This window comes from Bacteroides sp. ET336, from assembly GCF_024733815.1.
GTDB lineage: Bacteria > Bacteroidota > Bacteroidia > Bacteroidales > Bacteroidaceae > Phocaeicola > Phocaeicola cellulolyticus.
In genome coordinates this window covers 57,672-104,232 of record NZ_JANRHK010000014.1, presented here as the reverse complement: position 1 = coordinate 104,232, position 46,561 = coordinate 57,672, and the positions used below count along the sequence as shown (strand labels likewise).

The following is a 46,561-nucleotide window of genomic DNA, read 5'->3' as shown; positions in this document are numbered from 1 at the left end:
CAGGAGGGTTCTGCATATTGGGGATATGGTACTGGATATGAGGCTATAATGATTTCTGCATTAGAATCTGCATTAGGTACAGATTATGGTCTGACTAAAGATAAAAACTTTATGAAATCGGCATATTTCTTGTTATATACATTGGCTCCTTCAGGAAAGTGCTATAATTATTCTGATGCTGGCTCTTCTGTAGGAATTAATCAGGCATTGTTCTGGTTTGCTAAAAAAATAGGTGATAGCTCTTTGTTGTGGTTTGAATTACCTAAATTAAATGAAAAAAAGAATCATTTATCAAAAGATAGGCTTTTACCTAATATTTTGATAAATGCGAAAGATATAGCAATTGATGAAATAAAAAAGCCTTCTGGTAATTTTTGGTTTAGCCGTGGAATAAAACCTTTGTATGTCTATAGAAGCGGTTGGGATAATCCGGATGATACTTATTTAGGTATAGTCGGTGGTTCAGCAAAAGCTCCACACGGGCATATGGATGCAGGATCATTCGTTTTTGAAAAGAATGGTGTAAGATGGTCAATGGAACTGGGACTCCAGTCTTATTATTCTTTAGAAAAGGAAGGTGTTGATTTATGGAACTCATCTCAAAATGGCCAAAGATGGGATGTATTCCGTTACGGCAATACAGGACATTCAACTTTAACCATAAACGGGAAACATCATCTGGTTGACGGGAATCCTCCAATTGTGGAGACTTACATGAAAGATAATTTGAAAGGAGCAAAAGTGGACTTGAGTTCAATTTTCTCTCAAAGTGTCAAAAGTTCAATAAGAAAAATAACCCTTGATAAAGATGATGTACTTAATATTGAAGATGTAATTGAAACTAATGACTCTGTAGCTGATGTAATGTGGGTAATGGTTACTCCGGCTGAAGCGACGATATTAAATAAGAATCAAATCTTATTGAAAAAAGATGGTAAAGAGATGATTATGACTGTTCACTCAGAATTACCTGTTGAAATGAATATTTGGGATAATAAGCCTGTTCATTATTATGATCAGGATAATCCAGGTACATTAAGGGTTGGATTCAAATGTAAATTGCCTTCTAACTCTAAAAATATTTTCAATGTTGAACTAAAAGATAAAGAATGATATGAGAATATTTTTTTTATTCATTGTACTTACATTAACAACTTTAATCCATTCAGAAAACATTAGAGTAATAGATGTTGATGTAAATAAATCAACCCCAATATCCAGATATTATAATTTTTGTGTAGGAGCAGGAAGGGCGCATGAAGACTTAAGAGCGGAATGGCAGAAACAATTGGCAGAAATTAAAAAAGAATGCGGATTTAGATATATCCGTTTTCATGGACTTCTGCACGATGATATGGGAGTGTATAAAGAAAAGAATGGGAAACCTGTTTATAATTTTCATTATATAGATGCACTTTATGATTTCCTGTTAAGTATAGACGTCAGACCCTTTGTGGAACTGAGTTTTATGCCGGATGCTTTAAAATCAGGCGAGGAGACTGTTTTTTGGTGGAAAGGTAATAAGACCCCTCCATCTAATAAAGAGAAGTATGCTTCGTTAATATATGAGGTTGTCAAGCATTTTGTTGACAGATATGGAATAGATGAAGTAAAGAAATGGTATTTTGAAATCTGGAATGAGCCTAACCATAAAGGCTTTTTTACAGGAACCCAAGATGATTATTTCGAAATGTATAAAATAGCTGCGACTGCGGTAAAAAAAGGTTTCGGATAAACTAAAAGTTGGAGGACCTGCTACCGCTGGTAATACCTGGGTAGAGGATATGATAAAATTTTGTGATAAAAATACAATACCATTGGACTTTATTTCTACTCATACCTATGGTTTGAAAGGTTTTTTCGATGAGTATGGAGTAAAAAAATTGAGACTCAATTCTGATTATGACTGTATGGTAAAAGATGTATCCAAAGTAAGGAATGCAATGACAGAATTAGGGAAAAAAGATATGGAACTTCATTATACCGAGTTTAGCAGTTCTTTTTCCAGTCATGACCTTATACATGATACCTATCAAAATGCAACATATATTTTGAATACATTGAGAAAGAGTCAAGATTATGTTACTTCAATGTCATATTGGACTTTTACTGATATATTTGAAGAAGCCGGTACTGTAAGAGACGCGTTCCATGGTGGATTTGGTCTGGTAAATTGGCATAGTATAAAGAAACCTACTTTTTATGCATATTCATTTTTAAATAAGTTATACAAATCTGAAATCCAGAATTCAGACAAATCATCTTGGATAACAAAAGATGAAAAAGGAAACTATGCAGCTTTAATTTATGATTTTACAATGCCTGAATTTGAAAAGTTTGATACTAACAGAAGTTATTTTATAAAAGACAGGCCCGATACATCAAAGGGTAAAATTCAATTAAAGCTTGATGGAGTCAGAGATGGTAAATATATACTTTATATTTACAAAGTTGGTTATAGACATTGTGATGCAAATTCGATATATATAGATATGGGAAGACCTTCTCAGTTGAGTTTACAACAAATTGAGGCTTTAAAGGAAGTGTCAAGAATAAAACCTGAAGTATTTAGTATAGAATTGAATAATGGATTGTTTGAACTTGATCTTGATTGGCGTTCCAATATGATGTATTTTATCAAATTGTCTGTAATGTAATTCATTTTGTGTTTTTATAACAATAAAAAAAACTGGATATGAAAAAGTTCGTCTTTTTATTCGTTACATTGATAAATTCGATGTTAGTATTTGCAGATACATATCCAACTCATGTTTTATATAATGGTGATATGAAAATTACGTATCTGTTGCCAGATAATAATAAAGGTTATTACAGATCTTCAAAATTTGATTGGTGAAGCATGTTGGCACAGATTGAGTATAAGGATTGTTCGTTTTTGCAGGATTGGAGAGGATATAGTGGAAGACCGCCGGTTGGAAATCACGATTCCCTGATACCTAATACAGGAACAGGACTTGCTGAAGAATTTAATGATCCACAGGGATATGAGGATAAAACGAATAACGGATATTTTGTAAAGGTAGGTGTTGGACTATTGAAAAAAGATGGTGCTTCCGAATATGACCCTGCAAAATATTATGATATAATAGATGCAGGAGAGAGAACATTACATTTTGATAATAATAGTATTCAAGTAATTCATTCTTTGAAAACAGATATCGGTTATCATTATATCCTGACACGTGAATACAAACTGGAAGGTAATAAATTAATAGTAAATCATAGACTGGAAAATAAAGGGAAGAAAGTTATTAAGACCAGAATGTTTTCTCATAATTTTTTCCAATTTAATTACAGAAAGACTGACTCTGATATGGTTTTACGTTTCTTGAACAGTAAAATTTCGATACCAGAGAATATTGAATGGGTTAATAAGGAAAGAATGATATTCGGACATAACGAATTATATGTAAATCATCCATTAGATGATTTTAAGCGTTGTTGCGGCAATCTTGATTTGGAACCACCCATTGGCAATTTCACTTTATTTAATTCAAGAACGAACATGTCTGTAACAGTGGTATCTTCGGAACCTGTAGTTTCAATAGGACTTTGGTTCTGGCAGAATGCATATTGTCCCGAGCATTGGATTATGGTAGAAGTTTTGCCGGAAAAAGATTTTTCATGGTCTTTTGAATATTCATTTATTCCTATTAAGTGATTGAACATATTTTTTAAAATTAGAATATGAAAAAAGAAGTTGTTTTTGGAACCATATTTTTAATGGTAGCTTTTTGCGGAAGATTATCAAGTAAAAACAGCCATATTAATTCATTTTCATGTGACAATAATTTACAGGTATCGGCTGCTATATCCAAAACATCGGATTTTACTTTTAATCTGTATAAAAATCCTTTTAGCTGTTTTGGTTCACACATGTCTCTCTTATGTAGTTATGATGATGTATTGGGTACAGATTCTCTTATATTGACAGATTTGACAAAAGGCAGAGAGGCGGATAAACTTTTGTTTCAGATAAATCCGGTAAATGTCAATAATAAACATGAAAAAGTACATTATACAGCAACTCCAATCGAATTAAGGGGTAAGACGAAAGACGGAAATATAAGCATCTTTTTTGAATCTCCTCAAGTTCTTCATATATGCTCAGATAATCTAGATTTACAATTTTCAGGTAGATTTGAGGGTAACGCATATTCATTTCCTTTTCAAGAAGATGTATTCCATTTGAATGGACAATATAATAATACATTTATAGTCCGTGATAAAGGAATAGCAATTACAGTAAAATCAGGCATATTGAGCTACAATAATAATTGCTTTTTATTAAAAAAGGACAGTAAAAGGAAGATAGAAGTTGTTGTTGAACAATATTTCGGTGATTGGATTCCTAAACACTATACAACATCCAAAGAGATAATTCTGGATAGATTGAAAAAAGAATATAGTGAATGGGAAAACAAGATAGCATCTGTAAGTCCTGAATATGAAGAAGGACGTAAACTGGCAAGTTATATGAGTTGGTCCTGTATGTATGAACCAAGAGGAAATATCACCAGATATGGTATGTCTATGTCTAAAGGATTTATGCTTTATATATGGAGTTGGGACCATTGCTTTAATGCATTGGGATTAAGTTACAGTCATCCCAAATTATCATGGGATCAATTTATGATTATGTTTGACCATCAGGATAATCGGACCGGGGCTTTACCTGATTATATTGGCGCAAACAATAAATTATGGACAGTTAAGAAACCTCCAATTCATGGATGGACCTTATCATTATTGTTACAACAATATGTTCCTGAAAAAGATAAACTGGAAGAAGTCTATAATAAATTGTCAAACTGGACCAACTACTGGTTGAATTGTCGTGATGATGATGGAAATGGACTTCCACAATATTATCATGGAATGGATTCGGGTTGGGATAACGGTACTTGTTTTGATGTTGGAATGCCTGCTGAAGGTCCTGATCTGGCAGCTTTTTTGGTATTACAAATGGAAGTCCTGTCAGATTTGGCAGAAAAGTTATCTGATAGTTTAGCGGCAAAGAAATGGAATGAATGCAGCAAAACAATGCTTGATAGACTCATAAAAGAATTTTGGAATGGAGAGAAATTTATAACTCGTAGAACAGGTACTCATGAGGTTAATCCAAACAGTCAAAGTCTAATGAGTTATTTACCTATAGTTTTAGGAAAAAGGCTGCCCAAAAATATACGTGAGAAAATGATTTCGGATTTGAAAAAGGAAGGTTTCTTACTTACTCCTTATGGCTTAGCATCTGAAAGTCCCAAAAGTTTACTTTATGAATCTGACGGCTATTGGAGAGGTCCCATATGGGCTCCTACTACACTGATAGTAATAGACGGATTGAAACAATGCGGAGAGGTAGAACTGGCAAAAGAAATAGCAAAACGTTTCTGTGATACATGTATGAAATCAGGGTTTGCTGAAAATTTTGATGCATTAACCGGAGAAGCATTAAGAGATGTCAGTTATACGTGGACGTCCAGTGTTTTCCTGGTTTTAGCTCATGAGTATTTAAAATAAATTTTTATGATATAATTTATGGAAAAGAAAAGATTTTTATTGTTTCTATTATATTCTGTTTTTTGTGTTGCATTAATTGCAAAAGTGAAATTACCATCTATAATTTCAGATAATATGGTGTTACAGCAGCAGACAAGAGTTAAGTTATGGGGTACATCAAGTAAGAAAACGGATATAAAGGTATCTACATCATGGAATGATAAGGTTTACAAAACAAAATCAGATTCTGAAGGAAAATGGGAAATAATAATTGAGACAGCGAAGGCTGGTGGACCTTATAAAATTGTCATAAATGATGGTGATACTGTAGAACTTAATGATATTTTTTTAGGAGAAGTGTGGTTATGCTCCGGACAGTCAAATATGGAAATGCCAATGAAAGGTTTTTTCGGACAGCCTGTTGAGCATTCTTCTGAAGTGATAGCTGATGCTACAGCATCAACTCCTATACGTCTTTTTACTGTTAAGAGAAACCCTTCAAAGGTATCACTTGAAGATTGTCCTGGAGAATGGATGATTAATGTTCCCGAGAATGTAGCAAACTTTAGTGCGACTGCATATTTCTTCGGGCTTCAGTTACAGCGCTCTTTGAATGTGCCTGTAGGATTGGTAAATTCAAGTTGGGGTGGTTCTGCTATACAGTCGTGGATGGATTCCGAAGTTCTTAAACAATATCCGGAAATTTCACAAAATCATTTGACAGATAATTCTGAAGTAAAGAATCCTCATTCTGTAGCCTCTATGCTCTATAACGGAATGATCAATCCAATAAAGATGTATACTTTTAAAGGAGTGATATGGTATCAGGGAGAATCAAACAGATATGATGCTGTTCAATATGAATCCCTTTTTCAGTCATTTGTAAAAGACTGGCGTATTAAGTTGAATAATGATAAATTACCATTCTATTATGTACAAATAGCTCCATATAATTATGGGAATAAGGATGCAATAGTTTCAGCCTTATTGAGAGAAGCTCAGTATAATTGTGAGAAGAAAATTGATAATGTCGGTATGGTAGTTACGATGGATATTGGTAATGAGACATGCATCCATCCTTCTCAAAAGAAAGAGGTTGGAAGCAGATTGGCATATATGGCATTGTCGAGGACATATAATATAAAAGGTATATATGCCGAGTCTCCAAGATATAAGTCGCATGAGGTAAAAGGAAATAGGATTGTTATTTCATTTGAAAGAGCCCCTTTGGGTATAACATCAAACTATAAACCTTTGCAAAGTTTTGAGATAGCTGGTGAGGATGGAATATTTTATCCGGCTGAGGCTCGTATTGTCAATAGAAAATCTGTAGAGGTTTGGAATGATGGTGTGAAGAATCCTGTTTCTGTTCGATATGCTTATAAAAATTATGTTGAAGGTACTCTGTTCGGTGTAAATGGTATGCCTGTATCTTCATTTGTAACTGAAAACAACAACAATTAAATAATTATTTATATTATGAATAATAAAATTATATGTTTAGGAGCTTATGTCTGTTGTATATTAGGGGGATTAACATCGTGTACTCAAAAAGAAACAGGCCATAATGATTTTTTTGAAAAGAATGTAACTTTTGTAGCTGAGCAACAAAAATTACAGGTTGAAGAAATAAATAAGACCGGGAAAATATTATACCCAAGAACAATAAAGGATGGAGGTATTTATTATACTCCTATAAGAGATTGGTGTGTAGGATTTTTTCCCGCAAATTTATGGATGACCTATAAATTGACAGGTGATGAAAAATGGAAGGTGCAAGCAGAAAAGTTTACCGAGAGTCTTGATACTTTACAATATTTGACAACGACACATGATTTAGGCTTTATGGTTGGATGCCCATATCTGGCTGGAATACGTTTTGCAGATAAAGAAGATTATAAACCTGTTATAGTTCAGGCGGCAAAATCATTGTCAACCAGGTTCAGACCTAATGCAGGTGTGATACAGTCCTGGAATGTAAATGGAGGATGGCAAAAGGAACGTGGATGGGAATGTCCTGTTATAATTGACAATATGATGAATCTGGAATTACTCTTTGAAGCCTCATTGATTTCGGGTGATTCTGTATATTATGACATAGCAGTAAAGCATGCTGATACGACTTTGAAGAATCATTTTAGGGAAGATAATAGTTCATATCATGTGGTTGACTACGATCCTGAAACAGGTGAGGTTCGCAGTAGACAAACTGCGCAAGGATATGCTGATGAATCAGCTTGGTCTCGTGGACAGGCGTGGGGACTTTATGGATATACAGTTTGTTATCGTTATACAAGAGACAGGAAGTATATTGATCAAGCTGTGAAAATAGCGGATTTTATATTCAATAATAAAAACCTTCCCAAAGATATGGTTCCTTATTGGGACTATAATGCTCCTGATATACCTGATGCGCCTCGTGATGCATCAGCTGCAGCAATAACTGCATCTGCTCTTTACGAACTTTCTGGATATACAGGTAATAATGATTATATTGTTAAGGCTGATTATATTTTAAAGTCTTTGTCTAATGCTGACTATCAGGCCAAATTAGGGGAAAATGGCAATTTCATATTAATGCACTCTGTAGGAAGCCTTCCTCATGGTAATGAAATAGACGTACCTTTGAATTATGCTGATTATTATTATCTTGAGGCGTTATTGAGGATGAAAGAATTAAACAAAAAATAAGAAATAGTATGAGAAAGTTTTTATTTATATTGTTGGTAATTATTTTGTTGCCGAATCTTTCTAACGCAATAGAATATACATCTGTTACCTTAAAAAAATCAGATATGGAGATATTATTATTTCCTCCTGATAAAGATAACGGTTATTACCGTGCTTCAAGATTTGATTGGGGAAGTATATTGGGACAAATAAAATATAAGGGGAAAACGTTTTTGCAAGAATGGAAAGGATATTCAGGTAGGCCTCCAAAAGGAGATCATGATCCTCTGGTACCTAATACAGGTACAGGCTTGTCGGAAGAATTTACTGTACCGCAAGGGTATGATGAAGCTAAACCTGGTGACAGCTTTGTTAAAATAGGAGTTGGGGTATTGCTTAAGGATGATGACTCAAAATATTCTTTTGCCAAACCATACAAGATTCTCGATAATGGTGACTGGAAAGTAGATAAGAAAAAGAACAGAATTGTGCTCAGACATCGTTTGCAGTCTGAAATAGGTTACGGATATATACTTAAAAGAGAGTATATTATTAATGGTAATAATCTAATAGTAAGACATGAATTGAAGAATATAGGAGAAAAGAAGATTGTTACAGAAACTTATTCTCATAACTTCATGCAGTTGGACTATAGTAATATAGGACCAGATTACTCTTTGACATTCTTAAAGAATGATATTGATATATCAAAACATAAATGGACTACTGTAAAACGGATTTCCTTAAATAAGAATGTAATTAATGTAAAATCTGAGATAAATGATTTCATTCCTTGTTTTGGTGATTTGGATGTACTATCAGGGTATGGAGATTTTAGATTACATAGCAAAAAGACCGGGATATCTGTAGAAATGTCCTTGGACAAGAAAGTTTCATCATTCTGTGTTTGGTTTTGGCAACGTGCTTTTTGTGCAGAACCGAGGGTAATGATTGATATAGAGCCTGGTAAAAAGGCTTCTTGGGAATATGTTTACACTTTTAATGTTGATTTATAATAGGAATATAACATGAAAAACTTTAAATTATTATTATTTGTTTGTGCGCTTTTACCCAATATTGCATGGGCTGGCAGTAATATTGAGAAAACAAATAACGGTATTTCTTTCGTAACACAAGGTATGGACTTTAAAATTGAGTTTTATACTGATGATATTGTGAGGGTGCATAAAACTCCGACAAGGTATGCCGTGTGGAAAAGAAAGTCTGGTAGTAGATTTACAAAAATCCAATGTCGGATTAAATGTTGAGAATATGGACGGTATGGTAGAAATATCTTCTCCAGCCTTGATAGTTAAAGTAAATACAAAAACAGGTGGAATACGTTTCCTGGATAAAAATGGTAGGAACCTGATTTTGGACAAGGATTATGGAACCAGTTTTTCTAATAATCTTTCTCCTGATACGGAAGATGCATACGTAGTTCGCAATGAGTTCCTGTTGGATAAGGATGAACCTATATATGGATTAGGGCAGATATTAGACAATAGGTTAAACCGCCGTAATTCGAACCATCACCTTCAGAATGAGAATATGAATACAATATCACCTTTTTTTATGTCTATAAAAGGATATGGTGTATATTTTGACAACTATTCAATTTCTGATTTTGAAGACAATCCGCAAGGCCTTTCTTTAGAAAGTTTCGGAACATGTTCGGACTATTACTTTATGTATGGCAAAACTGCTGACGGTGTAGTAGCTCAGATGAGAACACTTACAGGTAAGGCTCCTATGTTACCGTTATGGGCATACGGTTTCTTCCAAAGTAAAGAGAGATATAAAACACAGGATGAGAGCCTGGAAGTCCTAAAAAAATACAGGGATCTTAATATTCCAATTGATTGCATAATACAGGACTGGAGATATTGGCCGGAATATGAAAATGATAGTATATGGAATTCATTCAGTTTTGATAAAAAACGTTTTCCTAACCCAAAGAAATGGATAGATGAGATACATAAACTGAATGCAAAGCTTATGATTGTCGCATGGCCTTGTTTTGCTCCTTATAGTCCACAGCGTAAAACTTTTGAGGAAAATGGAATGTTGTTGGACTTTATATCTTACCCGCCAAAATCAGGAGTAAAACCGTATGATGTGTTTAATCCTAAAGCCCGCGAAATATATTGGGATCTTCTGAACAAAGGTATTTATAGCTATATCAACAATGATGGATGGTGGTTGGATTCGACAGAGCCGGATCACATGTTCCCAAAACCGGAAGATTATGAGCTGAAAACTTATATGGGAACATATAAAACAGTTAAGAATGCATATTCTTTATTGCATAATAAGGGAATATCTACCAGAACAAAAGCAGCCAATAAAGATAAACGAGTTGTTATATTGACCCGTTCTGGTTTCGTCGGACAGCAGGAATACGGATCAATAACATGGAGTGGAGATGTGCGTTCAACTTGGGAGAATCTTGAAAAGCAAATACCGGCTGCTCTTAGCTTCTCGTTAATGGGATTGCCTTACTGGAACTCGGATATTGGTGGATTTCAGGCTTACGGATGGCATAAACAGGGAGGAACCAAATGTCCGGAATATCAGGAACTATATTTGAGATGGATGCAGTTCGGTCTTTTCTCAACAATGATGAGAAGTCACGGAACAGGATTACCAAGAGAAATATGGCGTTTTGGTGAAAAAGGAGATTGGTGTTTTGATGCACAGGAGAAGTGTATAAATTTAAGATATGCTTTATTGCCTTACATTTATAGCACTTCATGGAACGTCTCAAAATATGACGGAACATTTATGCGTGCATTGTTCATGGATTTCCCTGAAGACAAGAATACGCATAATCTCGGAAGCCAGTTTTTGTTCGGAAAATCAATAATGGTAGTTCCTGTAACAAAATATAATGTTGACAGTTGGAAAATTTATTTACCACAGGGTGTTCAATGGTATGATTATTGGACTAATGAAGTAAAAGAAGGAGGAGAATATATAACCCGTAATGTAGATAAGGCTACAATTCCTCTTTATATAAAAGCTGGTAGTATAATTCCTTTTGGTCCTAAAGTCCAGTATTCTACACAAAAGAAATGGGATAATCTGACTGTAAAGGTATATCCTGGAAAAGACGGTGATTTTATTTTGTATGAGGACGAGTTTGACAATTACAATTATGAGAACGGATATTATACAGAAATAAAGTTTTCTTGGAATGATGATGAAAAAACTTTAGTTATCGGAGATAGAAGCGGAAAATACAAAGGAATGATTTCAAAAAGAAAATTTACAGTAGAATTGCCAACAGGTGAAAAGAAGGTTGTTTCTTATTCCGGTAAGAAAAAAGAAGTAAAGTTTTAAATAACTAAATAATATAATATCAGGTGTATATTTTATATACCTGATATTATGACTATTAAAATATGATATTATGAGAAAAAGTATTTTATTATTGGCTTCGGCATGTTCCAGTGTAGTATTAGCTCAGAAACCAACAAATGTTATAATAGTGTTAACGGATGATCAAGGATATCAAGATTTAGGATGTTTTGGCTCTCCATTAATAAATACTCCCAATATTGACAGGATGAGTTCAGAAGGGATGAGGTTGACGGATTTCTATTCTGCTGCATCTATTTCAAGTCCATCCCGAGCCGGTTTGCTGACAGGACAGTTCAATACAAGGAATGGGGTGAGGAATGTCTTTTTCCCGGATGAGAAAGGGATGCCATCAGCCAAGATAACAATAGCCGAGGCTTTGAAGAAACGTGGATATGTAACAGGCTGTTTTGGCAAATGGCATTTGGGAGATATTAAAGGCCATATGCCAACAGATCAGGGATTTGACGAGTATTATGGTATTCCTTATAGCAATGATATGTACATAGGATATACTCATGAGTTCTCTCCGAATGTTCTCTTTAGAGATAATTATAATATGGAGAAGGCCATTGGCGACCAGAAATTTGTGAAAGAAACTAAGAACAGAGACAAAATAAAAAGTAGGTTAATGGGGCTTTGTCCTTTATTTCAGGGAGATAAAATAATAGAATATCCTTGTGAACTATCAACTACAACTAACAGATATTTTGAACATGCTATAGATTTTATAGATAAAAATAAGAACAAACCTTTCTTTGTTTATATAACACCAAACATGCCTCATGTTCCATTGTATGTTTCTGATAAATTTAAAGGGAAAAGTAAAAGAGGAATATATGGTGATGCTGTAGAGGAAATAGATTGGAATATGGGACGTTTATTGGACTATCTTGATAAAAGCGGATTGGCAGAAAATACATTAGTAGTGTTTACTTCAGACAATGGACCATGGTTAAGATATGGTGATGAAGGAGGAAGCGCAGATCCGTTGAGAGACGGTAAGTTCTCTTATTACGAAGGTGGTGTCAGAGTTCCTTGTATTATGCAATGGAAAGGCCATATTCCAGCTGGAACTGTAAGCGATGCAATAATTTCAAGTGTTGATCTATTTCCTACTATAATGGAAATTTCAGGTGGTGATGCTAAAGACTATGATCTTGACGGTAAGGATATTTCAGAGTTCCTGTATAATCCTAATACCAAATTACTTGATGAATATGTGTATGTAAAGTATGGACGTATAGCCGGAGTAAGAAAAGGAGATTGGGTCTATTTGCCTGATACCGGAAAGAAGAAAAAAGAAGAAAAAGATTCTCCTGAACTTTTTAACATAAAGAAAGATATAAGTCAGAAAGATAATATATATACTAAATATTCTGATAAAATTATAGAGTTGGATAATATAATGAAATCTTATATAAATAAGACTAAGTAACATTGTGGTTATATTATAATTTTGATGTTTAAATGAAGAATAGATATACACTTTGTTATATTTTTCTGATGCTTTCATTAGTTATGAAAGCATCAGAATATCCCTCAATGAGTATAAAAAAAGGTGATATGGAGATAATGCTGTTTTTACCTGACAGTGTTAACAGCTATTATAAGGCTTCACGATTTGATTGGGGAAGTATTCTGGGACAAGTGACATATAAAGGTTGTACTTTCCTGCAGCAATGGAAAGATTATTGTGGACGAGGACCTACTGGCAAACATGATCCGTTAGTGCCAAATTGGGGAACAGGACTTGCTGAGCATTTTGCCGAGGCTTTTGGATATTCAGAAGCTAAGGTAGGGGAAAAATTTGTGAAAATAGGTGTGGGAGAATTGTTGAAAGAAAATAATGAGCCATACGATTTTGCAAAGCCATATAAAGTTGTTAATACTGGAGTGCGTACTATTAAGTCAGATGATAAAGGTATAAGTATAATTCATAGACTTGAGTCAGAAACAGGTTATAGCTACATACTTGAAAAAGTTTACTTGATAGATGATAATAAACTAATTGTCAAGCATAAACTCTCAAATATTGGTAAGAAGAAGATTTTTACAGAAACGTATTCTCATAATTTCATACAGTTTAATTATAAGAACTATGATAAGAATTTTGCCATGATATTTATAAATTCAGATATAGATGTGGCAAATGAGAAATGGATAAATAAGAAACGAATGTCTTTTGGAAAGGATAGAATAGACATAGTGCAGGATATAAAAGACTTCAGTCCGGCATTTGGGGCTATAAATGTATTGTCAAATGACAATTCATTTAAGATAGTAAATGAAAGAACGGGAATGTCTGTCGAAGTTGGTTTTGATGTTCCTGTGAACTCGTTTTTCCTTTGGTCATGGCAAAAAGCCTTCTGTCCGGAACCCAAAATCCTTATAAACATTATGCCTAATGAAAGTTTTGAATGGAATTATACATATGAATTTAATGTGAAGTGGATTTAAAGTATGGCTATGAATAACATAAAAATAAAAGGTGGAATAATTTCGACGGCAATGATTTCATTATCATTGCCATCCGTTTTTGGACAAAACAATAGTATTGCCCGTCCTAATGTTATTGTAATACTGGCTGATGATATGGGCTACGGAGACGTAAGCGCATACGGAAGCAAAACAATTTCTACACCGAATATTGATTATCTGGCAAAACAAGGAGTATGTTTTACTGACGGTCATTCAACATCTGCTACATCTACCCCTAGTAGGTATGGGTTGTTTACAGGATGTTATCCATGGAAGAATAAGGATGCAAAAATACTTCCAGGTGATGCTCCATTACTGATAAAAGAATCACAGTTTACAATGCCTAAAATGTTTCAAAATGCCGGATATACAACTGCGGCAATAGGTAAGTGGCATTTGGGTATGGGAAATGGTAATGCTGATTGGAATAAAAAGGTGACTCCCGGTGCAAATGAGATAGGCTTTGATTATTCATGCCTGATTGCTGCAACAAACGACAGGGTACCGACTGTATATGTAGAAAATGGATATGTCGTTGGACTTGATTCGAATGATCCTATAAGAGTAAACTACGAAAAGAACTATGAAGGTGAACCTACTGCACTTTCCAATCCTGAGATGTTGAAGATGCATTGGTCGCATGGACATAATAATTCAATAGTAAATGGAATTCCACGTATAGGATTTATGAAAGGTGGCAATTCTGCAAAGTGGGTTGACGAGAATATGGCTGATTATTTTATTGGTAAAGTTAAGGACTTTATTGAAAACAACCATGAAAAACCGTTTTTCTTATATTATGGCTTGCATCAGCCTCATGTACCAAGAGCGCCGCATCATAGGTTTGTAGGAAAATCAGGTATGGGACCAAGAGGTGATGCATTGCTGGAGGCTGACTGGTGTGTAGGTGAGCTGATAAGTATCCTTAAGAAAAAAGGATTGCTTGAAAATACACTGATTGTTTTCTCAAGTGATAATGGTCCTGTGTTGAATGACGGATATAAGGATGGTGCAGTTGAGATGTTGGGAGGCCATAAACCAGCTGCTGATATGAGGGGAGGAAAATATAGCTTGTTTGAGGCTGGAACAAGAGTTCCTTTCTTTGTATTCTGGAAGAATCATATAAGTCCAGTTGTCTCGGATGCTTTGGTATCGCAATTGGATTTGTTGGCTTCTTTTGCAGATTTGATTGATGCAGATATTCCAGAAGATTTGGATTCAGAGAATTTACTGGGTGTTTTTATGGGAAACTCTGTTGTAGGTAGAAAAAGTTTCATAACTGAGGCAATGGGAAGACTTGCATATAGGAAAGGAGACTATATGTTGATTCCGCCATATAAAGGAGAAAAAAGAAACCTTACTGGTAATGAACTAGGAATTGTCGATGATTTTTCACTGTTTAACTTGAAGACGGATATCGGGCAAACCAATGATTTATCGGAACAAGAAGTTAAATTGACAAAAAACATGAAATCAGAGTTTCTGTCAAGAACAAAAGGTTATTATAATCCTGAAAATAAAGGAGAAACTTTAAAATGATTATGCTATATGAAAAGTTTAATAATGCATATTGTGATAATATCACTGCTCTTTGTAGCTTGTAATACTGACAATGGAGATCGTTTCACCCCATTGGTAAAAGAAAACTTTCAAATTTGTATTGACGGCATTGATGTTGGTTTGTATAAGCTGCGTAATAGAAATGGTATGGAGGTTTTTATTACCAATTATGGAGCCAGGATCGTTTCAATTTTGTTTCCTGGCAAAAGTGGTGATAAAAAGGATCTGGTACTGGGCTTTGATAATATAAATGATTATATAACTGTACCTAATAATTTTGGAGCTACAATAGGGAGATATGCAAACAGAATAGATAATGGACATTTTGTAATTGATAAAGATACTGTCGTATTGCCGCAAAATGATTATCCTCATTGTTTGCATGGAGGAGAGAAAGGATGGCACTGCAAAGCATTTAATGTTGATAAATTTGATGATAATTCAATTGTTATGAGCGTATTTTCACCGGATGGTGACCAAGGATTTCCTGGAAATGTTAATGCCCAGATAGAATACAGATTGAATGATGATAATGAATTACATATTTTTTATAGTGCTGTAACAGATAAAGCAACTGTCGTAAATATGACAAATCACTCTTATTTCAACTTAAGTGGTAATCATGATAAGAGTGTTATGGATCATAAATTGTATGTGAACTCGACATATTATACTCCAATAGATTCAACTTTAATGACTACTGGGGAATTTACTCCTGTAGATGATTCTCCATTTGATTTTTCATCTTTAAGGGTTATCTCATCAAATATAGACATTAATAACGGGCAAATTAAAAATGGAAATGGTTTTGACCATAACTGGGTTTTAAAAACAGATGGAGATATAAATAAATTGGCAGCCAAGTTAAGCTGTCCTGAAACAGGAATAGAGATGGAAGTTTTTACCACAGAACCTGGAATACAAATATATACAGGAAACTTTTTGAACGGAACGGTAAAAGGGAAATATGGTATTTGGTATCCACAGCATTCCGCTATTTGTTTGGAGACACAGCATTATCCTGACAGTCCCAATAAAAAAGAATGGCCAAGTACAATGCTTGATGTGAATAAAAAATACGAAAGCCATACAATTTATAAATTTTATAATAGACCAATAAAATGATATTCAACATGAGATATTATGCTATATATATGTTATTAAGTCTTTCCTTATTTGCAAATGCACAAAACATAGAGAGAAGATTGGCTTTTGATAATTATCATAAGTATGATAATAGGGAAATTCAGTCATGTGATTCGTCGGAAATAAGAGCCTTAGATAGATTACGTACGTATTACCATGAAAATCCATATAGGATAAAAGTAAATAAGGATACTAAATTGATAAATTCTTATTTAAGTTCATTGACTTCTGAAGGACGTTTTTCTGATATGATGACAATGGAAGAGAAAATAAAGGATATGTATCATGCAGGAAGTAGATTGACAACCAATGATACAGTCGGGCTATTTATAAGGGAAGCCTTTGAAAGAATTTTTCAAATAACAGCTTCTTCTAGTTTTCAAGGTGCAGAGAAGGATAAAGTATTTCCTAAAATACAGAAAGCTATAATTCATTATGGCGAAATTGAAATACAGCGTCCTAATGTATCAACCCGTTTTCATGCATCATGTTTTGCTATTCCTACAGCAGCTGTAAATATATATTTTACGTTGCTTGATGAAATGGATAGAGCAGAGAAAGGAAAAGCAGATAAATTGTTAATGGATGCATGTACAATGTTGAAAGTTGTTGCATTGCAAGCTTGGACACAGCCGTTGAGGAATGATGAGACAGATATTAATGTTGTTTCTGTTGAGCGTTTTAGAAATCATGTATGGTGGGTAGGTGCAAATGGTATAGCTTATAGGTCTTTACTGCCTGTAGCTGTAATGTTGAAGTCTGTTTCTATGATAGAGATTGTATCTGAGGTTTGTATGAGAAGTATTAGTTCTACTTCCCAGAGTACAAATAAAGACTCTTTTTGGACGGAAGGGCTCACTTCTGATGGTGCCGGATGGGGACATGGAAAGCAGTGCTGTCTTTTTGATTATCCGATGGGTGGAATAGATTTCGCTTTGCAGACATTGCAGACATTACAGGATACACCATGGCATAAAAGTTTGACGAGAGAAAATACAGAAGCGCTTATGAATTATTTCAGAGGTGGTAGCTGGTATTATTATAACGGTTTTGTAATACCAGGATTGAATCGTTATACTTATGAATACAGACCTGAGAAAAAGAGAATCCCATATTCGAATATCTTAAATAAAATAGTAAAAAACTGGATGTCTTCATTTACAAAAGAGCAGCAGGAAGAACTGTTAAAACTTAAATATGAAGTAGATAATTCCAAAATCATAATGGAAGATTATGAATTCGGGTTGTATAACGGAATACGCTGGTTTTACAATAATGATGATTTGATAAAGAAAACATCGGATTGTCATATATCAGTCAATATGGCATCCGTAAGAACAGATGGAGTGGAAAGTGCTTTGTTTGCCGATAATTATAACTTTCATACAGCTGACGGTGTTACGTTATTTCAAAGAAAAGGAGATGAGTATCAACGTATTCTTGGAGGGCTTGATGTAACTGCATTGCCTGGTACTACTGTACGTGAAGGAATGGATAAACTTATTCCTGTAACTAATTGGAGGGGATATTGCAGCAAGCATAATTTTGCAGGTGCTGCAACTGATTCTAAACAGAATGCGGTAACAGGTTTTATTTTTGAAAAGATGAATGGATCGGATAAAGAAGGGGTCAATGATAAAGGAGATTATCATATTAAGAATGATATATTGTATGGATTCAAGGCATATAAAGGATACTTTATTTTGGGAGATTATTTTATAGCACTTGGTGCTGGAATTACAAATAATAATTATGGAAGACATGAAACTATTCGTACAACAATAGATCAAACTTCATTAAAAAATAGAGTATCCATTATACAAAATGAAGATGAACGATTTGTTAATGATAGTATAATACATTTAGACAATAAAGGTAAGGACTTTGTTTGGATAAAACAACAGGGACAGTTTGCATATTGTGCAATTCCTGAATATACCAGGAATATCAGTTTGGCCCTTGAGAATAAGAAAAACTATTGGTGTAAATTAAATCCTGGTAATATTAAGAAAAAGAATCTTCCAGAAGAGAGTCAAATTTTGCGTATTTGGACAGAGCATGGTGTGAACCCTAAAAACGAAAAATATGGATATGTGGTGTATTCAGGAAATGGTATGCCGAATACTAAGTTTCCTTTTGAAATCTTAAGGAATGACACTCTTGTCCAGGCTGTCATTAATGAAGACAAGAATATTATCCAGGCAATATTTTATCCAAATAATAACGGATTGTTTTGGGATAACTGTTCAATGAAGGTCTCTTCTCCTTGCGTAGTTATGCTGAATAAGGAAGGTGACAGTATGCAGATATATGCATCTGATGCTACTATGGATCCTTCAATTAAACAAATCACAATAGAACTTAATGGAGAGAATTTTATTATTGATTTACCGCAAAATGATCGTTTAGGAAATATTGGTCATAAAAAAGTACTGTTGTTTAAGAAATAATTCTAAGTGCAAATAAAAATAACCTATTATATGGATGTAAGAAATATATTACTAACAATTATATCACTGGCTTTATGTCATAGTGTATGTGCTTCTAATGAAAATAATTTGGATAAAGTGAGGGAAAATTTTGTTACTCTTTCTGCATTCAATTACTCTCCTAATGATAAGGTTACTGACAATTTTATTAAATATTCTGATTATGGAAGGGCTAATGATGTTTTACAGCTTCAATTATACATGTCGGTACATTTACCAGACGTAGAAGTAAATCGTTTGTTTTCTTTGATAAATGAGAATGGCTCTTTTTCAGATATTGATTATACGGACCGAACAAGAGGCAGATGGCAGCCGACTCTACATTTGACTCGTCTCTATTCATTGGTAAAACTTTATGTCTCTCCTTCAAGTAAGTGGTATAAGGATATAAAGATGCATGAAAATATTCACAAGGCTGTAAATTTTTGGATGAAGTTAAAGCCAACCAGTGATAATTGGTGGCATAATGATATTGGTGTACCTCGTAAAATGACAGCTATATTTTTAATGATAAGGGATGAAATTACACCGATGCAGTTAAATGGAGCTTTGGATTTGTTAAAACGATCAGAGTTTGGAAAGACAGGTCAGAACAAAGTATGGCTGGCTGCGAATAACCTCATGAAAGCTCTTTTGATAAACGATGAACAATTGTTGGTTATGTCAAAACAATTTATTGCAGAAGAAATATCTATTTCTGATAAAGAAGGTATTCAAAAGGATTGGTCTTTCCATCAGCATGGTCCACAAATTCAGTTTGGAAACTATGGTCAGACTTATGCTGAGTCGGTCTCATTCTTGTTGGCCGTTTTACAAGGTACTTCTTATGCATTTAGTAAAAAAGAATACGATATTGTTGCTAATTTAATGAAAGAAGGAATATGCTGGAGTGTATTCAAAGGCGTTATGGATCCTAGCTTTTGCGGAAGGCAGGTTTTTAAAGACAGTGGACGTAGTAAGGCTTATTCCGTTGCTGTTGCAGCTCAAAATATGGCTATGGTTGGAGAAAAAGATAGTAGCTTGTTTATTAACATATCAAATGAGAATCTTATGCCTGACAAATATAAGAATACATTGACCGGAGCAAAATATTATTTGTGTTCAGATTGTGGCATTTACCGTACTGAAGACTGGTACGCTTCTATTAGAATGCATTCAGAGAGGACTATTGGTTTTGAATTTACAAATAAAGAAAACACTAATGCTTGGTTCTCTGCAGATGGGGCTCTTTTGATAATGCAGCATGGAAGTGAGTATGATAATATTTTTGCACATTGGGATTGGAGAGCAATACCAGGTATTACCAGTTATGATGATAATAAACCTCTTAAAGTTTCCGATAATAGATACGATAAAGAAAATAAGACAAAACATGTTGGAGGATTAGTGTCTGATCAGATTATGTGTACAACCATGGAATTAAACAGAGATGGGCTACATGCCTTTAAATCAGTCTTTTTCTTTAAAGATTTAGTTGTAGCTTTAGGATCAGATATCTATAGTAATAATAAAGACATTATAGATATAAAAACTTCATTGGAACAAAATAATCTTATTGGTGATGTAAAGTATGGCAAGAAATGGGCTTGGCATGATGGAAGAGGTTATATATTATTAGATCATTCTAGTGCAGCTGATCAGGAGCTTGTTGTAACAGAAGAAATGCAATATGGTAAGTGGGATGCAATAGATCCTTTCTTTAAAAATGATTGGAGTAAAGGAAAAGTCTTCAAATGTATCATTAAACATTGTTTAGATAAAAAATCAGCATATGCATATGCTATATTGCCTAAAAGAACAGCTTCGCAAACAAAAAATATGAGTTTGTGTAACGATATAAAAGTACTTCGTAATGATGATGAGTGTCAATCTGTAGCTTATAAGGAGTATTCTTGTGAGATATGGCATCGTTCGACTAATCCTAGCATAAAAATATATAAGAAGCAGGAACTTATAGCAGAAACATATTTGGATAAGGTAAGTAAATGATTATGCATCTTATAAATATTAATGATTGATTTTCAATGATATTAGATTGATAATTAATTTATAAGATGCTGATATAGTATTTTTATTAATACTATCCAGTAAACCACAGTGATAAATTGCACAATCTTCTTGTCTATTTTATAGAGTCTTTATTTAAAGATAAGAAAGAATAATTTCAATTATATATGTGGTTTACTGGAAACGTATAAGTAAGTTTTGAATTAGTACTTCTTTATTTTTTATCAAATTTCCTTCAACTCCCTATAAAGCCTCTGCACCGGCAACCCCATAACATTGAAATAAGATCCATGTATGCCTGACACTCCGATGAAACCAATCCATTCCTGTATGCCGTATGCACCTGCCTTGTCGTAAGGTTTGTAATTGTCTATATAGAAGTCTATTTCTTCGTCTGTCAGGGTGTCGAAAGTAACATCTGATACTGAACAGAAGCTTTTCTGAAATTCTCGTGTGGTGATGCTTACTCCTGTCATTACCTGGTGGGTGTGTCCGGACAGGATTTTCAACATTCTTACTGCATCTTCCCTGTCTTTGGGTTTTCCAAGTACTTCACCATTGGCATAGACTATTGTGTCTGCTGTTATTACAAGGTCGTTTCCTGCCATGAACGGGCGGTAGGCGGCAGCTTTTATGCGTGATATGAATTCAGGTATTTCACTTCCTTTCAGATGTGGAGGATAACTTTCGTCAACACCTTTTATCAGTTTGACTTCGTAATTGATGCCCAAACCGGAGAGGAGTTCGCGGCGGCGTGGCGAGTTTGATGCCAGAATAATATTGTATTTCTTTAGATTGTCTAACATACGTTTTTGAGTTTTTGAATTTTACCATCCGAATGCTTCTTCATGTGACATCCATTTTCCTTGTGCGCGCAGTACTTGCTCTATCACGTCACGGCCGCAGCCTTGACCTCCGGCACGATGGGAAATGTATTTGCATATGGCTTTTATGTCTGGTGCGGCGTCAGCCGGGCAGCAAGGGAGACCTACGAGGCGGAGTACTTCATAGTCGGGTATGTCGTCGCCCATATAAAGTACTTCTTCCGGTTTGAGGTCGTATTTTTTTATCAATTCGTTGTATTCCTTTGTCTTTACGGAAGCTCCCATGCATACGTCTTTCACTCCGAGTCCTTCAAATCTTAATCTGACGGCTTCGGTGTGTCCGCCGGTGATTATTGCTATATGTAATCCGCATTTTACGGCGAACTGTATGGCGTATCCGTCTTTGATATTTATCATGCGCATAGGTTCTCCGTTTGGATGGAGAGGTACGGTATCGCCACTTAAAACTCCGTCAACATCGAAGAACAGTGCCTTGATTTTTGTAAGATCGTAGTCTATCATATTTTGTTCGTATTATAATTGTGTATGCTTTTGCTGATAAGTTTGTATAGCTCCGCTATGTCGGGTTCATCTTTAAGCATTTCAAGATGGCTGTCCATGATGTTGCGGTCGTCTCTTTGGGCTGGGCCTGTCTGGGCTGATACCGGAGATAAATGGTGTACCTTTTCGGCTGTCTCGTCTATCAATGGCAGCATAGCGCTGAATGGCAGGGCGTGGGATGAAAGAAGATGTTCGCAGATGGAATACATATGGTTGCTGAAATTACATGCGAAAACAGCTGATATGTGCAGGTATTTTCTTTGTTCGGATGAGGCTTCGAATACATGGCTGCTCAACAGTGAGGCTGTCTTGATGAGTAAATCTGTGTCTTCTTTACTGTTTGCCTCTACAAAGAAGTGTACATTATTAAAATCTACTTTTCTCTGCTTGCTGAATGTCTGCATTGGATATAGCACGCCATATCTGGCTGTAAGTCCTTTCCAGATATTGATGGAAACGCTTCCGGCAGTATGTACAAACAAGGCATTGGGATTGCATTTCACTAGCTGTGGAAGTATTGTTTCGAGTACAGAGTCTTTGAGTGATACTATGTAGATGTCTGCATCACTGTCTGTCGATGTTATATCTGTAGTGTAGGGGCAACCTATACTTTCTGCCAGTTCTTTGGCTGATTCCTGAGTCCTGCTGTAGATCATTTTTATATGGCATCCGGCTTCGTGGAATGCTTTTCCAAGATGTGTAGCTACGTTGCCGGCTCCAATCATTACTATTGAAGGATGTTTTTCTGAATATTCCACTGTCATTTTCCTCCGTATTTGTTGATGTGTATTTTCTCCCATTGCAGATGCGACTCGTCGAAAGGTTTTCTTTCCATTCCTTTATGTCCTATGGCGATGATGGATAGAGCCTGTAGCTGTAGTGGCAGGTCCAATACTTCGTGTACGTATTCGTTTGATGGAATGCCGCTTGCCGTAAATCTTTCGCGCAACTGTACCCAGCAACTTCCAAGTCCGAGGTCCTCTGCCTGCAGCTGTATCATGATGGATGCTATTGATGCGTCTTCAATCCATACATCGCTCGCCATGGGATCGGCTGTTACGACTATTGCCAATGCGGCATCTTTTATGAACGATGAACTTGCTTCCTTGCAGTATGAAAGTTTTTCAAGTATTTCCTTGTCGTCAACTACGATGAACTGCCAGCAGTTGGTTCGTTTGGATGTTGGTGACATGAGTGCTGCTTTGAGCAGTGTGACTACTTCTTCCTGAGTGAGTTCCTGTGGAGTAAATTTGCGCATACTGCGCCTTGATTTTATGAGGTCGTTGAAATTTTTCATATGTGAAAATTTAAAATGATAGTCACAAATATATGATTTTCGTTTTAAAGGCTGAAACTTTTTATGTAAATTTGCGATATATGGCAATACGTTTGGTTACATATGAACACTCTGAAACGTTGCCTCAGCTTCCTGGGAAGAACGTCTTTCATTCGGTAGGCCTGTTTAGGATTCTTGAACGGACATCCGGATATACTCCTTTTATGCTTGTGGCCTTTGATGGGGACAGACCTATAGGTAAATTATTGTGTGTAATCAGAAAGTCTTGGTTTATAAGGGAGTGTGTTATATATGATACTGGTGAGTATTTTGATACGGATATTAAGCATGACCTGATTTTCGATGAACTTCTTTCGTACTTTACAGCCCGGAACAAGGATAATTTTTTTCTGATAGAGTTCAGAAACTTGACAGAACCGCTTTTCGGATACCGTTATTTCAGGAAGAACGGATATTTCCCTATAAAACGTTTGAGGGTGATTAATTCCATTCATCACACAACTTTGGATAAGTGGATGGGGGCTTCAAGAAAACGACAGATACAGCAGGCTTTGAAAAACGGTGCTGTAATGAGAGTTGCAGAAAACAAACAGCAGGTTCAAGGACTTTTCAGAATGCTGAAAAACTATTATTCTTCGAAAGTGTTCAAATATTTTCCCGGAGTGGATTTCTTTACGTCTTTACTGGAACTTGGTGAGGAATGCGGAGAGATGGGAAAAATATTTACAGTCTCATATAATGGTAAGATTATTGGAGGCTCGTGTTGTCTGTTCTCTGACGATACGGCATTTCTGCTGTTTTCCGGTGGAATGCGCAAGAGTTATCCTTCGCTATATCCCGGTGTGTTGGCTGTATGGAATGCTATGCTGTATTCAAGGGAGAAGGGGTATAGTCATTTTGAGTTTATTGATGCCGGACTTCCTTTTAAAAAATACGGATACCGTGATTTTATATTGAGGTTTGGAGGCAAGCAATTGAGTACCCGCCGGTGGTATAGACTGAAATGGAAATGGCTGAATAGGATAATGGAAAAGATATATGTTTGATATAACAGTCGATTGCAAAGTTAAGTTTCCAAAATCAAAGTTCAGACGTTATAAAAAAGTAATAAGGATAAATATTTACTGAAAAAGTTTCGTATTTTAATCCAAATTTCTTTTCTTTGTCTTATAGAATTTATCAACTTTAATTTAATATCAAAAAAACAACATCATTATGAAAATATCTCATATTGAACATTTGGGCATTGCTGTAAACAGTATCGAAGAAGCCTTGCCATACTATGAAAATGTATTGGGATTGAAATGTTATAACATCGAAACAGTAGAAGACCAGAAAGTTAGAACTGCATTCCTGAAATGTGGTGAAACAAAAATAGAGCTTCTTGAACCGACAGGTCCTGAAAGTACAATAGCTAAATTTATTGAGAATAGAGGAATGGGTGTACATCATGTGGCTTTTGCCATTGAAGATGGTGTAGCAAATGCTTTGGCTGATGCCGAAGGTAAAGGAATCCGCCTTATAGATAAGGCTCCACGTAAGGGAGCGGAAAACCTTAATATCGCTTTTCTTCATCCGAAATCAACAATGGGGGTTTTGACAGAACTTTGTGAAAAATGAAAATTCGGAAGAAAGTGATGCTTGATGTAAGTTTTCTATAATATATAGTTGAAGAGTCAGTTTGCATATTTAATATGTAAGCCGACTCTTCAATTTGTATTGTATGGAATATCGCTAATCCGACTAATGTTATTATAAACTTTAAAAATACTTATAACTATGAGTAATCAATTGGAAAAAGTAAAGGAGCTTATTGAGTTACGTGCCCAGGCTCGTTTGGGCGGTGGCGAAAAAGCTATTGAAAAACAGCACGCTAAAGGTAAATATACAGCACGTGAACGTATCTCTATGTTGCTTGATGAAGGCAGCTTTGAAGAACTGGATATGTTCGTAAAACACCGTTGTACAAACTTCGGAATGGACAAGAAACATTATCTTGGCGACGGTGTCGTTACCGGTTACGGTACTATAGAAGGACGATTGGTATATGTATTTGCACAGGATTTCACTGTGTCTGCAGGTTCGCTGTCTGAAACAATGTCGCAGAAAATATGTAAGGTGATGGATATGGCCATGAAAATGGGTGCTCCATGTATCGGACTTAATGACTCGGGTGGTGCACGTATCCAGGAAGGTATAAACGCTTTGGCCGGTTATGCCGAAATTTTCCAGCGCAATATTCTTGCTTCGGGTGTCATTCCTCAGATTTCCGGTATCTTCGGTCCTTGTGCCGGCGGTGCTGTTTATTCTCCTGCTTTGACTGACTTTACTCTTATGATGGAAGGTACATCTTATATGTTCCTAACAGGTCCTAAGGTTGTCAAGACAGTGACTGGTGAGGATGTGTCACAGGAAGACCTTGGCGGTGCTAGCGTACACTCAACACGTTCCGGAGTTACTCATTTCACTGCTTCTACAGAAGAAGAAGGTCTGGCATTGATCCGTAAACTTCTGAGCTATATTCCTCAGAACAACCTTGAAGAGGCTCCATATGTAGATTGTACAGACCCAATTGACCGTCTGGAAGATTCTCTTAACGAGATTATCCCTGACAGCGCGAACAAGGCTTACGATATGTACGAAGTTATCGGTGCTATTGTAGATAATGGTGAGTTCCTTGAAGTTCAGAGAGACTTTGCAAAGAATATCATTATCGGTTTTGCACGTTTCAACGGACAGTCTGTAGGTATTGTTGCCAATCAGCCTAAATTCCTTGCAGGTGTGCTTGACTGCAATGCGTCACGTAAGGGAGCACGTTTCGTTCGTTTCTGCGACGCTTTCAATATTCCTATTGTTTCGCTTGTTGACGTTCCTGGATTCTTGCCTGGTACTGGTCAGGAATACAATGCGGTTATTCTTCATGGAGCTAAATTGCTTTATGCATACGGTGAGGCTACAGTGCCTAAGGTTACTATCACATTGCGTAAGTCGTATGGTGGTTCACACATCGTGATGAGCTGTAAGCAGTTGCGCGGTGATATGAACTATGCATGGCCTACTGCCGAAATTGCCGTGATGGGTGGTGCAGGTGCAGTAGAAGTGCTTTATGCTAAAGAAGCCAAGGAAGCTGAAGATCCTAAGGCATTTATGGCTGAAAAAGAAGCTGAATACACTAAACTGTTTGCTAATCCTTATAATGCTGCAAAATATGGTTATATCGATGACGTGATTGAGCCTCGTAATACCCGTTTCCGCATTATACGTGCATTGCAGCAGTTGCAGACCAAGAAACTTACTAATCCGTCGAAGAAACACGGTAATATTCCTTTGTAATAAATTAAAATCTGAAAATATGATGAGAAAACTTAATATCGGAATGTTCCTTTCTTTGATGCTGTTGGTGGCTTTTTCGTCCTGCAAGGAACAAAAGCCTAACAATAAGGTAGTCATCAATGAAGTGCTTGTCGATAATCAGAGTAACTTCCAGGATGATTACGGATTGCACAGCGGATGGATAGAAATATTCAACAAATCGTATAGCAGCGCCGATTTGGCAGGATGCTTGCTCCGTGTAAGCTCACAGCCGGGTGATACTGCCACTTATTTTATTCCAAAAGGTGATGTGTTGACTCTTTTGAAACCTCGCCAACACACATTGTTTTGGGCGGACGGTGCACCGCGTCGTGGTACTTTCCACACAAATTTTGTTTTGAGCAAAACAAACGAAAACTGGATTGGACTTTATGATTCTGGCAAGAAGCTTCTTGATCAGGTTATTGTTCCGGCAGGTGTACTTAAAGAAAACTATTCGTATGCCCGTGTGAGCGATGGCTTGAACGAATGGGAAGTGAAGGATGACAGTGCCGAGAAATATGTTACACCTAGCACAAACAACAAGACTATAGAAAGTAATCCTAAAATGGATAAGTTCGAACAGCACGATCCTGTTGGTGTGGGTATGGCGATTTCGGCTATGGCAGTCGTATTTATAGGTCTGATTCTGCTTTATATTTGCTTTAAGTTTGTCGGTAAGGCTGCAATTGCTTTGCGTAAGCGTAACGCTATGAAAGCACAGAATGTGACAGACCATAAGGAAGCTAAGGAAATGAAACTAGGTGAAGCTCCAGGAGAAGTTATTGCCGCGATATCTATGGCATTGCACGAAGCTCAGGGTGCTGATCACGATGTGGAAGAAACTATCCTTACAATAAGCCGCGTAAAACGCAGTTACTCGCCATGGAGTTCTAAGATTTATACTTTGCGTGAAACTCCGAACAAGAAATAACTTTGATAAAATTTAATCGTATGAAAGAATATAAATATAAGATAAACGGTAACTTATATAAGGTTACTGTTGGAGATATACAAGACAACAATGTAAAGGTAGAAGTTAATGGAACTTCATATACCGTAGAACTGGAAAAATCAGCAACACCTAAAATCAAGCCGGTAGTTCGTACAGCAGCTACTACTCCTGCCGCTCCGCCACCTGCAGTGTCTCGTCCTGTTGTAGCTGGAAGCAAATCAGGAATCAAATCTCCTCTGCCAGGAGTAATTCTTGATATAAAGGTAAAGGAAGGCGATACTGTAAAACGTGGTCAGACTTTGCTCGTTCTTGAAGCAATGAAGATGGAAAATGATATCAAGTCCGACCGTGACGGTAAAGTTACTTCTATCAAAGTAAGTAAAGGTGAATCTATTCTTGAAGGTACTGACCTTATAATTGTTGAATGATATGGGAGAATTTGTTAGTTTTTTGCAGAATAATCTGGCAGATTTCTGGACATATACCGGCTTTTTCAATGCTACTCCTCAGCATCTGATAATGATATTGGTCGGCATATTCTTCATATATCTGGCAGTTGCGAAGGAATTTGAGCCTATGTTGCTGATTCCTATAGGTTTCGGTATTTTGGTTGGTAATATTCCTTTCAATATGGAAGCTGGTCTTAAGGTTGGTCTTTATGAGGAAGGCTCTGTACTTAACATTTTATATCAAGGTGTAACTTCTGGATGGTATCCGCCTCTTATTTTCTTGGGTATCGGCGCCATGACAGACTTCTCAGCCTTGATATCAAATCCAAAACTGATGCTTATCGGTGCTGCCGCACAGTTTGGTATATTCGGAGCATATATGCTTGCGTTAGAATTCGGTTTCGACCCTATGCAGGCAGCTGCTATCGGTATTATCGGTGGTGCGGACGGTCCGACAGCCATCTTCCTTTCATCCAAACTGGCTCCTAACCTGATGGGTGCGATTGCGGTTTCGGCATATTCTTACATGGCTCTCGTCCCTGTGATTCAGCCGCCTATCATGCGTCTGCTCACAACAAAGAAAGAACGTCTTATCCGTATGAAAGCTCCTCGTGCCGTTTCGCATACAGAAAAGGTGATGTTCCCTATAGTAGGTCTGTTGCTAACATGTTTCCTTGTACCTTCAGGTCTTCCATTGTTGGGAATGTTGTTCTTCGGTAACCTGTTGAAGGAAAGTGGAGTTACACGTCGTCTTGCAGAGACTGCCCGCGGTCCGCTGATTGATACTATCACTATCCTGTTGGGACTTACAGTTGGTGCATCTACTCAGGCTTCTGAGTTCCTGACTCGTGATTCAATCTTTATTTTTGCACTTGGTGCTTTGTCATTTATCATAGCAACAGCTTCAGGTGTATTGTTCGTCAAGTTCTTCAATTTGTTCCTGAAGAAAGACAATAAGATTAATCCGCTTATCGGTAATGCCGGAGTATCGGCCGTACCTGATTCAGCGCGTATATCTCAGATTGTAGGTTTGGAATATGATCCAAGCAACTATTTGTTGATGCATGCAATGGGTCCTAACGTAGCAGGTGTTATCGGATCGGCTGTAGCTGCCGGTATCTTGCTCGGATTCCTGATCTAAAACGTATATAATCAACGGTTTAAAATAAAAACAGGCAGACTGCTTTATGTGTAGTTTGCCTGTTTTTTATGTTTGTAAAGATTATAATTAATTGATATATATCAAAAAGTTGTTTGATTAAGTATTTTTTAGCAGGACCGTTTTTAACCGAATTGTAATATTGAAATATCTTTGCGCCCGAATTAAACTAAACAACTAAATTATGACAACAAAAAGAACTGTAAAGTATCATGTTCCTCAGCAGGGACTTTATGTTTATGCACGTACAGAGGAAGGTAGAACAGAACTTATTGTTTTAAACAGCACAGACAACGAGCAGATCCTAATGAATAACCATTTTAAAGGACTTGTGAATGAAAGTGTTATGGGGAGAGAAATTGCCAGCGGAAAGACAATTGATTTGACTGAGAATATTGTTATTCCGGCTCGCAAGTCAGTTATCATAGAATGCTGATAACAAAAGAGCTTATAGAAAAAGCGATGGACAATTTAGTGATTTTAGTCCATCGCTTTTTTTATTATTTTGATTTGTATCCTTTAAAGAATTTACTGAAATAAAGCCATTGGTATTCTATTGAATTGTTCCAATATTTGCTGTCGTGAGCTCCTGGACGAGTGATATAATCGTGGTTTATTCCGCGTTTCAGTAATTCCGCGTGTAGATTATTGTTTACTTCAAAGAAAAAATCACTTGTTCCGCAATCGAAAATTATTGCAAGGTCACCATTGTTGATTTTATCCAATTGCGTGATAACAGTATGGTTGTCCCAAACTTCCTTGTTTGTGTCGCGTTCTCCCAATTGCTTTTTCATTTCCCAGTTGTTTGGAAAAGGTCGTATGTCAACGCCGCCACTTGTTGCTCCTCCTCCTCCGAATATGTCTTTATGCCTTATTGATAGCCATAGTCCTCCATGACCTCCCATGCTTAATCCGGTAATTGCTCTTCCATTCCTGTTTTTCACAGTACAGTAATTAGAGTCAATATAATTCACCAGTTCTTTCGATACAAAAGTCTCGAACTGGCTGTCCTGATTAGTGGGGCTATCCCAGTACCAGCTGTTTTCACCGTCCGGACAAACTACTATTATTCCATCCTTGTCTGCCATTTCAGGAAGCTCAGGCTTTATGTTTATCCATGTACGGGCATTTCCGCTATATCCATGTAGCAGATACAATGTCGGACATTCCTGATGGTTGATAGCTTTGTCGGGTACTATTACAACTACTTCGATTTCCTTATTCATTTTTTCACTTTTTACACTCAATGTGTCAATTCGTGCTGCATACAAATGTATAGGCGCTATAAATGCAGCCAGTATTATCAGGCGTTTAAAGATTTTGTTTATCATAAATATTAATATTTTTTCTTTGTAAAGTTAACACTAATTTTTCTATAAATGCGTTTGATTATATTTTTTCTGTTGTTATGTGTATTTGATGATTTATTTTTGTATAAGTTTGCAGCATGAAAAAGAAACTGATAGAGAATGAAGGTATTCCTGGCTATCTGCTATTGATATTGGCGATAATTTCAGGATTGGCTGTGGCTAATTTATATTATAACCAGCCGTTGTTAAACGACATTTGTCGTGATTTGAAGGTTAGTGAGTTTACTGCAAATCTTATCCCTATGGTGACTCAAATAGGATATGCCTGCGGTTTGTTGTTTATAATTCCATTGGGCGATTTATACAACAGGCGCAATATCATTGTGGTGAATTTTTCGTTACTTTCTCTTTCTATGGTATCAATTGCCCTGTCAGGAAATATTGGACTTGTCTTGGCTTCGTCATTAATTACTGGTATTTGTTCTGTAATGCCTCAGATATTCATACCTATAGCGTCACAGTTTTCGAAGCCGGAACATAAATCGAAGAATGTAGGTGTATTGGTGAGTGGACTTCTTACTGGAATCCTAGGTTCAAGAGTCATAAGCGGCATTGTAGGAGAGTATTGGGGATGGCGTACCATGTATTATATTGCTGCAGTAATAATGTTCGTTTGTATCTTTGTGGTTGTTAGGGTTATTCCTGATATGACAGTCAATTACAAAGGAACATATAAAGATTTGATGCAGTCATTGATGAAAATTTTCAGGCAGCGTCCTGATATAAGGCTTTCTTCTTTACGTGCGGGATTGTGCTTCGGAAGTTTCCTTTGTCTGTGGGCTTGTCTGGCTTTCAAATTAAGCGGTGCACCTTTGTATGCAGGCAATAATGTGATTGGTATGATGGGACTGTGTGGTGTTGCAGGAGCATTGACGGCATCTCTTGTTGGACGTTATGTTCGTATATTGGGAGTTAAAAGACTTAATTATATCGGATGTATAATAATTATTGTGGCGTGGGGGATAATGTATTTCTTGCAGAATACCTATACCGGATTTATAGTCGGAATAATGCTCATGGATGTAGGTATGCAGTGCGTACAATTGAGTAACCAGACCTATGTCCTGACTTCTGTTCCCAATGCTTCAAACAGAGTTAATACCATATTTATGACAACCTATTTTGTAGGCGGTGCTTTAGGTACGTTCCTGGCAGGATCATTCTGGCACTACATGCAATGGACCGGCGTTGTTATGGTTGGCATTTCATTGACAATTGTCTCACTTCTTATAACCCGCTTTGCAAAGGTTTTGCAATAGAATAGTTTTGTATTTACTTTGATTTATAAATATACATAGGCTTTCGCTGTTCTAAATGTTATTTTAACGCTGAATAATTTATCTTTTTTATTAAATAAAAAGATATCAGTTGGAAAATGTAAATTAAAATCTTATATTTGTAATCAAAGTATTATTTAAACTAATTTATTATGGAAGCACAGAAGAAGATTTCGGTGATGAATGTTCTCTCAGAGGGAATTTCATTGGGTATGAAGAACTCGGTATCATTGTTGGTGGCAACGGTTTTGTGGATAGTTACTATATGGATACCATATTTAAATGTGGGTACTACCATTGCCATGACTACTATTCCTATTGAATTGAGTAAAGGCAAAGTGATATCTCCGGTATTTATTTTTGACAGTAAGTATCGTAAATTTATGGGAGAGTATTTCACCCTGTTAGGCTTGATGGCTATGGCTATCATTCCAGCTTTCTTCTTCATGGTTATTCCGGCTATTGTAATTTCTATAGGATGGTCTTTGGCAATATACATATTGTTGGATAAGGGAGTGGCTCCCGGCGAGGCTATGGTTCAGAGTAATAAGGCAACATATGGATATAAGTGGACTATTTTTGGTGTGCAATTTGTTTTAGGTCTGATATATGGTATATTATCAGCTATATTTGGCCTTATACCAATATTGGGAGTTTTGCTGATGTTGTGTTTGGTTATTGCATATGTAATTATATCAATGGGATGTACCGCTGTAATCTATCGTAACCTGGTAATTGAAGAATCTCCTGCAGAACCACAGACAGAAGATACTCAGGTTCAGGAATAACAGTTATATATTAGATAATTAAAAAACGATAAGGCAGATGACTGTTTTTCAGTTGTCTGCCTTTATTGTGTTTTTATTAGGCTTTAAAATTTTCCGGTTATCTGTTTTGTTGTCAAATCCGTTGAAAAGAATTACATTTGCATTGTAAAAGATTTTATTCAACATGGGAAAAGGAAAACTGGCTAAATTTGCAGATATGGCGGAATATCCGCATGTGTTCGAATATCCGTATTCGGTGGTTGATGAAGTGAACTTTGAAATGAAGGGCAACTGGAACCGTGATTTCTTCAAAAATGATAATCCTATCGTTTTGGAATTGGGTTGTGGTAGAGGTGAATATACCGTAGGATTGGCAAGACGATATTCAGACAAGAATTTTATCGGGGTTGATATAAAGGGGGCACGTATGTGGACAGGAGCAACAGAGGCTCTTAACGAAGGATTGAAAAATGCGGCTTTCCTGCGTACCAATATAGAAATTATAGACCGTTTCTTCGCACCTGGCGAGGTTAGCGAAATATGGCTTACATTTTCCGATCCGCAGATGAAGAAGGCTACAAAGCGTCTTACATCTACTTATTTCATGGAAAGATACAGGAAATTCCTTGTCCCGGGTGGAATCGTACATCTTAAAACAGACAGTAACTTCATGTTTACATATACCAAATATATGATAGAAGCCAATAACTTGCCTGTAGAGTTTATCACTGACGACCTTTATCATTCGGGTATGGATGATGATATTCTAAGCATTCGTACATATTACGAACAGCAGTGGCTTGACAGAGGTTTGAATATCAAGTATATCAAGTTCAGATTGCCTCAGGAAGGTGAACTGAAGGAACCGGACGTGGAAATAGAACTTGATGATTACAGAAGTTATAACCGCAGCAAAAGAAGTGGTCTGAAGACAAGTAAATAAGATTTTCTATAAATAACTATATAGGCGTTTAAATGGTTTTTAAATACTGTTTAAACGATGTTTAAATAAAAAATATATGACACTATATCCAAAATTAATTCTTGACGCGCTTTCAACAGTGCGTTATCCGGGAAACGGAAAAAATATTGTTGAAGCCGAAATGGTGGCAGACAATCTTCGTATTGACGGAATGAAGGTTAGCTTTTCTATTATTTTTGAAAAGCCTACAGATCCGTTTATGAAATCAGTAGTCAAATCGGCTGAAACAGCTATCCATACATACGTTTCTAAAGAAGTAGAAGTTACAATCACCACTGAAAGTAAGCAGGCGGCACGTCCTGAACCTGGTAAACTCCTTCCACAGGTGAAAAATGTTATTGCAGTGTCATCCGGTAAGGGTGGTGTAGGTAAGTCAACTGTAGCGGCAAACCTAGCTGTAGCTCTATCGAAATTGGGATACAAGGTTGGATTACTTGATGCCGATATATTCGGTCCTTCCGTACCTAAAATGTTTCAGGTGGAAGACGCTCGTCCATATGCAGAAGAAGTTGGCGGACGTGATTTGATTGTACCGGTGGAAAAGTACGGTATCGAACTTTTGTCTATAGGATTTTTCGTCAGTCCTGAGCAGGCCACACTTTGGCGTGGAGCTATGGCAAGTAATGCCTTGAAACAGCTTGTAGGCGATGCCAAGTGGGGGGAACTTGACTATTTCGTTCTTGACACTCCTCCGGGAACAAGCGATATTCATCTTACTCTATTGCAGAACTTGGCCATAACAGGTGCAGTGATAGTAAGTACACCTCAGGAAGTCGCATTGGCCGATGCGCGCAAGGGTATAAACATGTATCAGAATGATAAGGTGAATGTACCTATTCTTGGTCTGGTGGAAAATATGGCCTGGTTTACTCCTGCCGAACTTCCTGAAAACAAGTATTATCTGTTCGGAAAGGAAGGAACAAAGAGACTTGCAGAAGAACTGAATGTTCCTTTGTTGGGACAGATTCCTATCGTACAGAGCATTTGCGAAGGTGGAGACAACGGTACTCCTGTAGCTCTCAATGAGGATTCTATAACAGGCCAGGCATTTATAGAACTTGCCAAGAATGTGGTGGAGCAGACAGAAAAGCGTAATGCGGAAATGGCTCCGACACAGATAGTTCAGACACACAAATAATTATATTGGGCTTATGATGAACGATGAAATTAAAAAGGCATGCGACGTCATGTACAAAGGTGGAGTTATTCTATATCCTACAGATACAGTGTGGGGTATAGGTTGCGACGCCACAAATGAAGAAGCGGTAAAGAAAGTTTTCGAAATTAAACGCAGGGCAGACAGCAAAGCTATGCTGGTGCTTGTAGATAGTCCTGTAAAAGTGGAATCTTATGTAAGCGATGTTCCTAGTGTAGCATGGGATCTTATAGATATGACTACAAAACCGCTTACTATAATTTACGACGGAGCCAGAAATCTGGCACCTAATCTTATTGCAGAAGACGGCAGTGTGGGTATAAGGGTTACATCAGAGGAATTTTCAAAACAGCTGTGTTTCAGATTCAAGAAAGCTATTGTTTCTACATCTGCGAATATAAGCGGTCAGCCTGCACCGGCTGTGTTCAGTGAAATAAGCGAGGAAATAAAGAATGCGGTTGACTACATCGTAGATTACAGAAGAGATGAGACCGGTCCTGCAAAACCTTCAAGTATAATAAAGCTCGGAAAGGGTGGTACTGTAAAAGTTATCAGAGAATAGTTGATATAAATTTGCTGGAGAATGAAGACTAAGGAAAAATTTTCTTTTTTGCAGAGTTTTCTAAAGTGGAGAGAAAAGCATATCACCGATAAGCAGTTCATACTCATACTTAGTTTCCTGGTAGGTATCTTTACTGCTCTGGCTGCTTTTGTCCTGAAATTCCTTGTAGAGTATATAAAGGAATTCCTTACTGAAAACTTTGATACAACAGGTGCCAACTGGCTGTATCTGGTCTATCCGGTAGCCGGAATTTTCATAACCGGACTGTTCATCAGATATATTGTTCGCGATGATATCAGTCATGGTGTGACTAAGATTTTGTATGCCATTTCGCGTCGTCAGAGTAGGATAAAGGGACATAATGTATGGTCGTCCGTATGTGCGTCAGCAATAACCATCGGTTGTGGTGGATCTGTCGGTGCCGAGGCGCCTATAGTCCTTACCGGTTCTGCCATAGGTTCTAATCTTGGAAGCATGTTCCGTATGGATCATAAGACTCTTATGTTGCTTTTAGGTTGCGGTGCCGCAGGCGCTGTGTCAGGAATATTCAAGGCACCTATAGCCGGACTGGTGTTTACGCTTGAAGTTCTTATGTTCGACCTGACAATGGCTTCTTTGTTGCCATTGCTGATTTCAAGTGTCACGGCGGCATGTATGTCTTATCTGCTCACAGGAACAGAGGCTATGTTCCAGTTTACACTTGACTATCCTTTTGCCCTTGAGCGTATTCCATACGCTATAGCGTTGGGAGTGTTCTGCGGCTTGATAGCATGGTATTTCACACGTTCCATGAACTGGATAGAGAATATTTTCAGACGATTCTCAAGTCCTTACTCCAAGTTTGTACTTGGCGGTATAATGCTTAGTGTGCTGATATTCCTTTTCCCGCCTCTGTACGGTGAAGGTTATGACACTATTTCACTTCTTCTTAACGGAACGTCGAGCGCCGAATGGGATACGGTGATGAATAATTCATTGTTCTATGGACACAGTAGTCTTTTAGTGGTATATCTGTTGCTTATCATCCTGTTCAAGGTATTTGCTTCAAGTGCGACCAATGGTGGTGGAGGATGCGGTGGTATATTTGCACCAAGTCTGTTCCTGGGATGTATAGCCGGATTTGTATTTTCGCATTTATGCAATGAATTCAATATAGGAAGTACGTATATACCTGAGAAAAACTTTGCTCTTATGGGTATGGCTGGACTTATGTCCGGGGTTATGCATGCGCCGCTTACCGGTGTATTCCTGATTGCCGAACTTACCGGAGGATACGGATTGTTCCTTCCGCTTATGATAGTTTCGGTTTTTGCATACCTCACCATTAAGGTGTTCGAGCCACACAGTATCTATTCCATGCGTCTGGCAAAGAAAGGTGAACTTATCACACATCACAAGGACAAGGCTGTGCTTACAATGATGAATATAGAGAGCATAATGGAAACAGATTTCCTTACCGTAAAGCCTGAAATGGATTTGGGACAGATGGTGAAGGTTATCTCAAAATCCAGCAGAAACATGTTCCCTGTGATAGATGCCAATGACGAGCTCATAGGAATAGTCAATCTTGACGACATAAGAAATATAATGTTCCGTCAGGAGTTGTATCACAGATATACTGTGGAAAGTTTTATGACTGTTCCGAAGGCAAAACTTGTCACCACGGATTCCATGGAAGAGGTGATGGAGAAATTCGATTCTACAAAGGCCTGGAATCTTCCGGTAGTGGATGAGGATAATAAATATAAAGGATTTGTTTCAAAGTCGAAGATGCTTAACACTTACCGTCAGGTGCTTGTTGACTTCTCGGCAGAATAAACTTATGATTATGGAAAAGAAAGATTTGCGTATAGTATATATGGGTACTCCAGAGTTTGCGGTTGAAAGCTTGCGCAGACTTGTGGTAGGTGGATATAACGTTGTGGCTGTGATTACTATGCCTGACAAACCAATGGGACGTCATGGCAGTGTCCTTCAGCCTAGTCCGGTAAAGCAGTATGCGGTGTCGCAGGGATTGAAGGTGTTGCAGCCTGAGAAGCTTAAAGATGAGGCTTTCGTAGAGGAACTTCGTTCGTTGAAGGCCGATTTGCAGATTGTCGTTGCTTTCAGGATGTTGCCTGAAGTGGTATGGAACATGCCTCCTATGGGGACATTCAATCTGCATGCGTCATTGCTTCCTCAGTACAGAGGAGCTGCTCCTATAAACTGGGCTGTGATAAACGGTGATACAGAAACCGGTATAACAACATTCTTCCTGAAACATGAGATAGACACCGGCGAGATTATAGACCAGGTAAGAGTACCTATCGCCGATACAGACAATGTGGAAGTAGTCTATGACAAGCTGATGATGCTTGGAGGTGACTTGGTTCTGAAAACTGTTGATGCAATACTTGAAGGAAACGTGAAGACCACTCCTCAGGAAGAACTGGTAAAAGTTGAGGAATTGCGTCCGGCTCCTAAGATTTTCAAGGAAACATGCCGTATAGACTGGAATGCCGGAGTAAAGAAAGTGTATGACTTCGTTAGAGGATTGTCGCCATATCCTGCAGCATGGACGGAACTTCATCAGGGCGATTCAGCTCCGGTCATGCTGAAGATATTTGAGACAGAAAAGATTTTCTGCAATCATGAATATAAACCAGGAAGCATAGTAACAGACAATAAAACTTATCTGCATGTCGCTTCTACAGATGGATATGTCAATGTGTTGTCATTGCAGTTGGCCGGCAAAAAGCGAATGCCTGTAGCCGATTTCCTGCGTGGATTTCATGCTTCTGACAGCACTGTCCTGATTTGATTCCTGTTTCTTTACTGTAATTTCCGATTTAGTGTTGTCTGAACTCATGTAAGATATTCTGAATCCTTTAAAATCAGTGTCATTGTATTCAGGAATACTTGATAATGTGTATGAAACAACTCCCCAGTAGAGTTTGTTTCCATAGTCGGAGTTTTTGTTATGTCTTAACTCCACATATACCAATCCTTCATCGTCTATCTTTGTTTCTTCTGTAAGAAGCAGACTGATACGGTGAGGGATTGTTTCGTTATTGCCATTGATATTAAACTCAATATTCAAGTGCTCTTTGCTTATATAGGCACTTGTAATGTTTATTATATCTTCTCCGAAGTTTTCTATAGGCTCGCTATCCTGATTTCTTGTGTCGTTTGCCTTTTTGGTCAGGACCTTATAAAAATCGTATATAGTAACTTCTTTTCCTGAATCTTCTTTATTCTTTTCTTCAGCGTTAGGAAAGCTTAAACTGACAAGAACCCTTTGTCCTATGCTGTCAGCATCATACATCTTTATAATATCAGGGTTTTGCGGTAAGAGTTTTCCATAAGAGTCGGATTCTATTGACGGGGTCTCTATATCTGTGATAGTTCCCATTGTGGAATGCAGTTCCGGGTATTTCTCGTTGTCAAGGCATGATGACATATAAATACCAAAAGCGCAAAGTCCGATAATACTGATTATTTTATGTTTAAGTTTCATATTATGTGTGATTTACGATTCTTTGTCTTGAAAATGTGTCATAGTGTTGATTACTGCATATATTCATGTTAAAAAAAAAGAATAAAAAAAATTGTGTTACATAAAGCAGTAATTTTGCTATCACTACATTATATAATTAGAACAAAAAATCAAATATGACCGAAGAAGAATTAGCTTTAAAATGTGTGGATGCGGACCCGTATGCCAGAAAACGGCTTTATGAGGTTTATGGTGGTCAGCTATTGGCTATATGTCTTCGGTATATTGGCGACCGTGATACAGCCCAGGACGTTTTTCATGATGGCATGATTAGGATATATCAGTCTATAGGCCAGTTTAAATTCTTAGGCGACGGTTCGTTAAAGGCTTGGCTTTCCAGGGTGATGGTGAATGAGGCGCTTGGCTATCTGAGAAAAAAAAATGTTCAGATGCAACAGGAAACCTTGGTGGAGCAATTGCCCGATACGCAGCTTGACGATGACGGTGATGTGAACAATATTCCGAACAAGGAATTAATGAGGATGATAAAGGAATTGCCGGACGGCTATAGAACGGTTTTCAATCTGTTCGTATTCGAAGAGAAAAGCCACAAGGAGATAGCTGCCATGCTTGGTATATCAGAACATACTTCGTCGTCGCAGTTTTATAGAGCAAAGACATTGTTAATGAAAAAAATTAATGAATACAGGAAGAGCTTATGAATGAAATGAAAGACAAATGGATAAATGATATTCGTAGCCGGATGGACAACTATTCGGAGCCTCTCCCTGTTGGCTTATGGGAGAAGATAGAATCTGAAATATCGACTCCGGCTCCAAAGGTTATACCGATGTGGAGAAAATGGACGTCTGTTGCCGCGGCTGCCGCTTTGGTATTGGCGATATCAAGTGTCTCGGTATGGTATTGGAGTACCGATTCCGAATTGAAAGAGGTAAATTCGGCGTTGACGGATAATAATGAAATACGTCAGGAATATAAATCCGATAATGTCATCCAGGAGGTTCAGACTGTGGAGAGTAGTGACAAACAGCTACAAGCTGAGGCTGTAAATTATTCATCGAAAACCATTGTAAACTTGGCTTCAGGTAATAATGCCGATAGTCTGAACGTTGCCCGCATTGCTCTATCTGAAAATATACAGACTGTTGACACTGAAAGCACGGATTCTGAACTTAAAAAAGAAGTAGATGCAGAGGATGAAGCTTCGATAAAGGAGAACAGAATGAAAAGAATGAGGGAAGACCGTGAAACAGTGAGACGCAATGCTTCTTATCTGGCTATGTCGGATAGCAAACGCAGTAAAGGTAGCGGCGTTCAGCTTGGCGTGATGACAGGCAATATACCTTATTCTTCAAGTAACAGCTTCAGTGGTATGTCGCGTCTGGCTATACCTACAAAGTCTGTATCGCAGGTAAACGATGTTGTGGTAGGTGAGGTTTCTGATGCAACGGCTTCATACAGTCAGATGTTGTTCAATAACATGGGAAGACAGACATATACGGATATAAAACATCATATGCCGGTCACTGTAGGAGCATCAGTCAAATGGAATCTGAATGAGCATTGGGCGTTGGAGTCCGGACTTAATTATACTTACCTTTATTCTGAATTGCGCTCCGGGGCAAAATCATATATCGAGGACAAGCAAAAGCTTCATTATGTGGGTATCCCTTTGAAGGTGCAGCGCTCTGTATGGAGTAACAGCATTTTTTCTTTTTATGCTTCGGCAGGCGGTATGATGGAGAAGTGTGTTTCAGGTTCGGTAGAGACAGTTTGCGTGGATGATAATAACAGGAAAAGTTTCGGAAATGAGAAGCTGGATGTGAAACCGTTGCAATTCTCTGTTCTCGCATCGGTAGGTTTGCAGGCAAACTTCAATAAATTGTTGAGCCTGTATCTTGAACCGGGTATGATATATTATTTTGACGATAATACGGACATTATAACTATCCGCAAGGACAAGCCTTTCAACTTTAATCTTCAGTTGGGACTAAGGTTTAATCTGAACAAATAATAACTCTATATATCTTATTTGAACAACAAGTGAAAAGTAGTGAACAAGTACTGGAGACACAGCCTTCATGTCTTGTTCACTTATTTTTTGTGGTCTTGTGATGTCGCTAAACAATATTAGCCATGCATTGTGCTTTTTATTTCGGAAAAGAATTCATATCTTTGTTCTTATACTAATATATAATAGTTCTGAAATGAATAAAGTTTTGATTTCTCCATCTTTGCTGTCGGCCGATTTCGGTTGTCTGAAAGATGATTTGGACAAGATAAACCGCAGTGAGGCGGACTGGTTGCATATTGATATAATGGACGGAGTATTCGTTCCAAATATATCATTCGGCTTCCCTGTCCTGGAATACGTGTCTAGACTTTGCAACAAACCTCTTGACGTTCATCTTATGATTGTACAGCCCGAAAAGTTCATAAAAGAAGTAAAGGCCTTGGGTTCAATGATGATGAATGTACATTATGAAACTTGTCCGCACCTTCATCGTGTGATACAGATGATAAAAGACAATGGCATGAAAGCCGGTGTCACACTTAATCCTGCTACTCCGGTGTCTGCACTGAGAGATATTATTGCCGATCTTGACATGGTTCTTCTTATGAGTGTAAATCCGGGTTTCGGAGGACAGAAATTTATTCCAAACACTTTGAATAAAGTCCGTCAGTTAAGAGAATTGATAAAAGAAACAGACTCAAAAGCACTGATAGAGGTGGATGGCGGTGTAAATCTGGAGACAGGTAAACAGCTGGTCGATGCCGGTGCTGATGTGCTTGTGGCAGGAAATGCCATTTTCAAGGCTCCGGACATGATAGACATGATTCATAAAATGAAAAACCTATAATTGCTCAGATTGGAGAGAAATTCCTATTTGGTTAACTATCCCTTATTCCGGTTGGCAGTTTTTATGGCAGCCGGAATTTTTTTCTTCGACAGGTTTCTGCCGGATGTGTCTTTACGTTTTTTACTTTTCGTACTTTTGGCAGTCTTTTTGCCATTGTTCTTTTACGCGGTGATTAAATTCAGGACTATTCGTCTGAATTATTCTTTCGGAGTTATAGTTTCCGCATGCTTTTTTCTTATAGGTGGAATACTTATTGTTCAGAAAAGGAGAAATATAGAATATAAGTGGAGCGACAAGGAACAGTGTTATTATGGCGTGGTAGAGACCACTCCTGAAGTTCGTGGCAAAACCTTATGTTCGGAAGTAAGGGTTAACCTTGCAATTCCTTCAACTGCCGACAGTATATACGGAAAGTCAATTAACCGGAATATTCTTTTATATTATATTCCGGATTCAGCGTCATATATTCCCCAGTGCGGTGACGGTATTGTTTTTTATTCAGCCATATCCAAACCGCTTTCCGATATCGAATTTATGGGATTTGATTATGCAAGGTATCTTTTCACCAAAGGAATATCCGGAACAGCATTGGCTTTTTCCGGCAATTGGAAAGCCGTCAGAGTAGAACATCCGCAATCAATAAGGCACATAGCGTTGAGATGTAGGGATATCATCGCCGGGAAGTTTGAAAGTTGGGACATGGGCGATAATGAACTGGCTGTAGTTTCAGCTTTGACAATTGGCGACAAGGGTGAACTTACTCCGGAATTAAAAGCGGTGTATAGTGCGGCTGGAACGAGTCATGTACTGGCATTGTCAGGATTACACGTCGGAATATTGTCGGGTATTCTTTATCTTTTATTGTGGCCTCTCAAAAAATTGAGAGGAGGAAGAGTTGTTCAGTCACTTGCTGTGGCGACGGTTCTATGGATATTTGCATTTATCACCGGTCTTAGTCCCTCAGTAGTAAGGGCAGTTACTATGTGTACGCTTTATCTGGTGGCATCGGTTCTGGTGGAAAACGGTTTTTGCGGATTCTTTTCGTTGTCGTTGACAGCATTCGTAATGCTGGTATATAACCCAATGTATCTTTTCGATATAAGTTTTCAGCTGTCGTTTGTAGCAGTGCTTTCCATTATTCTTTTCTATCCGCTCATTTTCGGATGGATAAAGAGTTCAAACAGGTTGATACGCTATTTATGGGGCGCAATGTCTGTTTCTATGGCTGCACAGTTGGGGACATTGCCTCTTATATTATATTATTTCGGTACTTTCCCTACATATTTCCTAATAGCCAATATTGTGGTGGGGCCATTGGCGGTTTGTATCCTTTCGCTTACTATGGCTTCTTTATTATTCTCGTATATACCTATGGTAGGGAATGTTTGTGTCTGGCTGTTGGATGGAGTGACCGGGATACTGAACGCTTCGATGCAGTTTGTTCATGGAATGCAAGGCTCACAGATTACTTCCGTCAGTTTCAATGAACTTCAGGTCCTTCTGTTTTCAGTTCTTTTGTTGATACTATATGTCTTTCTGAAGAAGCGTCGTCCTGGAGATTTATTGAAGATGCTTTCCATTCTTTGCATTATTGCCATTATTGAAGTCTATAAGATACGGACGGATGATGCTCCGTCATTGTTTTTTGCACGTTCCGGCCTATATATAAGAAATGGTAAAAATCTTGATACCGTTACGTCCGGAAACGGGCTTCATGAGATAAATGGAATTAGAGTAGGTGTGATGGATTCCGGTCGCTGGAAAAACATACGGCTTGCCGGTACATCGCAACTTGCTGCACTTGATTATGTATATATATGTAAGGGATTTGAGGGAAACATTACAGGGTTGTCCGGTCTGTTTAAGATAAAAAATGTGATAATAGATAGTTCGATAAGTGAAAGATACAGGAGGTTTTTGAAACAGGAATGCGAGAGGCTTAATATAAGATGTATTGAAAAATCCGCTCAAGCTTCCTTTAGAATACTTCTGTAAATAGAAAAAAAAGAGTACATTTGCCAACAATTTAACACAAACAATAAATATGCTTTCAAAGATAATCTTACAAGCGAACATTGACAAGGTAGAAACCTATTTCGAAAAGGCTGACAAAATAGTTATAGTAACACATGTTTCGCCTGATGGCGATGCTCTGGGCTCATCGTTGGGGCTTTACCATTTCTTGCTCGGAATGGAAAAGAATGTGCATGTGATAGTTCCGAATGCTTTCCCTGAGTTCCTTCAATGGATGCCGGGAGCAAAGGATATAATCAGATATGACAAGTATGCCGAGTTTGCCGACAAGCTGATAGCCGAGGCTGACGTGATATGCTGTCTGGACTTCAATGCTTTGTCGAGAATAGATGCAGTGGCAAAACCTGTGGCGGAATCGCAGGCGCGTAAGGTTATGATAGACCATCATCTAAATCCGGAACCATTCTGTAAGATTACAATTTCTCATCCTAAAATATCTTCAACATCAGAATTGATATTCCGTCTGATATGCCGTCTGGGATGTTTTGACGATATAACATACGAAGCTGCACAGTGTATTTATACCGGAATGATGACAGATACAGGAGGGTTTACATATAACTCTAACGACCGTGAGATATATTTCATCATCAGCGAGCTCCTTTCTAAAGGAATTGACAAGGATGATATCTATCGCAAGGTATTCAATACATATTCCGAAGGCCGTCTCCGTCTGATGGGTTATGTACTTTACGATAAGATGGAAGTATTCCATCAGTTCCGTTCGGCTCTGATATGGCTTACTAAAGACGAGCAGAAGAAATTCCAGTATGTAAAGGGTGACACAGAGGGATTTGTAAATATACCTCTTCAGATGAAAGGTATATGTTTCTCTGTCTTCTTGCGTGAAGATACAGAAAAGAATATGATAAAAGTGTCATTGCGTTCGGTTGGTAATTTCCCTTGCAACAAGGTCGCAGAGGAATTCTTCAATGGAGGAGGGCATCTTAATGCTTCAGGTGGTGAATTTTACGGAACAATGGACGAAGCTATAGGATTGTTCAAGCAGGCACTTGTGAAATATGAAGATCTGCTGCTTAAGAATTGATTCCTAGCATATTTTTCTACAAAATTAACTATTACATCGACTAATTTAGTATGAGGATATAAATAGTTTTATTAATTTTGTCCTGTAAATTTTTAAAATAATGAAGAAACTATTCTATTTATCGGTATTGGTATATGTATTGTCTTTCGGACTTCAGAGCTGTAACAATGGAAAGACATATGCAGAACAGAAAGAAGAAGAGGCTGATGCCATCAACAAATTTATTTTGGAGAACGATATAAAGGTTATCTCTGAAAAAGAATTCATAGAGAATGATACGGTGACTAAGGAGAATGAGTACGTTTTGTTCGACAAAAGTGGTGTGTATATGAATATTCAATATCGTGGTGACGGGGAAATTCTCAAAGAAGGAAGATATACAATATCATCTCGATTTATGGAAGTCTGTATTATGGATGTTGCTGATTTTAGTATCAGTGCCGGTGATACATTGTTGTATAATACAAAGTCTCCGTATTCTGAAAATTTCCTTGTAACTGTGGGATCATCAGGTTCTTATTCAGCATCTTTTACCGATGTTGCGCAAAGTGAAATGTATCTTCGTTATGAAACGTCTGCTGTTCCGTCAGGTTGGCTTGTTCCTCTTGCTTACTTGAAGCTGAGATCATACATATCAGCTCCACCTTCAGAAAAAATCGCACGTGTAAAATTAATTGTCCCGCATAGTGAAGGTACGTATTATGCACAAAGATATGTCTATCCATGTTATTATGAAATAACTTATGACCTAAATTAATATAATCTATGACATTAATCAAATCAATTTCCGGAATCCGTGGCACTATAGGTGGCCAGGCCGGTGAAGGACTTAATCCGTTGGATATTGTGAAGTTTACTTCAGCATATGCTACGCTGATTCGTAAGACAACAACTGTGAAAAGCAATAAAATCGTTGTTGGACGCGACGCACGTATTTCCGGCGAAATGGTGAAGAATGTAGTTTGCGGTACTCTTATGGGTATGGGATTCGATGTTGTAAACATCGGTCTTGCTTCTACTCCTACAACAGAACTTGCCGTTACTATGGAAGGTGCTTGCGGTGGTATCATCCTTACTGCAAGTCATAATCCAAGACAGTGGAACGCTCTGAAACTTCTGAACGAACACGGAGAATTCCTTAATGCTGCCGAAGGTAATGAAGTGTTGCGTATTGCAGCT

At 37.4% G+C, this 46,561-nt stretch carries 42 protein-coding genes (1 of these 42 running past the window's edge); 36 read left to right on the top strand and 6 right to left on the bottom strand.

The window, feature by feature from the left end:
• The 15 genes from NW213_RS12495 to NW213_RS12425 form a co-directional block, all read left to right on the top strand.
• Positions 1-1,113: heparinase II/III-family protein (locus tag NW213_RS12495; protein WP_258322966.1), on the top strand; the 1,113-nt coding region annotated here is incomplete at its 5' end.
• Position 1,114: 1 nt separating this feature from the next.
• On the top strand, positions 1,115-1,735 hold the full coding sequence (locus tag NW213_RS12490) for a hypothetical protein (protein ID WP_204392805.1): 621 nt from the start codon (positions 1,115-1,117) through the stop codon (positions 1,733-1,735).
• 49 nt (positions 1,736-1,784) lie between these two features.
• Positions 1,785-2,657: a hypothetical protein gene (locus tag NW213_RS12485; RefSeq protein WP_375338145.1), complete on the top strand. Its 873-nt coding sequence runs from the start codon at positions 1,785-1,787 to the stop codon at positions 2,655-2,657.
• Between the two features lie 203 nt (positions 2,658-2,860).
• Positions 2,861-3,682: a hypothetical protein gene (locus tag NW213_RS12480; RefSeq protein WP_204392803.1), complete on the top strand. Its 822-nt coding sequence runs from the start codon at positions 2,861-2,863 to the stop codon at positions 3,680-3,682.
• A gap of 26 nt (positions 3,683-3,708) precedes the next feature.
• On the top strand, positions 3,709-5,541 hold the full coding sequence (locus NW213_RS12475) for an amylo-alpha-1,6-glucosidase (protein ID WP_258322965.1): 1,833 nt from the start codon (positions 3,709-3,711) through the stop codon (positions 5,539-5,541).
• 114 nt (positions 5,542-5,655) lie between these two features.
• Positions 5,656-6,984, top strand: coding sequence for a sialate O-acetylesterase (locus tag NW213_RS12470; protein WP_239469156.1), 1,329 nt, complete (start codon positions 5,656-5,658; stop codon positions 6,982-6,984).
• A 15-nt stretch (positions 6,985-6,999) separates the two neighbouring features.
• Positions 7,000-8,211 carry a glycoside hydrolase family 88 protein gene (locus NW213_RS12465; RefSeq protein ID WP_204392797.1) on the top strand — a complete coding sequence of 404 codons (1,212 nt, stop codon included), beginning with the start codon at positions 7,000-7,002 and terminating at the stop codon, positions 8,209-8,211.
• 8 nt (positions 8,212-8,219) lie between these two features.
• On the top strand, positions 8,220-9,206 hold the full coding sequence (locus NW213_RS12460) for a hypothetical protein (RefSeq protein WP_204392795.1): 987 nt from the start codon (positions 8,220-8,222) through the stop codon (positions 9,204-9,206).
• A 187-nt stretch (positions 9,207-9,393) separates the two neighbouring features.
• Positions 9,394-11,532 (top strand): glycoside hydrolase family 31 protein, encoded by a 2,139-nt coding sequence (locus NW213_RS12455; protein WP_258322964.1) that lies wholly within the window; start codon positions 9,394-9,396, stop codon positions 11,530-11,532.
• Positions 11,533-11,602: 70 nt separating this feature from the next.
• A complete protein-coding gene (locus tag NW213_RS12450) occupies positions 11,603-12,988 on the top strand; it encodes a sulfatase (protein WP_204392793.1) in 1,386 nt (461 codons plus the stop codon).
• Positions 12,989-13,095: 107 nt separating this feature from the next.
• Positions 13,096-14,010, top strand: coding sequence for a hypothetical protein (locus NW213_RS12445; RefSeq protein ID WP_258322963.1), 915 nt, complete (start codon positions 13,096-13,098; stop codon positions 14,008-14,010).
• A 51-nt stretch (positions 14,011-14,061) separates the two neighbouring features.
• A complete protein-coding gene (locus NW213_RS12440; RefSeq protein ID WP_309148297.1) occupies positions 14,062-15,570 on the top strand; it encodes an arylsulfatase in 1,509 nt (502 codons plus the stop codon).
• Between the two features lie 9 nt (positions 15,571-15,579).
• Positions 15,580-16,716, top strand: coding sequence for an aldose epimerase family protein (locus NW213_RS12435; protein WP_204392787.1), 1,137 nt, complete (start codon positions 15,580-15,582; stop codon positions 16,714-16,716).
• 8 nt (positions 16,717-16,724) lie between these two features.
• Positions 16,725-19,187: a polysaccharide lyase family 8 super-sandwich domain-containing protein gene (locus NW213_RS12430; protein WP_258322961.1), complete on the top strand. Its 2,463-nt coding sequence runs from the start codon at positions 16,725-16,727 to the stop codon at positions 19,185-19,187.
• A gap of 30 nt (positions 19,188-19,217) precedes the next feature.
• Positions 19,218-21,215 carry a polysaccharide lyase family 8 super-sandwich domain-containing protein gene (locus NW213_RS12425; protein ID WP_204392783.1) on the top strand — a complete coding sequence of 666 codons (1,998 nt, stop codon included), beginning with the start codon at positions 19,218-19,220 and terminating at the stop codon, positions 21,213-21,215.
• A gap of 242 nt (positions 21,216-21,457) precedes the next feature.
• Here the strand turns inward: NW213_RS12425 and NW213_RS12420 are convergent, their stop codons facing one another.
• Genes NW213_RS12420 through NW213_RS12405 form a run of 4 tightly spaced genes read right to left on the bottom strand, consistent with a single transcriptional unit; the run spans position 21,458 to position 23,915 of the window.
• On the bottom strand, positions 21,458-22,039 hold the full coding sequence (locus tag NW213_RS12420) for a Maf-like protein (RefSeq protein WP_258322960.1): 582 nt from the start codon (positions 22,037-22,039) through the stop codon (positions 21,458-21,460).
• Between the two features lie 21 nt (positions 22,040-22,060).
• Positions 22,061-22,579, bottom strand: a complete 519-nt coding sequence (locus NW213_RS12415; RefSeq protein ID WP_204392781.1) for an HAD family hydrolase — start codon at positions 22,577-22,579, stop codon at positions 22,061-22,063.
• The gene (locus tag NW213_RS12410) at positions 22,576-23,382 is read right to left on the bottom strand and encodes a Rossmann-like and DUF2520 domain-containing protein (protein WP_258322959.1); all 807 of its coding nucleotides are present in this window, start codon (positions 23,380-23,382) and stop codon (positions 22,576-22,578) included. Before NW213_RS12410 ends, NW213_RS12415 begins: the two co-directional genes overlap by 4 nt.
• Positions 23,379-23,915, bottom strand: coding sequence for a nitroreductase family protein (locus tag NW213_RS12405; protein WP_258322958.1), 537 nt, complete (start codon positions 23,913-23,915; stop codon positions 23,379-23,381). The genes NW213_RS12410 and NW213_RS12405 overlap by 4 nt, the downstream gene beginning before the upstream one ends.
• 80 nt (positions 23,916-23,995) lie before the next feature.
• Here NW213_RS12405 and NW213_RS12400 point away from each other — a divergent pair, with 80 nt between their 5' ends.
• The 7 genes from NW213_RS12400 to NW213_RS12370 all read left to right on the top strand — a co-directional run bounded on the left by NW213_RS12400 (position 23,996) and on the right by NW213_RS12370 (position 30,265).
• Entirely contained in the window at positions 23,996-24,961 is a 966-nt protein-coding gene (locus tag NW213_RS12400) for a GNAT family N-acetyltransferase (protein ID WP_258322957.1), read from the top strand.
• A gap of 169 nt (positions 24,962-25,130) precedes the next feature.
• Complete coding sequence (gene mce / locus NW213_RS12395; protein WP_204392775.1) at positions 25,131-25,535, top strand: methylmalonyl-CoA epimerase; 405 nt, start codon at positions 25,131-25,133, stop codon at positions 25,533-25,535.
• A gap of 159 nt (positions 25,536-25,694) precedes the next feature.
• Complete coding sequence (locus tag NW213_RS12390) at positions 25,695-27,248, top strand: acyl-CoA carboxylase subunit beta (protein WP_154044645.1); 1,554 nt, start codon at positions 25,695-25,697, stop codon at positions 27,246-27,248.
• 22 nt (positions 27,249-27,270) lie between these two features.
• Positions 27,271-28,200 (top strand): OadG family transporter subunit, encoded by a 930-nt coding sequence (locus NW213_RS12385; protein WP_204392811.1) that lies wholly within the window; start codon positions 27,271-27,273, stop codon positions 28,198-28,200.
• Positions 28,201-28,220: 20 nt separating this feature from the next.
• Positions 28,221-28,649 (top strand): biotin/lipoyl-containing protein, encoded by a 429-nt coding sequence (locus NW213_RS12380; protein ID WP_204392771.1) that lies wholly within the window; start codon positions 28,221-28,223, stop codon positions 28,647-28,649.
• A 1-nt stretch (position 28,650) separates the two neighbouring features.
• Entirely contained in the window at positions 28,651-29,811 is a 1,161-nt protein-coding gene (locus tag NW213_RS12375) for a sodium ion-translocating decarboxylase subunit beta (protein WP_235339448.1), read from the top strand.
• 202 nt (positions 29,812-30,013) lie between these two features.
• Complete coding sequence (locus tag NW213_RS12370; RefSeq protein WP_154044642.1) at positions 30,014-30,265, top strand: cyclomaltodextrinase C-terminal domain-containing protein; 252 nt, start codon at positions 30,014-30,016, stop codon at positions 30,263-30,265.
• Between the two features lie 64 nt (positions 30,266-30,329).
• Here the strand turns inward: NW213_RS12370 and NW213_RS12365 are convergent, their stop codons facing one another.
• Positions 30,330-31,160 carry an alpha/beta hydrolase family protein gene (locus NW213_RS12365; RefSeq protein ID WP_258322956.1) on the bottom strand — a complete coding sequence of 277 codons (831 nt, stop codon included), beginning with the start codon at positions 31,158-31,160 and terminating at the stop codon, positions 30,330-30,332.
• 116 nt (positions 31,161-31,276) lie between these two features.
• On the opposite strand from NW213_RS12365, the gene NW213_RS12360 reads away from it, so the two are divergent.
• From NW213_RS12360 to fmt, 7 genes are all read left to right on the top strand, one after another.
• Entirely contained in the window at positions 31,277-32,458 is a 1,182-nt protein-coding gene (locus NW213_RS12360; protein ID WP_258322955.1) for an MFS transporter, read from the top strand.
• 170 nt (positions 32,459-32,628) lie between these two features.
• The gene (locus tag NW213_RS12355) at positions 32,629-33,264 is read left to right on the top strand and encodes a hypothetical protein (RefSeq protein ID WP_258322954.1); all 636 of its coding nucleotides are present in this window, start codon (positions 32,629-32,631) and stop codon (positions 33,262-33,264) included.
• 163 nt (positions 33,265-33,427) lie between these two features.
• Positions 33,428-34,186 carry a tRNA (guanosine(46)-N7)-methyltransferase TrmB gene (trmB, locus tag NW213_RS12350; RefSeq protein WP_154044638.1) on the top strand — a complete coding sequence of 253 codons (759 nt, stop codon included), beginning with the start codon at positions 33,428-33,430 and terminating at the stop codon, positions 34,184-34,186.
• A 76-nt stretch (positions 34,187-34,262) separates the two neighbouring features.
• The gene (locus NW213_RS12345) at positions 34,263-35,363 is read left to right on the top strand and encodes an Mrp/NBP35 family ATP-binding protein (protein WP_154044637.1); all 1,101 of its coding nucleotides are present in this window, start codon (positions 34,263-34,265) and stop codon (positions 35,361-35,363) included.
• Between the two features lie 16 nt (positions 35,364-35,379).
• Positions 35,380-35,943 carry an L-threonylcarbamoyladenylate synthase gene (locus NW213_RS12340; protein WP_154044658.1) on the top strand — a complete coding sequence of 188 codons (564 nt, stop codon included), beginning with the start codon at positions 35,380-35,382 and terminating at the stop codon, positions 35,941-35,943.
• Between the two features lie 21 nt (positions 35,944-35,964).
• Positions 35,965-37,761, top strand: coding sequence for a chloride channel protein (locus tag NW213_RS12335; RefSeq protein WP_154044636.1), 1,797 nt, complete (start codon positions 35,965-35,967; stop codon positions 37,759-37,761).
• A gap of 10 nt (positions 37,762-37,771) precedes the next feature.
• On the top strand, positions 37,772-38,743 hold the full coding sequence (gene fmt / locus NW213_RS12330) for a methionyl-tRNA formyltransferase (RefSeq protein WP_204392761.1): 972 nt from the start codon (positions 37,772-37,774) through the stop codon (positions 38,741-38,743).
• On the opposite strand, the gene NW213_RS12325 is transcribed toward fmt, so the two are convergent.
• Entirely contained in the window at positions 38,657-39,439 is a 783-nt protein-coding gene (locus NW213_RS12325) for a NigD-like C-terminal domain-containing protein (RefSeq protein ID WP_204392759.1), read from the bottom strand. The two genes, fmt and NW213_RS12325, sit on opposite strands and share 87 nt — an antisense overlap.
• 155 nt (positions 39,440-39,594) lie before the next feature.
• Here NW213_RS12325 and NW213_RS12320 point away from each other — a divergent pair, with 155 nt between their 5' ends.
• The 7 genes from NW213_RS12320 to glmM all read left to right on the top strand — a co-directional run.
• On the top strand, positions 39,595-40,140 hold the full coding sequence (locus NW213_RS12320) for an RNA polymerase sigma factor (RefSeq protein ID WP_204392757.1): 546 nt from the start codon (positions 39,595-39,597) through the stop codon (positions 40,138-40,140).
• Positions 40,137-41,453, top strand: a complete 1,317-nt coding sequence (locus NW213_RS12315) for an outer membrane beta-barrel protein (protein WP_235339453.1) — start codon at positions 40,137-40,139, stop codon at positions 41,451-41,453. Before NW213_RS12320 ends, NW213_RS12315 begins: the two co-directional genes overlap by 4 nt.
• A 193-nt stretch (positions 41,454-41,646) precedes the next feature.
• Positions 41,647-42,300, top strand: coding sequence for a ribulose-phosphate 3-epimerase (rpe, locus tag NW213_RS12310; RefSeq protein WP_258322953.1), 654 nt, complete (start codon positions 41,647-41,649; stop codon positions 42,298-42,300).
• Between the two features lie 63 nt (positions 42,301-42,363).
• The gene (locus NW213_RS12305; protein ID WP_258322952.1) at positions 42,364-44,295 is read left to right on the top strand and encodes a ComEC/Rec2 family competence protein; all 1,932 of its coding nucleotides are present in this window, start codon (positions 42,364-42,366) and stop codon (positions 44,293-44,295) included.
• A gap of 49 nt (positions 44,296-44,344) precedes the next feature.
• The gene (locus NW213_RS12300) at positions 44,345-45,382 is read left to right on the top strand and encodes a bifunctional oligoribonuclease/PAP phosphatase NrnA (protein WP_154044629.1); all 1,038 of its coding nucleotides are present in this window, start codon (positions 44,345-44,347) and stop codon (positions 45,380-45,382) included.
• Between the two features lie 100 nt (positions 45,383-45,482).
• Entirely contained in the window at positions 45,483-46,139 is a 657-nt protein-coding gene (locus NW213_RS12295) for a DUF4827 domain-containing protein (protein WP_258322951.1), read from the top strand.
• Positions 46,140-46,147: 8 nt separating this feature from the next.
• Positions 46,148-46,561, top strand: partial view of a phosphoglucosamine mutase gene (glmM, locus tag NW213_RS12290; RefSeq protein ID WP_154044627.1) — the start only. 975 nt of this gene lie beyond the right edge of the window; 414 of the gene's 1,389 nt are visible here — the first part of the coding sequence; it begins with the start codon at positions 46,148-46,150; the stop codon falls past the right edge of the window.

Excerpts from the sequence above, each read along its gene's own strand:
- fmt (WP_204392761.1), top strand. The coding sequence starts at position 37,772 with ATGGAAAAGAAAGATTTGCGTATAGTATATATGGGTACTCCAGAGTTT.
- NW213_RS12360 (WP_258322955.1), top strand. The coding sequence starts at position 31,277 with ATGAAAAAGAAACTGATAGAGAATGAAGGTATTCCTGGCTATCTGCTA.
- NW213_RS12410 (WP_258322959.1), bottom strand. The coding sequence starts at position 23,382 with ATGACAGTGGAATATTCAGAAAAACATCCTTCAATAGTAATGATTGGA.
- NW213_RS12425 (WP_204392783.1), top strand. The coding sequence starts at position 19,218 with ATGGATGTAAGAAATATATTACTAACAATTATATCACTGGCTTTATGT.
- NW213_RS12445 (WP_258322963.1), top strand. The coding sequence starts at position 13,096 with ATGAGTATAAAAAAAGGTGATATGGAGATAATGCTGTTTTTACCTGAC.
- NW213_RS12480 (WP_204392803.1), top strand. The coding sequence starts at position 2,861 with ATGTTGGCACAGATTGAGTATAAGGATTGTTCGTTTTTGCAGGATTGG.
- NW213_RS12400 (WP_258322957.1), top strand. The coding sequence starts at position 23,996 with ATGGCAATACGTTTGGTTACATATGAACACTCTGAAACGTTGCCTCAG.
- NW213_RS12435 (WP_204392787.1), top strand. The coding sequence starts at position 15,580 with ATGAAAAGTTTAATAATGCATATTGTGATAATATCACTGCTCTTTGTA.
- NW213_RS12295 (WP_258322951.1), top strand. The coding sequence starts at position 45,483 with ATGAAGAAACTATTCTATTTATCGGTATTGGTATATGTATTGTCTTTC.
- NW213_RS12430 (WP_258322961.1), top strand. The coding sequence starts at position 16,725 with ATGAGATATTATGCTATATATATGTTATTAAGTCTTTCCTTATTTGCA.
- NW213_RS12380 (WP_204392771.1), top strand. The coding sequence starts at position 28,221 with ATGAAAGAATATAAATATAAGATAAACGGTAACTTATATAAGGTTACT.
- NW213_RS12390 (WP_154044645.1), top strand. The coding sequence starts at position 25,695 with ATGAGTAATCAATTGGAAAAAGTAAAGGAGCTTATTGAGTTACGTGCC.
- NW213_RS12375 (WP_235339448.1), top strand. The coding sequence starts at position 28,651 with ATGGGAGAATTTGTTAGTTTTTTGCAGAATAATCTGGCAGATTTCTGG.
- NW213_RS12340 (WP_154044658.1), top strand. The coding sequence starts at position 35,380 with ATGAACGATGAAATTAAAAAGGCATGCGACGTCATGTACAAAGGTGGA.
- trmB (WP_154044638.1), top strand. The coding sequence starts at position 33,428 with ATGGGAAAAGGAAAACTGGCTAAATTTGCAGATATGGCGGAATATCCG.
- NW213_RS12440 (WP_309148297.1), top strand. The coding sequence starts at position 14,062 with ATGATTTCATTATCATTGCCATCCGTTTTTGGACAAAACAATAGTATT.
- NW213_RS12475 (WP_258322965.1), top strand. The coding sequence starts at position 3,709 with ATGAAAAAAGAAGTTGTTTTTGGAACCATATTTTTAATGGTAGCTTTT.
- NW213_RS12460 (WP_204392795.1), top strand. The coding sequence starts at position 8,220 with ATGAGAAAGTTTTTATTTATATTGTTGGTAATTATTTTGTTGCCGAAT.
- NW213_RS12320 (WP_204392757.1), top strand. The coding sequence starts at position 39,595 with ATGACCGAAGAAGAATTAGCTTTAAAATGTGTGGATGCGGACCCGTAT.
- NW213_RS12370 (WP_154044642.1), top strand. The coding sequence starts at position 30,014 with ATGACAACAAAAAGAACTGTAAAGTATCATGTTCCTCAGCAGGGACTT.
- NW213_RS12415 (WP_204392781.1), bottom strand. The coding sequence starts at position 22,579 with ATGATAGACTACGATCTTACAAAAATCAAGGCACTGTTCTTCGATGTT.
- NW213_RS12465 (WP_204392797.1), top strand. The coding sequence starts at position 7,000 with ATGAATAATAAAATTATATGTTTAGGAGCTTATGTCTGTTGTATATTA.
- NW213_RS12470 (WP_239469156.1), top strand. The coding sequence starts at position 5,656 with ATGGTGTTACAGCAGCAGACAAGAGTTAAGTTATGGGGTACATCAAGT.
- NW213_RS12455 (WP_258322964.1), top strand. The coding sequence starts at position 9,394 with ATGCCGTGTGGAAAAGAAAGTCTGGTAGTAGATTTACAAAAATCCAAT.
- rpe (WP_258322953.1), top strand. The coding sequence starts at position 41,647 with ATGAATAAAGTTTTGATTTCTCCATCTTTGCTGTCGGCCGATTTCGGT.
- NW213_RS12335 (WP_154044636.1), top strand. The coding sequence starts at position 35,965 with ATGAAGACTAAGGAAAAATTTTCTTTTTTGCAGAGTTTTCTAAAGTGG.
- NW213_RS12355 (WP_258322954.1), top strand. The coding sequence starts at position 32,629 with ATGGAAGCACAGAAGAAGATTTCGGTGATGAATGTTCTCTCAGAGGGA.
- mce (WP_204392775.1), top strand. The coding sequence starts at position 25,131 with ATGAAAATATCTCATATTGAACATTTGGGCATTGCTGTAAACAGTATC.
- NW213_RS12420 (WP_258322960.1), bottom strand. The coding sequence starts at position 22,039 with ATGTTAGACAATCTAAAGAAATACAATATTATTCTGGCATCAAACTCG.
- NW213_RS12345 (WP_154044637.1), top strand. The coding sequence starts at position 34,263 with ATGACACTATATCCAAAATTAATTCTTGACGCGCTTTCAACAGTGCGT.
- NW213_RS12325 (WP_204392759.1), bottom strand. The coding sequence starts at position 39,439 with ATGAAACTTAAACATAAAATAATCAGTATTATCGGACTTTGCGCTTTT.
- NW213_RS12490 (WP_204392805.1), top strand. The coding sequence starts at position 1,115 with ATGAGAATATTTTTTTTATTCATTGTACTTACATTAACAACTTTAATC.
- NW213_RS12405 (WP_258322958.1), bottom strand. The coding sequence starts at position 23,915 with ATGAAAAATTTCAACGACCTCATAAAATCAAGGCGCAGTATGCGCAAA.
- NW213_RS12300 (WP_154044629.1), top strand. The coding sequence starts at position 44,345 with ATGCTTTCAAAGATAATCTTACAAGCGAACATTGACAAGGTAGAAACC.
- NW213_RS12485 (WP_375338145.1), top strand. The coding sequence starts at position 1,785 with ATGATAAAATTTTGTGATAAAAATACAATACCATTGGACTTTATTTCT.
- NW213_RS12365 (WP_258322956.1), bottom strand. The coding sequence starts at position 31,160 with ATGATAAACAAAATCTTTAAACGCCTGATAATACTGGCTGCATTTATA.
- NW213_RS12315 (WP_235339453.1), top strand. The coding sequence starts at position 40,137 with ATGAATGAAATGAAAGACAAATGGATAAATGATATTCGTAGCCGGATG.
- NW213_RS12450 (WP_204392793.1), top strand. The coding sequence starts at position 11,603 with ATGAGAAAAAGTATTTTATTATTGGCTTCGGCATGTTCCAGTGTAGTA.
- NW213_RS12305 (WP_258322952.1), top strand. The coding sequence starts at position 42,364 with ATGGCAGCCGGAATTTTTTTCTTCGACAGGTTTCTGCCGGATGTGTCT.
- NW213_RS12385 (WP_204392811.1), top strand. The coding sequence starts at position 27,271 with ATGAGAAAACTTAATATCGGAATGTTCCTTTCTTTGATGCTGTTGGTG.